The sequence below is a fragment of the Micromonospora sp. NPDC049089 genome, from assembly GCF_040648775.1.
Classification (GTDB): domain Bacteria; phylum Actinomycetota; class Actinomycetes; order Mycobacteriales; family Micromonosporaceae; genus Micromonospora.
The window spans coordinates 1-54,598 of record NZ_JBEZEH010000005.1 but is presented as its reverse complement, the minus strand read 5'-3'; the positions used below and the strand labels follow the sequence as shown (position 1 = coordinate 54,598).

Genomic DNA, 54,598 nt, shown 5'->3' with positions numbered 1-54,598 from the left:
CGTTCCGCAGCGTCGGCATCGGCAGCACGCTGCCCCGCTCGCTGGTCGGCAACAACGGCGCGCTTTCCCTGAACAACGTCGGCTCCCTGCGGCTCAACGGTGACGAGCGGTTCCGGGCCGCCACCGAGAAGGCCATCAAGGGGCTCTTCACCGGGATCAACCACCCGGTCGAGGAGGCCGTGCAGGAGGGCATGGGCGCGCTGGCCACCGCCCAGAAGCTCGCCGCCAAGCCGTACCAGCCCGCCGAGGGCGTCAAGTACGAGGGCGTCGGCAACGCGTTCCAGCAACTCGCCCAGCTGATCAAGGGCGGTGCCAACGTCCGGGTCGCCACTGTCGGCATGGGTGGCTACGACACCCACGAGAACCAGGGCACCCGCGAGGGCGGCCAGCTGCACCGCCGGCTCAACGAGCTGGCCAACGCCATGGCCGCCTTCTTCACCGACCTCGGCCCGAAGGCCGCCGACGTGACGATCATGGTGTCCAGTGAGTTCGGCCGTCGGGTCGGCTCCAACAACAACGGCACCGACCACGGGCACGGCGGCGTGGTCACCCTGCTGTCCGGCAAGAAGCTGGCCGGTTCGCTGCTCGGCACCTGGAACGGTCTGGACAAGTTGGACTCCGGTGACGTGCCGGAGTACAACAACATGTTCAACGTCTACGGCGCGGTGGCGCAGGGCCGGTTCGGGCTCACCAACGCGGAGGTCGACAAGGTCTTCCCCCGCCAGAAGTACGCCCCGATGAAGCTGTACGCGTGACGTACCCGCACACCCACGCCGCCGGCCGTCGTACCGGGACCTCGTCCCGGCACGGCGGCCGGTCGGCTGCGCCCGTACCCCCGCAGATCCCGGCCCGGCGCGGGCCCGGCGGCCGACGGCTGTTGGGCGTGCTGCTCCTGGTCGGCCTGCTCGCCAGCGTGGTGCCCTGGTGGCTGGGCACCCCGGCCGGATCGCTGCGGACCACAGCGGCCACCCTCACCTCCGCCGGCCGGATCACCGGCCTGGTAGCCGGCTACCTGCTGCTCGTGCAGGTGCTGATGATGAGCCGACTGCCGGTGCTGGAACGGTGGATCGGCGGCGAGCACATGGCCCGCTGGCACCGGGACATCGGCGCCACCCTGCTGGTCACCGTGCTGGCGCACATGTCGCTGATCCTGGTCGGCTACGCCGACCTGCGTAATCAGTCGATCCTCGCCGAGGTCGGCACGTTGCTCGGCGACTACGAGGACATGGTCTCGGCGTTCGTCGCCACCGGCATCATGATGCTCGTCGGGTTCAGCAGCATCCGGGCGATCCGGCGGGCGCTGCCCTACGAGATGTGGCACCTGCTGCACCTGTCCAGCTACCTGATCCTGCTGCTCGGCTTCGGCCACCAGTTCACCCACGGCGCGCAGCTGTACCGGCCCGGCCCGGTGCGCACCGGCTGGATCGCGCTCTACGTGCTGGTGGTCGCCGCCCTGCTCTGGGGCCGCGTGATCGCACCGCTGGCGTTCAACCTGCGCTACAAGCTGCGGGTCGCCGACGTGGTAGCCGAGAGCCCCGACACCATCTCCATCTACCTCACCGGGGAGCGGCTCGACCGGCTGGCGATGCTCGGCGGCCAACACTTCCGCTGGCGGTTCCTCACCCGGGGCTGCTGGTGGCAGTCGCACCCGTTCTCCGTCTCCGCCGCCGCCAACGGCCGCTGGCTGCGCGTCACCGTCAAGGTGGTCGGCACCCACACCGCCGACCTGCGCGACCTGGAACCGGGCACCCGGGTCTGGGCCGAAGGCCCCTCGGGAACCTTCACCGCCGCGCACCGGCTCCGGGAACGGGCGCTGCTGATCGCCGGTGGCAGCGGCATCACGCCGATCCGGGCCATGCTGGAGGAGCTGCCGCCGGGCGCCGCGCTCATCTACCGGGCCCGCACACCGGCCGACGTGCTGCTCAGCCGCGAGTTGGACTGGCTGGCCCAGGAACGCGACACCTCCGTCTGGTACGTCATCGGCTCCCGCGACGACCCCGGCCCCCGCCAGCTGATGAGCCCGGACGGGCTGCGGCAACTGGTGCCCGACGTGGCCCGGCGCGACGTCTACCTGTGCGGGCCGCCCGGTCTGGTGGAACAGTCGGTGCGGGCGCTGCGGCGGGCCGGCGTGCCCCGCCGGCAGATCCACCTCGCCACGTTCGAGCTGTAGGAAGGGCATCCCCATGCGTCGCGCGCTCCTCGCGATCACCGGCCTGGCCGCCAGCACCACCGCGCTTGTGGTGTTCAAGGGCTCGCCAGGCACCAGCCAGGTCGCCCAGAACCTGCCGACCGCCCAGCCGGTCAACCCCACCCCCCAGGATGTCGAGCCGAGCGTCGACCCGTCGGGCGGGGCGCCGAAGCCGTCGGTGACTGCCGACGCGCCCTCTTCGCCCAAACCCACAAAGAGCACCGGCCGTCCGTCCGGCACCCGCACCACCACGAAGGCCGCACCCCGGACCACCACCAAGGCACCCCAGTCGACCACCCGCCGGGTCACCGGCAACGGCTTCGACAACGAGTACGGGTACGTGCAGGTGCAGATCGTCGTCTCGGGTAACCGGATCGTCGAGGCCGTCGCGCTGTCGCTGCCCAGCGGGGGTGAATCCGACATCCACAGCGGCGACGTCCGCAACCGTTACGACGGCAGGGGCGGTGAGGTCGTGCAGAAGCAGAACGCGAACCTCAACACCGTTTCCGGTGCCACAGAGACCAGCAACTCCTACAAGCAGTCGCTGCGGTCCGCCATCGAGCAGGCATTCTGACGTGCGGGCCACGATGACCCGACCCGGGCTGTGCCGGGTCGAACAGATCATGGGTACGACGATCACAGTGGACCTCGCCGACGACCTGCCACCGGCGACGCTGCGCGGGCTGGCGGATGAGGTCTTCGCCTGGATGCACGAGGTGGACGCGCGGTTCAGCACCTACCGGCCGGACAGCGAGGTCTGTCGCTTCGACCGTGGTGAGGTGCTGCTCTCCGAAGCGTCCGCTGACCTGCGGTACGTGCTGGAGACCTGCGCCGACCTCTGGGGTGCGACCGACGGGTTCTTCGACGCGTACGCCACCGGTCGGCTCGACCCGTCCGGCTTCGTCAAGGGCTGGGCCGCCCAGGTCGCCTCAAACCGCCTGGTCGCCGCCGGTGCCGTCAACCACTGCGTGAACGCCGGCGGCGACGTACGGGTGCGGGGTCTGTCGCCGTCCGGGGAGCCGTGGCGCATCGGTATCCGGCACCCGTGGGACGCGATGGCGGCCTGCCTGGTGCTCAGCGGGACCGACCTGGCGGTGGCCACGTCCGGCGTGTACGAACGCGGCCGGCACGTGCTGGACCCGCGCCGGGGCGCACCGGCCAGTGGGCTGCGCTCGGTGACGGTGGTCGGCACCGACCTCGGGGTGGCCGACGCGTACGCCACCGCCGCCCTGGCCATGGGCACCCCCGGCCTCAACTGGCTGGCCCGCCTGGACGACCACACCCACGCGGTGATCACCGACAACGCCCGCGAGTACCACTCGTTCAACCTCCCCCTGACCGACTAGCCCGAGCCCCGCACGCCCCCGCCTGCCCTCTCACGCCCCCGCGCGCCCTCTCACGCCCGCGATCTTGCACTTTCGGTTGGCGTTCTGTCCCTTTGCGTGGAGATTGTCGGGACAGAAAGTGCAAGATCGCGGAAAGCTGGGCGGACTAGCGGAGGGGGCGGTGGGTGCCGGCTGGGCGGGAGCCGGTGGGGCGTGGGCGGCCGGGGCGGGACCCGGACGGTCGGGTGCCGGCCCAGCGGCGCCCCCGGTGACTGCGCCGGGGCGGCTCGGTGCCGCCGGGGTGAGGCGCTCTGTCGTTTGTGGACATCGTTCCCCCGTTCGTGGCGCGCGTTCGCACCGTCCCCCTGTCAACGAGTACCGACGCCTCGGCGACGCTGTCGGGCACCGGATCGAATCCTCGACCGGGCCGGTTTCACATGCCTCGTCGGGGCAGCGGCAGGTGACCGGGGAGCAGGTCGGGGGCGAGCGTCACCCCGGCGGCGCGCAGCGCCCCGATCAACGTGTTCTGCACGAGGTACGAGTCCGGAAGCTGCCAGCGCGCCTGCTCCGGGGCGACCGCCCAGCGGACCGTGCCCTCCGGCAGCCGGGTGGGCGGCGCGGGGATCCACGAGCCCGGCCCGTGCCGGACCACGTGGAAGCAGTGCTCCAGCTCCGGCCTGAGCGGGTCGCCGGGGCGGACCAGGAACATCCACCGCCCGGTGGGAGTGACCAGCACCGGTCCGCGTACGCCGGTGCCGGCCGGGTGGATCTGGACCGCGTCGAGCACGTGCCGGCCGAGGTGGGCGGGCACCTCCAGCACGTCGAAGGCCCGGCCGGTGGGCAGCAGCACCCCGTGCGGCCGGTTCCGCCACCAGGTCGCCACCCGGGCCGGGTCGGCGCTGGCGGCCAGTTCCCAGTTCTCCAGGGCGGGGTGGCAGCCCACTGTGGGGCAGCCGGCCCGGCCGCAGACGAAGCGGCTGCGGGCCAGACAGGCCCCCGGGGTGACTTCCCAGCCGTGTACCGCGTACCGGATGGCGACCCGGCGCAGCCGGACCCGTTCCAGCGGCGACAGTTCGGCAACGCGCGGTACGACATTCCCCCACATGTGTGCCAACTCCTCTCGTCGGGCCCGGCGTTCGCCAGGTCGCATGTCGAGCACCGTCACTGCCGTAACCCACGATCGTTGAGGTTGACGAACGGCCCGTGCAACTTGCACGAAAAGTACGAGGACTACCTGTCCGGCTGACGTACATCCTGTGCGACCAGCCAAAACCTGAACGTGAACGGCAGTCGCCGCACCCGCGGACATCGCCCCGACTCGATTGGTCGTCGGTGGCAGGGGAGGATGGGGAGATGGACGAGCTACCCATAGGACGGCGAGTTGCCTACTGGCGGGGGCGGCGCAAGATGTCGCAGCAGGTCTTCGCGGACCGGCTGGGCAAGTCCAAGAGCTGGGTGGACAAGGTCGAACGCGGTGTCCGCCGGTTGGACAAGTTCTCCGTCCTCTACGAGATCGCCGACATCCTCCAGATGGACGTGCAGCTGCTGATGGGCAAGGACCCGGAGCGGCGCGCCGACGCCCTCAACTGCATCGACCAGGTCGAGGTGCAGGAGATCCGGGCGGCGCTGGAACGCTACGACTCGATGAGCGCGTACTTCGACGCGGCGCCGTACCCGCCGCCGATGGACGACATGCGCAAGGCCGTCAACCACGCCTGGCTCACCTACCAGTACGGCCGCTACGGGATGCTCACCCGGGCGCTGCCGAAGCTTCTGCGCGACGCTCAGGCGGCCGACGCCGCCTACGGCGGTGAGCAGGCCGCCGAGGCGGCCCACCTGCTCGGGCAGGTCTACCAGATCGCCTCCTCGGTGCTGCGCAAGCTCGGCGAGTGCGAGCTCGCCTGGTTGGCCGCCGACCGGTCGATGGCGGTGGCCCAACGGGCCGACGACCCGCTGCTCGCCGGGATCGCCACCACCCGGGTGTGCAACGCCCTGGTCGCGATGGGGCGCGCCCGTCCCGCGCTGGAGCTGAACGTCCAGATCGCCAACCGGCTGGCACCGGGTGGAAGCAACGCGGTCTCCCCGGCCCGCCTCTCCGTCTACGGGATGCTGCTGCTCCAGGGTGCGATGGCCGCGTCCCGCATCGGTGACTCGGCCAGCGTCGACGACCTGATCAACTGCGCGCAGGAGGCCGCCACCCTGCTCGGCGGCGATTACAACCACTACTGGACGTCGTTCGGCCCGACCAATGTCGAACTGCACCGGGCCGCCGCCGCCGTGGAGCTGGGCGACGGGGGGCGGGCCGTGGAGGTGCACCAGTTGCGCATCGCGGAGCCCGCCTTCAACGCGCTGCTGCCCGAGCGCCGCGCCCACCACCTGCTCGACATCGCCCGCGGCTACGCCCAGATAGGTGACGTGGCGAACGCCGGCGAGATGCTGCTGCTCGGTGATCGGCTCGCCCCGTCGGAGATCCGCTGCCGGCCGATCGCGCACGAGGTGATGTCCGACATCCTCCGTCGCACACGTGGTGCGCCGCCTTCTCCGGTAGCGGAGTTGGCTGAGCACATGGGAGTAGGGGTATGAGCGCGGAGCCGGTCTGATGGCCGGTGCAGCGCACAACAGCGGGCACCGTGAGGTGCTCTACGTCATCGCCTGCGGCTCGCCGCTGGCCCGGCACGTCGGTCGTCTGGTCGATCTCGCCCAACAGGACGGTTGGGACGTCTGCGTGGTCACCACGCCGGACGGCGCGAAGTTCGTCGACCAGTCGGCCCTGATTCGGCAGACCGGCCACCCGGTGCGGACGCACTACAAGAACCCCGGTGACCCGGACGTGCTGCCGCCCGCCGACGCCATGATCGTCTGTCCGGCCACCGTCAACACGGTCAACAAGTGGGCCGCCGGGATCACCGACACGCTGGCGCTCGGGCTGCTGGTCGAGGCGCAGGGCAAGGGCGTCCCCATCGTGGCGGTGCCGTACACCAACGCGGCGATGGCCTGCCACCCGGCGTTTCGTGCCGGGGTGGCCCGGTTGGCAGAGTGGGGCGTCACGGTGCTCTTCGGCGACGATGTGATCGCCCTGCACCCGCCCGGAACGGGGGAGCAGCACCTGCACGCCTTCCCCTGGGCGATGCCGCTGGCCGCATTGCAGACCGTCTCCTGGAGCGCCGCGTAGCGCGTCCGGCAGATCTTCCACCCGACGCGGCCGGGCCGGGTGTCACCGCCCGGCCGCCCCGACGCCGGTAAGCTGGCCCGCCGTGAGCACAAGCGGATCCGCCCCCACAGTCAGCGACGTGGTGGCCGCGCTGGAACGGCGTTTTCCGCCGGTCTGGGCGGAGGAGTGGGACCGGGTGGGCCTGGTGCTCGGTGAGCCGGCCGCTCCGGTCCGCCGGGTGCTCTGCGTGGTCGACGTGGTGCCCGAGACGGTCGACGAGGCCCTGGCCGCCGAAGCGGACATGATCGTTTCGCATCATCCGCTGCTCCTGCGCGGGGTGTCGTCGGTCGCCGCGACCACATTCAAGGGGCGGATCATCCACCGGTTGATCCGGGCCGGGACGGCGCTGTACGCGGCGCACACCAACGCCGACGTGGCCTCCCCGGGCGTCTCCGACGCCCTCGCCGCCCGCTTCGGGCTCACCGGTCTGCGCCCACTCCAACGACCCGCGCCCGGCTCGCCCGCCCACGGCGACGACAGGGGTTTCGGCCGGATCGGCGAACTGCCCGAGCCGATGACCCTCGCCGAGCTGACCCGGCACGCGGCGGCGGTGCTCCCCGTCACGTCCTGGGGAGTTCGCGCGGCGGGGGATCCCGGGCGTATGGTTCGTACCCTCGCCGTCAGCGGCGGGTCGGGGGACAGCTTCCTCGGCGCCGCGACCGCCGCCGGGGTGGACGCGTTCCTCACCGCCGACCTGCGGCACCACCCGGCCGGCGAGCACCTCGCCGCCGATGGTCCCGCCCTGATCGACGCCGCCCACTGGGCGACCGAACGACCGTGGCTGGACGACCTGGCCGCCTTCCTCAGGGAGGCGCTGGACGTCGAGACGCTGGTGTCCGACCTGGACACCGACCCGTGGACCGTGCACGCCGCCGCACCCGTTGTGGACGACAAGGAGCCCGACCGTGAAGGCTGACCCTCAGGTGCAGCGCCGCCTGCTCGACCTCCAGGCAATCGACACCAACCTCGCCCAGCTCGCCCACCGCAGGCGGACGCTTGCCGAGCGGGCCGAGCTGGAGTCGCTGGCCCGGGAGCTGTCGTCGATGGAGGACGAGCGGGTTCGCGCCCAGGTGGCGGTGGACGACCTGGACCGGGACATCGCCCGGTTGGAGAAGGACGTCGAGCAGGTCCGGGCCCGCAAGGAGAAGGACGAGAACCGGCTGGCCGCCGGCACCGGCCCGGCCCGCGAGCTGGAGGCGCTCCAGCACGAGCTGGTCTCGCTCAAGCGCCGCCAGGGCGACCTGGAGGACGCCGAGCTGGAGCTGATGGAGCAGCGGGAGACCGCGCAGGGCGTACTGGACGGCGTGGAGCAGCGGCTGGCCGAGACCCGGGATAAGCGGGCCGCGACCGAGCAGCGCCGCGACGAGGCGCTGGCCGAGATCGCCAAGGAGGAGGAGTTCAAGCGGGGTGCGCGTCAGCCGCTCGCCGGCGATCTCCCGAGTGATCTGGTCAACCTCTACGACAAGATCCGCGAGGACACCGGGCTGGGTGCCGCGCTGCTCACCGGGGGCCGCTGCGGCGGGTGCCGCCTGGACCTGTCCGGCGCCGACCTGGCCCGGATCCGCAAGGCCGCCCCCGACGACGTGGTCCGCTGCGAGGACTGCCGGCGGATCATGGTCCGTACCAACGAGTCGGGCCTGTAGGTCGTGGCGCCGCGCGTCGTCTCCATCGAGGCCGACGGTGGATCCCGGGGCAACCCCGGCCCCGCCGGCTACGGCGCTGTGGTCCGTGACCCGGAGACCGGCGAGGTGCTCGCCGAGCGTTCCGAGTCGCTCGGTACGGCCACCAACAACGTCGCCGAGTACCAGGGCCTGATCGCCGGGTTGACCGCCGCCGCCGAGCTGGGCGCCGCCGAGGTGGACGTCCGGATGGACTCCAAGCTGGTGGTCGAGCAGATGTGCGGCCGGTGGCAGATCAAGCACCCCGGCCTGCGGCCCCTCGCCGCCCAGGCCGCCGCGCTGGTGGGCCGGTTCAGCGCGGTCCGGTTCAGCTGGATTCCGCGCGAGCAGAACCGGCACGCCGACGCCCTCGCCAACGCCGCCATGGACGCCGCCGCGGGTCGTCCGTCGGCGACCGCGGCCCCCGCCCGTCCCGAGACGACACCGGCCCCCGGCCAGCCCTCGACCACACCCGCCGCCCCGATCGTCGGCAGCGACCCGGCGACCGCGCCGGCATCCTGGGAGCCACGGCCGACCTTCACCGCCACCCGCCTCATCCTGGTCCGGCACGGCGAGACCCCGTACACCGAGCAGGGGCGTTACTCCGGGCGCGGCGACGTGCCGCTCTCCGAGCGTGGCCGCGCCCAGGCGCAGGCCACCGGCGCCCGGGTGGCCGAGCTGGCCCCGTCCGTCGCGGCCGTGCTCAGCTCACCGTTGTCCCGGTGTACGGCCACCGCGGCGTCGATCGCCGGGGCGCTCGGTGACGTGCCGGTCCGCACCGACGACGACCTGATCGAGTGCGACTTCGGCCAGTGGGAGGGGCGCACCTTCGCCGAGGTGCGCCAGCAGTGGCCGGGGGAGATGGACGCCTGGCTCGCCTCACCCCGGATCGCGCCGCCGGGCGGGGAGTCGTTCACCCAGGTCGCCGAACGCGCGCACCGCGTCATCAGAGGGCTGCTCACCGCGTACCCCGGTGAGACGGTGGTGGTCGTCTCGCACGTCTCGCCGATCAAGCTGGTGCTGCGTGACGCCCTCGCGGCCGGCGACGGCTTCCTGCACCGGCTCTTCCTGGACGCGGCCGGCATCTCGGTATTCGACATGTGGCCGGACGGCGGCGTGGCAGTGCGCACTGTCAACGACACCGCCCACCTCGCGGCCCTCTGAGCCGCTCACCCTTCGGCTGGTGACCCGCGCCGTTCGGCGCAGGTCACCAGCCGTTCGGCGCAGCACCTTCCCAACGGGTCACGTGACGCCCATCACAGAGTCGTAGCCTCCGGCCGTTGCATCGAAAGCCACGACTCCCCGGAGGTGTGTCAGATGGCTGCACCCGAACCGGAGGCGCCGCCCACGGCGCCGACCAGGGCAAAGGACCACAGCCCCTGGAACTGGTTGCTCTTCATCCCCATCGTGGTGCCGCTGATCCCGGCGTTCTTCAATGGCGACTCGCCCCGGGTCTTCGGCTTCCCGCGCTTCTACTGGCTGCAACTGGCCTTCATCCTGCTCGGCGTCGGCACCACCACGTTGGTCTACCAGATGACGAAGAAGCGGGGTGGTTCCTGATGTGGCGCGACCATCTCACCGAGATCATCGTCTTCTCCCTGCTGTTCCTCCTGGTCAGCGTGATGGGCTTCGTGGCGGCCCGGTGGCGGGCACCGAAGGACATGGCGCACCTGGACGAGTGGGGGCTGGGCGGGCGCAGCTTCGGCGGCTGGATCACCTGGTTCCTGGTCGGTGGTGACCTCTACACCGCGTACACCTTCGTGGCGGTGCCGGCGTTGATGTTCGGTGCCGGCGCGGCCGGGTTCTTCGCCGTGCCGTACACCATCGTCATCTACCCGCTGGTCTTCCTGGTGCTGGTGCGGCTCTGGTCGGTGTCGCACCGGCACGGGTTCGTCACGCCGGCCGACTTCGTCCGCAACCGGTTCGACTCGCCGGTGCTGGCGCTGCTGATCGCGATCACCGGCATCGTGGCCACCATGCCGTACATCGCTTTGCAGCTGATCGGCATCGAGGCGGTCCTCAAGACGATGGGCGTCACCGGCGACAACGCGCTGGCCCGACACCTGCCGATCATCATCGCGTTCGCCATCCTGGCCGCCTACACGTACCAGTCGGGGTTGCGCGCGCCCGCGTTGATCGCGTTCGTCAAGGACAGCCTGATCTACATCGTGATCCTGGTGGCGGTCATCTACCTGCCGTACAAGCTGGGCGGTTGGGGTGACATCTTCGCCGCGGCGGACGCGAAGTTCGACGCCTCGCCCAACCCGAACGACGGCATCCTGCTCAACGGCAACAACCAGCTTCAGTACGTGACGCTGGCGTTGGGCTCGGCGTTGGCGCTCTTCCTCTACCCGCACAGCATCACCGGTGTGCTGGCCAGCCGGAACCGCGACGTGATCAAGCGGAACATGTCGGCGCTGCCCGCGTACAGCCTGCTGCTCGGGTTGATCGCGCTGCTCGGCTACATGGCCATCGCGGCCGGCGTGAAGCCGCTGCCCGGCGCCAAGGAAGGCACTGTAGACAGCAACACCGTCGTGCCGTTGCTGTTCGACCAGCAGTTCCCGGACTGGTTCGCCGGTGTCGCGTACGCGGCGATCGGCATCGGCGCGCTGGTGCCCGCGGCGATCATGTCGATCGCGGCGGCGAACCTGTTCACCCGCAACATTTACAAGGAGTACCTGAAGCGGGACGCCTCCCCGGCCCAGGAGGCGAACGTCTCGAAGATCACCTCGCTGGTGGTCAAGGTCGGCGCGGTGGCCTGCATCGTCTTCCTCGACCCGCAGTTCTCCATCGACCTCCAGCTCATCGGTGGCGTGATCATCCTTCAGACGCTGCCGGCGGTGGCGCTGGGCCTCTACACCCGTTGGTTCCACCGCATCGGCCTGATCGTCGGCTGGGTGGCCGGCATGGGGCTGGGCATGTGGATGCTCTACCAGGTGGCCAGCCCGACCCGGAAGCACTTCGGCGGCTCCGCGTTCCCGCTGTCGGAGTTCGGTTTCGACACCACCAAGACGATCTACGTCGGCATCGTGGCGGTGGCGGTCAACCTGGCCGTGGCGGCGCTGGTGACGCTGGCGCTGCGGGCCGCGAAGGTCGAGGAAGGAGTCGACGGCACCGAGCCGGACGACTACTTCGCCGACGAGGGCGACCCCCGCGTAACCCCGGGCCCCGACCGCGACGCCGACCCAACCCGAGAACCAGTCGCCTAACCCCAACCCCGGGCCCCGGCCCCGGCCCTTCCGCGCCTGGCCCGTCCGTGCCCCGCCCTTCCGCGTCGATCATGGAGTTGTGGTGCCTGGTTGATGACTGTTCGCGGCAGTCGTCCCCCACCACAACTCCATGATCGACGACGCTTGAGCCTCACGAGCCCTTGTGGAGCTACTCGCCCCTGCCCGCTGACCCGATGCCCCTGAGGGCGAGGGTCAGCAGTTGTTCCGCCTTGGGCGCGCCCATTGGTTGCGCCGCGAGTGAGATGCCGTTGGCGAGGATCATCAGGTCGGCCATGGTGACGTCGGGCCGTACCGAACCCTCGTCGACGGCTCGGCCTAGCAGCGGTTCACCGGCGGCGACGAGCATCGCGCCGCAGGCCTCGGTCTCCTCGGGGGGCTCGTTCAGGAGAGATTCCGCGAGGCCGCGGGTTGTCGTGGCGTACGCGGTGACCTCGTGCAGCCAGGTCGTCAGCCCGTCGAGGGCGTCCGGCGCGGCGTGCAGATCTCCGGCACGCGCCGCCAGGTTGCGGACGCACCCGCGGAAGACCGCCTGGAGCAGCGACCACCGGGTGGGGAAGTGCCGGTGCAGGGTCGCCGAACCGACCCCGGCGGATCGCGCGATCTCCTCCAGTGAGGCGTACGCGCCGTCGCGGGCGATCGCTTCGGAGGCCGCCGTGACGACGAGGTCGTAGTTGCGCTGCGCGTCAGCTCTCATGGCCCGCCTTGCAGAAGTGGGGTGGTCCCCCGTATCGTAGCCGACTGGAAGTGGGGGATCACCCCACTTGTTTCTCAGGAGGCATCGTGGCTGTTCTCGTCATCGGCGCGACCGGTAAGCAGGGCGGGGCTACGGCCCGAGCGCTGCTCGACAAGGGCGTCGCGGTCCGTGCCCTGGTCCGCGATCCGGGTGCCGACAGCGCCCAGGCACTGCGGGATCGGGGTGCCGAACTGGTCACCGGCGACCTGGACGACGCGGAGTCGCTGTTCGCCGCGGCCGACGGCATGGATGGCCTCTTCTCCATCCCATATCCCGACGTGACGAACATGCAGGGCGACGCGGAGGTGACCCGCGGCCGCAACGTCGTCGAGGCGGCGCGCCGGGCCGGTGTGTCGCACGTCGTGCACAGCAGCGTCTCGGGTGCCGGCGACTTCCACCGCAACCAGCCCGGATGGGCCGAGGGCCGGTGGGACCGGCACTACTGGGAGAGCAAGGCGACCATCGACGAGATGGTGCGCTCCGGTGGCTTCGCGCACTGGACCGTCCTGAAGCCCTCGACCTTCATGGAGAACCTCGTCGGCTGGTCCTACCTCTTCGGCGACTGGTCCAGCGGCACCATCATCACCGGCTTCGCCGCTGACACGCGGATGCCGTGGATCGCCGTCGACGACATCGGGGAGGCCGCGGCGATCGCGTTCACGAACCCGGGGAAGCTCGACGGCCAGGACGTCGAACTCGCCGGCGACCTGCTCACCATGACCGAGGTCGCGGCCATCCTGAGTGAGGTCACCGGCCGGGCCATCACCGCTCCCGTGCTCACCCCGCAGGAGGCCGTCGAGCGCGGCCTGCTGCCCGCCATGGTCAAGGCGGTCGAGCAGATCAACGAGAACGGAAGCCCGGCCCGTCCGGAGATGGCCCGCGCCCTCGGCCTGCCCACCACCGACTTCCGCACGTGGGCGCGGCGAACGTTCTCCTGAGAACCGGCCGGTCGCGGATCGGCGGGTTCACCGCGCCAAGATCGCGCTCGATCCTTGTTGTAGTGGTGTTGGGCCGCGCGGCAGGCCACTACAACCAGGATCTTGCGCGATCTTGGCGGTGGGAGGGGCTTGTAATGCGGCCGGACGGGGTGATGGCCACCACGTGAAGGCAGGCGCGCTCAGCGGCGGCGGTTGCGGTCGACCAGGGCCTGGTTGAGGCGGCCCAGCAGCCGTGCCAGGGTCTCCCGGTCATCGGTGGTCCAGTCGGCGAGCATGTCCCCGTAGAGCCGGGTGCGGGCGGCCTGGACGGCCGCCATCCGTTGCAGACCGGTCGAGGTGGGGGAGATGACAGTGCCGCGGCCGTCGGACGGGTCCGGGGTGCGGGTGATCAGGCCGTCGCGCTGAAGCGCGGACACCTGTCGGGTGACTGTCGAGCCGTCCAGGTTGAGCCGGGCGGCGAGCGCCGAGACGTTCTGCGGGCCGGCGTCGGCCAGGTGGCGCAGGATGACGTACGCCGCGCGGTCCAGCACCCGGTGCTCGGCGGTGCCGGTGGCCCGCCGGGTGGCCTCGCCGAAGCGCATCAGCAGGGCCACCTCGGTCTCGATCTGGCCGAGGGTGCTCTCGTCACTGTCGTCGCTCATAGCTGTATCATACAGAATAAATACCTGTACGATACAGCTATCTGAGGAGTCGGAGTGGATCGGCGTTCCGAACCGAACCGCAGTGCCATCTACGCCACCACGCTGGTGGCCTTCCTCGCCATCGCCGGCATCGCCGTCGTCGACCCGATCCTGCCCGCCATCGGCGAGGCGATCGGCGTCACCGCCTGGCAGGTCGAGCTGCTGTTCACCGCGTACATCGCGGTCATGGCCCTTGGCATGATCCCGGCGACGCTGGCCAGCGGCCGGTTCGGCTTCAAACCGGTGCTCATCACCGGCGTCTCCGTTGTCGGCCTCGCCGCGATCCTCGCCTCGTTCAGCGACAACATCGTCCAGCTCTCCGTGCTGCGCGGCGTCTGGGGGCTGGGCAACGCGATGTTCTTCGCCACCGCCATGGTGGTGCTCGTCAACCTGGCCGTCGACAGGGAATGGGTGGTGGGCCTCTTCGAAACCGCCCTCGGCCTCGGCTTCGCCGTCGGACCGCTGATCGGCGGCCTGCTCGGCGAGGTCAGCTGGCGGCTGCCGTTCTTCGTCTGCGGCGTCTTCATGGTCCTCGCCCTCGGCGTGGCCTCCCGCAAGCTCCGCGAGCCCACCAACCGGCAGGCCCCGGTACGCGTCGGCCAGATCTTCGCCACCTACCGCCGCCCGGCGTTCATCGCCCTCTGCGTGGTCACCGCCGCGTACAACTTCGTGTTCTTCGTGGTGCTCGGCTACACGCCGCTCTTCCTCGGCCTGGACGTCATCCCTCTGGGGCTCGCCTTCACCGGCTGGGGTCTCGGCCTGGCCGCCGGCATCATGGTGATCGGTCACCGGCTGGCCCACCGCATCGGTGCGGTACAGACCGTCGGCGTGGCCATCGCCGGGCTGCTGGTCTGCATGGTCCTCTTCGCCACCTCCGCCAGCACCGCCGAGGCGCTCGTGGTGCTGGTGCTCGCCGGACTCTGCATGGGCCTGGCCAACGCCAACCTCACCGACCTGGCGCTCGGCCTCGGCTCCAGCGACCGGCGCGTCGCCACCGGCGCGTTCAACCTGGTCCGCTGGGGCGCCGCCGCGCCGGCACCGATCATCTCCGGCAAGCTCGCCGAGCAGTCGCTGGCGCTTCCGTTCTGGGTCGGCTTCGGGGTGCTCGCCGTCGGCGTGCTCGTCTACCTGGCCTTCGCGCACCTGATGGCCGCCGGCTACGGCGAGCGGGTGCTCTGGTCCCGCTGGAACCGCGCCGCCGCCGACACCGAACACGAGCCCGTCGGCGAGACCTACTGACCGGGCTCTGGCGCGTCAGTGCAGGGCGCGCCAGAGCAGGTAGAGGCCGATCGTCGTACCGAACACCACGATCACCGTCTTGAGCACCACCGGCGGCAGCCGGCGGACGAGCCGGGCGCCCGCGTACCCCCCAATGAGGGTGGCGGGCGCGACCACCGCGACCGCCGCCCAGTTCAACGGGCCGAACACTGCGAACACCACCAGCGTCGTCAACCCCACCACCGCGGAGAGCAGATTCTTGATGGCGCTCACCCGGGCCAGGGTCGCGTCCAGCACCAGGGCCAGCCCGGCCACCAGCATCACACCGAGCGCCGCACCGAAGTACCCGCCGTACACCGCGCCGAGCGCGACCATCGTCTGCACCGCGACCGTCCGTCGGCGTGGCGACAGGTCCCGGGGGTGACCGACCAGCCGGCGCAGCGGGTCCTGGAAGGCCAGGACCGCTGTCGCGCCGAGAACCAGGAAGGGTACGACCAGCTCGAACGCGCGAGCCGGAGTGGCCAACAGCAGCAACGCCCCGACAATCGTGCCAACGATGGTGGTAGGAACAAGCGTGGCCAGCGCCCGGGGACGCGGCAGATCCTGCCGGCTGCCCGCCACGCTGGCCAGGTAGCCGGGGAAGACCGCGACGGAGTTGCTGACGTTCGCCGGCACCGGGGGCAACCCGATCGCGATCATCGCCGGAAAGGTGATCAGCGAACCGCCACCGGCCACCGCGTTGACAGTGCCAGCGGCGAGACCGGCGGCGAGCAGCAGCGCGGCGTGGGAGAGATCCATAGCCCCACGAGGCTAGTACGCGCGCCGAACCCGTCGTGAGCTGGCCGGCGAGGCGGAACAGGGCGGCGGTATACCAGTCGCATACTCCGGGCGTGGATACCACGATCAAAGTCGACACCGAGGTACGCGACCGCTTGGCGCTCCTGGCGAACGAACGCGGAACGACAATGCGGGATCTCGTCGCCCAGCTCAGCCAGGCGGCACTCACCGCCGACGAACTGCGCGACCGCGCGGCGCGCGCAGAGCAGTACGTCCGGCTGAAAATCGCTTCCGACCTCAGCGCCGACGACCTCACCCGCGGCGAGGACGTCTGGGCGGCCGTCGAGGCTGGCAATGCCCCGGAATCTCTAGCCGACGATGGCCGGGAGGCGGCGTGACCGAGGCCGCGGTCATCCCCGACCACACGGCGCTGCTCGCGCTCGGTGCCGGCAACCCGGCGCTCTCCGGGCTCGTGGTCACCGCACACAGGGGTGCGGGGCGACACGTCCAGGTGCCGGCACTCTGCCTTGCCGCAGCCACCTCCGCCCGTCCGGCCCTGGGAGAGCACATCGGTGTCCTACCAGCACTGGAGGTCGTCGAGCTGGGCTACGCGACCGCTCTGCTGGTGGGGCGTCTGCTACGTCAAGGTGTGGACTGGCAGCTAGCCCATGCCGCCGCGCTGGGACGTCCCGACGCCGAGTGGCCCACCGGGCGTCCGGTCCTCACCGAGCTGCCGAAGGCGTAGGCCGGAACCGGTGTCGTGACGATCAGCGTGAACTGACCGGTCGCTGCCCAATGGCCGTCTCCACGGCGCGCTGCCCTGCGGGCCAGGTCTGTCGAAGGCCCGACTGCGGGGCAGATCTGCGCGGGCAACCCACCTGCGGGGCGGCAATAGGCGTGCCGGAGGCGTCGTTAGGATGGGAGCGCGACGGACGAGTCGACCGGGCGGCCGCGTCGGCGGGCTTTGGCCCGCCGCCGAGGAACGTCCGGACTCCACAGGGCAGGGTGGTTGTTAACGGCAACCCGGGGCGACCCGCGGGACAGTGCCACAGAAAACAGACCGCCGACCCCAACGGGGACGGTAAGGGTGAAACGGTGGGGTAAGAGCCCACCAGCACCCCGGGTGACCGGGGTGGCTCGGTAAACCCCACCCGGAGCAAGGCCAAGCAAGGGCCGTCACCGCAAGATGACGACCCGGCGCAGACGCTTGAGGGCTGCCCGCCCGATGTCTGCGGGTAGGCCGCTGGAGCCTGCCGGCAACGGCAGGCCGAGATGGATGGCCGCCGCCGGCGCAAACCCCTCGGGGTACGCGTCGCGCACAGAATCCGGCGTACAGGTCGACTCGTCCGTCGCCCACCAGGTCAGCCGCCGACAGAACGCGCCTGACCTGCCGTTCCTTGGGGTGCTGCCGGTCGTCGTTGGTCATCCCTGGTCGGCGTTCGACGGCCCAGCGGCGGCCCAGACGGCCCGGACACGGCCCGGGCTGAGCTTCTTCCCTGCCGGACGATTTCGCAGCCTTGAACTGGGGATCAGGCAGGGGAAGCGACGATTGATAGGCTTCCCTGGCACACAAGCGCGCCGGTGAGAGGTTGTGCCAGCAGTGGATTACTCCGAGTACCGCGACATCAACTGCCGTTCATGCCGGAGGCCGGCACCGATCATCGGTTTCGCCCCTGACTCGGTGGTCCAGGCCTCCGGCAGCTCTGAACCTGTCCGGCGAGACTCGAAGGGCTACGCACGCTGTCCCGAGCACGGGGTGTTCGACGGCTACTTGTTCCCGAAGGACCCGCCGGCCAACTCTTAGGCCTGGGTTTGAACCGGCTGGTTGCCGCAGCCCCTGCTCAAACCGGTCAGCGGTTCACCAACTACAGGTAAGAAGGCGGCAGCCGGCCTGGTGGCCCGAGCGGACACGCCTTGTTACCTGAGCGGACGTCGTCACCAGTGGTCGTCGTTGGTCGCTCGCGATCGGCCTCCGACGGCCTAATGACGGCTTGGACCTGGTCGTGTTGACCCGCCGAAGCCCGGCGGGTCTCCGGTCCGCTCTGACTTCTCGCTTACGAGGCGCTTCCGGCAACGGTTGGCAGCCTCCGCTGACGTTCGGCGGCACCCGCTACGAGGCGACATCGGTCCGCACTCGGCTCGTACTCCTGCTTGCTAACGCCAAGTTTCACTAACACTATCGGCAGAGGAGTGCGCTGACGCTCGCTACTGGCGCAGCGAACATGAAGTTTTCAGCCCTCGCGGGCCTCGCGCCGTCTAGGTGGCAGGTCAAGCTCGGCTCGAGCGGCGTCTTCGATGGCGCGAGCAACGTCGAAGGCTTCCCTTAGCCATTCAGACTCATATCTGCTCTTCTCGCGCATGTCATCCCACGGCTGATGTCCCACATTTTCAGCCAGGTCGCCAGCGCGCCGTATCTCCAGTTGCAACGCATCGCTTGCAAGGAAAGACGCCTTATAGAGTAGTTCGAAATACCGGCCCCGGGACTTAAAGAGTTCGCTCTCCGGATTCCACACCCGCTCTGCCATGTCAATAAGCGGGACTAGTTCAGCAGCAAAATGGGAGCTTTCCCGGACTAGTGATTCGTAAACCTGATGCCGCTTATCTCGCAGCCAACGATGCTGCTCCTCCAAGCGCTCCTGGGCTCTGGCAGCCTCATCGCGCTCACGCTCACGCGCCCACCGCTGGTCCTCCCGGATGTTAGCTTGACGCTGAGTCAAGAGGGCAGCCGCTAGGGTGCCGCCTACGCCAAGCACCGCAACGGCGATTGGTACCCACAGAGGGATGGACGCCACGCTTGCTACTCCTCCCTGCCGACGTGACTAGTGCGGAGATCATCCGGGCTGACCGCCTTAGGCAGGCACATCCGCTGCAGAAAGCCCTAAGCCGTAGCGGCCTTCCGCAACTCCCCAACCTCAGCCGACGTCAACTCGAAGAGCTCGTAGAACCACAAGTCGATGGCGGCCTCGAGCTGAGCAATATCGTCCTCAAGGCCCACAAGTATCGGGGCATATTTCTGGAATAGCGCAAGCAGTTGCTCAGTCTGTTGGAAGGACAGCTTGAGCTTCAAAGACTTCGCGAATTCGGCAAAATCGAGGCGCCACCAACTGCCGAGTCGGCTCGGCAGCTTCGAGGCTTGAAGACCAACGGTCAGCAGCGTCCTCACACGGTCGTTCGTTTCGTTTAGCGCCCGGTGCAGCTCCTGAAGCCTTCTTGCCGCGTCGACAAACCGGACCTGTGCGTTAAGGTCGATGTGTTTTATGGGAGTGTTTCTCAAGTTGGGGGCAGAATAAAGAAGATACCCACCCGCCATTCTCAATCCATCAAAAAGGCATTCGAACACGTAGTTGTAAAGAGTTGAATTCAGCCAGCAGAGAACGTACTCCGGTGCAAAATCGTCCGAGAACGAGTGAATGCAGTTTGTGTCAATCGAGGCGTATTCACCGGCGGAATCGTAGAACGCCTCGCAAGTAAGGCCGATCTTCGATACGATAATCTTCGGCGATCTGTACAGATCGAGTCTGCCGTGTCCGAGCAAAGTGGCATCGGCCGGCAACCGCGGCTTCAGAAACTGCTTACCCTGCTTCTTGAAAGGCCGCAGACCCCAATGGTTGGCATAGGGGTCGATGGTTCCAGTGTTGATCAGCTTTAAGCCGGCAGCTTCACCGATGAGTGGCGCAAATTCGTCGGCCTCAGCGGCCGTCGAGGTTGCATTAATCTTGCCTGCAGCGGTCAACAAGACGCACGAGTTGAAAACCTTCTCAGTGAGCGCCAGTTTGTCGTTGAGGAGGAACCCGAGGATCGTATCATTGAGCAGGCTTAGCTTTGAGGACTCCATCTCGTATAGCACGGGCAGCTTTGTCTCTTCGTCGATCTTGCCCGACTTTACAACATATTGTGAGTCAGGTCGTGTGGCGTCGATAAAGGTGATAACGGGATACGTGCTAGCGTCTTCGAATACTCGTTTGTCCGAGTAGTCGATCAGTTGACTGACTCTGAATGTAGAAACCAGCCACTCGCGTAGGGCCCTGCCATACGACGCCGATAGGAAACGATTCGGCGAGATGTAGGCCATCTTCCCGCCGTCTTTGATGACGGTAAGTGCCTTCTCGAAGAAGTAGATGTAGAGGTCAACTGTTCCTACCGACGTTCGGTAGTTCTTCTTGAGGTACTTCCTTTCGTCATTTGATAGGTGCCTGCTCAATTCCAGCGCACTAACGTAGGGCGGGTTTCCAACTACAACATCAAACCCGCCGTCTTCGAATACCTCCGCGAAATCCGCTCGCCAGTCGAACGCCTTCTTCCCTGCTACCACCGGGTCCGCAATCAGACTATTGCCGCACCGGATGTTCCTATCGAGGGCTGTGAGCTTCTGGCCGCGCCGAGCTGTCTTCAGCCAAAGACTCAGCTTTGTGATCTCGACGGATTCCTCGTTTAAGTCGACGCCGAACAAGTTATTGCGGAGAATGAACCTAATATAGTCTTCCGTCCCAAGAAGATCGCCTCCGAGGATGGAGTCGACTCTCCGGTTCTCCGCCAAGAGATAGTCGAAGGCATAAACAAGGAATGCACCAGATCCGCAGGCAGGGTCAAGTACGCGGATCTTCTGCAGGACGGTCTGATACTCAAGATATGCCTGCCGCTCACGACGAGCATAGGTGGTCTCTTGGATCGAGCCCTTAAGTCCGTGCTTCTCCTTGAGGCGTTCTTCGGCTTCCCCCAAGTAGAGGCCAAGAGTGTTATCCACGATATACCGGACAATGTATTCCGGCGTGTAGTAGATCCCACCGCCCTTTCGGGCATTGTCTCGCTGGAGGTCGACTAGCGCTTCACCGGCGGTAGCCTGGGCGACCTTTGCTCGGATCTCCTCTAGATCGGAGATCGACTGTTCAAAGATGTGCCCGAGGATGTTGACGCTGAGATGTTCACTGAAGTCATATCGGCTGAGCTTCGTAACTTGCCGCATCACCTCGTCCGAGATCTGCAGCGCGTTCAGGGCCTGATCTTTGGCAAAGAGGCCGCCGTTGTACCCCTGGGAAATGCCAAGCCTGGCACTTCCTACATCAACCGCGTCGAAGAATCGTGTAAAGGCGCTCCACAAAGTCTCATCGAACGCAGCCTGATCGGCCTGCGCGACCACACGCTCGATGATGTTTTCGGGAAGAAGCCCAGCGTCTTCTGCGAAGCAAGCGAAGACGATCCGGTCAAGAATCTTCTGTCCCTTTTCAATCCCGGTGCCGAAGCTGGCCCGGACCGAAGGATTGTTCCGGTAGATGTCTCTCAGGAGCTCGAGACGAGTTGTCCGGTACTCTTCGTAGAACTTCTTGCCAATGTTCTCCTGCTCGACGCGAAGGTCGATAAGGAGATCCTCCGTCTTTGAGGGGCCTTGCGTGGACGTGAGGTTATCGGCATGCAGCAGAACGTAGAATGACTTAAAATTCAGGTAATCGTCGGCCGGTTCGAGGAGGTCATCGAGCGTCCAACACTCGAAGTCCAACTGATTGTCGTTGTACAGCCGAAGCTCGTAGAAGTTGCTCACGATGACAAACGGGCACCGTCGGTACTGAGTCTTATATTTGAAGCCTTGCTGAACTGGGCTCATATTGCCCTCCCGCCGCTGCGGACGATCGAGCGCAACGGAGGCCCCCTTCAACTCCAAGACCGCTGCAATGTTCCCAGCATCGGTTGAAGCGCCCATGTAACCGAGAACGGCATCGGGGAGTTGGTTCTTGAGGGTCGTAGCTTTAGGTTCGAACGTGTAGGGTGCGGCGGGCTTCTCCCGGTATCCGAGGATACGCATGAAAAAATCCTGGTTGTAGGCCTGCTCGCGGCTCGTCTCCTTATCCTTCTTCAGGCTGCCGCGATGATAGTCCTCGCGCCAAGTCCTTACAATCGCCAAATGCGTCTGGATCTGCTCATTGCTGATGAGCTTCACTGCGTCACGCAGCCTGTTACGACTGAAGAGACTCGCCACGGGGTGAGTGTACTCGGGAGACGTGTCAACCCTGCGCCCGCAACCCCGCGCAATTGTCTCGTTCGCTCTAATTATGCCGAGTCCGCGATCTCAGTTAACTGCAGAAGAGAGACGCGCCATCCCGTGTGCCGTCGACCCGCCCTCCTGGGGAGCGGGCCTCCGCCCGGCCCGCCACGTCAATCGGACCTTGACGCACGTTCGGACGCTGGCGGGTCGGGCGGTGGTCTGCTCGGCTCGCCCGGGTCGATGGCATACGGGGTGGCTACCGCAACCACGCACGGACCCGGCGGCTGCCGACGATCTTCGGCCATCCTGGAGCCGGAGCGCCCCCGCCGGAGGCGAAGTAACCGCAACTCGGCAACCGCCGCTAGGTCGCCGGCTCGGCCCGCGTGCGCTCCCCTGCGCCGCGCGGGCTCGTGGCCGCGCGGCCCGGCCGGCTGCCGGCCCAACCCTTACCGTCAACAGGCTGCCGTTCTGCGGCGGCCCACCGGGCTCCTCGCTTTCCGCGCCAGCCGCCGGGCGTGTTGCGTGGCCGGAGTCGGAGCGCTAGCGCAGCGACGGGCGCGCGCCCTGGCGCGGCGCGTGCGGCCCGCTCAGGGCCGCCTTGAAGACGTACAGAAACTTTGAACCACTTCGCCGGCAGCTCGGCCGGCACCCGAACACGGGATGGCGAGCGGACCGGGTGCCTCCGTACCCTGGCGATATGGCCGACCTCGTCGACACCGCTCGGGAAGTTGCACGACGCCTGCTGGAGACACCGTTGCCCCGTCGATGGAGTCACGTCCAGGCGGTCGCTGCCAAGGCGGACCGGATTAGCGGAGCAGTCCCGAGCGAGGATCGTGAGGTGCTCGTAGCGTCGGCCTGGCTACACGACGTCGGTTACAGCCCTGACCTGGTCGACACCGGCTTTCACTCGCTCGATGGTGGCCGCTGGCTACGCCGTGAGCACTTCAACGAGCGGATTGCCGCCTTGGTCGCTCATCACTCCTGCGCCTGGCTGGAAGCCGACGAGCGCGGGCTCGGTGAGGCCCTGGCCGCCGAGTTCCCTCGGGAGGAAACCGCGGTGACCGACGCTATCTGCTGCGCAGACATGACGACTGGACCGGATGGCCAGGATTTCGAGGTGTTGGACCGGCTAGCGGAGATCCGTTCGCGATACGGGCCGGAGCACCTGGTGACCCGATTCATCGGCCGGGCCGAACCGGAGATGGTCGCTGCCGTGCAGCGGACTCAGCGCCGGCTTTCCGGCGCCCGTCAGCCGATGTAGGGCTCGCGACGTTCCTCGTAGCCGTGGTTGATCCGGAGCATGGTCGACGGGTGGATGCCGAGCGCGGCCAGCTCGTCGCGGGCCACCCACCGGACATCGTGTGACTCCTCGCTTGGCCTCGGTGTGCCGCTGATCGGTTCGGCGCGGAAGCAGAGCGAGAACTGTTGCCGCACCTCGCCGTCCGAGTACTCGATGACGTGGCCGGGGTCGGAGTAGACGCCTACCATCCCGGTCACCTCGACGACGATGCCCGTCTCCTCGTGGGTTTCTCGGGTTGCCGTCTCTGCGACTGATTCGCCGATTTCCTGACCACCGCCGGGCAGGGACCACAGGCCGTTGTCGGTGCGCTGGATTAGTAGCACTCGCTCGTGAGCGTCGTGCACGAAGACGGAGACGGCGACGACGATGCTGTTGGCTTTGGGCGCATCCGGGTCGTGGTAGTGCTCGGTTCTTGCCATGTGTCTAGGCTGCCACTCCGTCGCCGGGCTGAGGCGTTGCGGAGACCAAGACGCGGTCAAAGCTGTCGGAGTAGGTGCGGAACAAGTCGCCACCGTTGAGCTTGCGCAGGTGCATCACAGGCGCGTGTGGTGCCGGGAAGCCGAGGACGTGCATGTTGACCAACATCTCGTCATCGAAACGGTAGATCGAGTTGTACAGGGTCGTGTCGTGGTAGCGCACCTTCGCCTTGGGCGCACTGTCGAGCCGGTTGTAGTACTGCTGAACCTGGCGAATCTTCGCTGCCATGACGCCGGGAGTTCCCTCCTCGACACTTCGCCTGTGGATGGTGGCGCTAGTTGGGTCGCCGAGGAGAATCGTTACCTCGACACCGTCAACAGCCTTTTGGCGAAGAACATCGATAAGCATCGGGTCCTGCTCCACCAGGAAGAGGCCGGCATAGGCCAGGACGTCGATTCGCTTCTCTGCTCGCTCAATTAGTCGACGCCAGAGGTCGTACGGCACGGCTGAGCGCCGGGAGTAGAGCCGGACCAGCTCGCTCTGCCCGATCCTCGACGCCTTTTCTGGGGTCACCGCGTCCGGCCACAGATACGGCACGTCTTCCCGCACCATCGCCGCGATGGCGTGGCGGTGACGGGGGTAAGGCGTTCGGTCCTGCGTGATCCACCGTTCCACGGTCTTAGCGTCGACGCCGATCTTCTCGGCCACTGCGACCGGCGTCAGGCCATTGCGCAGGATGGCATCGCGTAGTCGGTCGTTCGGCATTCAACCCTCCTCAGGGGACGACTGGGGACGCCTACACGGTAACCAAGACGTCCCATAGTCGTCCAGTGCATCGGATGGGCTGTCCCCGAAATAGCGGGAGCCTTATCCGCAGAGGCCACGAGCGACAGTCCACCGGGGACTAGCTCACTACCTGGCCGACGACCCAGGAGGTTTGTTGTGAAGCTGTACGTGGACACCCAGAGCAAGCAGGTCCAGGTGACGAAGGACCCGGAGCCGAAGAACGACCAGAACGGCAATCAGCGGTCGGAGAAGAACACTGGCCGGCTCATGTGGTCGACCCAGGTCTTCGTGCTCGACGAGACTGGCGGCGAGATCATCACCATCACCACGGCGGGTGAGAAGCCGGGCGTGACGGTGGGACAGCTCGTCGCTGTCGAGCAGTTGGAGGCTATTCCGTGGGCGACCAACGGGCGTAACGGCGTCGCGTTCCGTGCGATCTCGCTGAAGCCGAAGGCTGGTAACTCGGCGGCTAAGTAGGTCCCTCGCTCACCAAGCTGCGTGAGCCCTGGTGTCTGAACAACGAAGCGGCCTGACGGTCCGCTGAGCTGAGATCCAAGGTCCGGGAGTGGTTCCGACTCCTACATTCCCGGCCTGGTCATCACCTGCGGTGGTGGCATCCCCGCAAGAGCTGGCGCGGGGTCGGTCCGACTCCTACATCTGCCGACCCCGTGCCCTCCAACTCATCCAACCCAATGTGCTTGGGAGGACTCGTCATGTCCAAGTCTAGCCCCCGCCGGTTCGCCGGCAGGTCAACCGGAACGGTGACGGTCATCGAGGCCAAAGTCCACCGTTCCTCCGCGCGCAACGCCCGCATGGCGTTCATCCTGACGGCGGTCATCGTCGGCCTCCTGTCGGCCGTGGTGGCCGCTTCCTCCATCCACCCGATTCTTGCCGTCTTCGTCGGCGCGTTGATCGGCGTACCGACTGGCGGCCTCGTCTGGCTGCTCGTGCGGATCTGGCCGGTGATCCGGCTGCTGTGGTGGTGGACCCCAGAGACCCTCCTCGGCATCCTGCTGCTCACCGCGTGGGTGCAGCTCGCCAACCACACCCCAACCGTGGTAACCCTGATTGTGGTCGCCCTGGTCGTCGGCGTCCCCGCCGCCATCCGCCCAGTCCGCAAGCAGGTCGTCGCCTGGACCTGGTGCCTCGTGGTGAGGCATCGGCTGCGCGTGTGCTTCGCGCAGTTCATCATCGCCAACCAGTCCGGCAGCCTGCCGCTGATCCTCTGGGCACGTCCCACCCCTGTTGGCGAACGAGTCTGGGTCTACCTGCGCCCTGGCCTGTCCGAGAAGGACCTGGAGGGCCGTCTCGACAAGATCGCGGTCACCTGCCACGCCTCCAACGTGCTCATCGAGCGCGCTTCGGAGAACAACGCCGCCTACCTGCGGTTCGACATCAAGCGGCGTGAGGTGCTGACCGCTCACGTCGGTTCTCCGCTGGTCGACGTGATCGACCCGAGCGCCCCCGTCTCGGCATCGCCTCTGACTGTCCCCACCGCCCTGGACCTGCCGGACGTGACCGCTCCGACGATCACCCTTCCGGCCCAGGGCAAGCCCGACAGCAAGAAGCCGGTCGCAACGACGGCCAACGGCAGCAAGCCCGCGGCTTCTTCCGCGTCGCCCGAAGCGGACGACGTCTCCGACTGGATCTGACCCAACCCAACCGGACGCGAGGAGCCATGGCGGCTCGTTCGTGTGGCTTCTCGCGCCCACAACGCCCAGGAGGGCACTGATGACCACCACGATTCCCACCACTGCTGAGGCGGTGCCGGTGGGTCCTGGCCTGTCGATGTTCGACCCGATCTTCATCGGGATCGACGAGTTCGGCCAACCCGTCTACCTGGACGTCATCTACCGCAACCTGCTCACCGCAGGCGAACCCGGCGGCGGCAAGTCCGGCCTGATCAACAACATCTGCGGCCACGCCGCCCTGTGCGACAACACCCGCCTCGTGCTCTTCGACGCCAAACTTGTCGAACTCGGCCCCTGGCGCGACCTCGCCGACGCGTTCATCGGCCCCGACATCGACCAGGGCATTGACGTCCTGCGTCGCCTCCTGGTCGTCGCCACCAACCGCTACGCCTGGCTCCTCGCGAACCGGCGCCGCAAGCTCGCCGACGGCGACGGCATGTCCGTCATCGTCACCATCATCGATGAACTCGCCATGTTCTCCACGGTGCTCGGCACCAAGGCACAGCAGGAGGAGTTCTCCACCCTCCTGCGAGGGCTCGTCTCCCTCGGCCGGGCCTGCGGCATGCCCGTCATCGCCGCCACCCAGCGCCCGTCGTGGGACATCATCCCCGCCTCGCTGCGGGACCTGTTCGGCTACCGGGCCGCGTTCCGGTGCACCTCGCTGAACAGCTCCAACATCATCCTCGGACAGGGCTGGGCCGAACAGGGCTACACCGCCTCCGACATCTCACCCACCAACCAAGGCGCGGCCTACCTCCTGGCCGAAGGCGGCGTACCCCGCCGCATCAAAGCGGCCTACCTCACCGACACCGACATCTACAACATCGCCGACTACGCCGCCTGGACCCGCCGCCCTGTCGGCACCAGCGCTTCGGCGGTCAACCCCACCGAGTGGGAGATGGCGGCATGACCACCCGCGAGCGCGCCTACGCCAAGGCCAACAACCAACGCGCCGCCCAGTTCACCGAGCTGTGGATCGTCGGCCGTCCCGAGGACATCGCCGTCATGGTCCGTGCCGCGTCTGCCAGCGGCCGACTCGTCTACCTGTCCTCGCCGAGCCCGATGGGCGGCGACGACAACCGCCAACGCCGCTACCTGCGGCTACGCACTCACTGATCGGCCGACAGGACCGGACGACGCCTGGCAGCAACTGCCGGTCCTGCCGACCTCCACCAACAACCCCGAAAGGACGTGGTTGCCATGAAGGCTACCCAAAACCCACCCACATCGATCCAGGTCACACTTGCTGATCTGCTGCGGATGGCTGCCCTCTACCTGCGCCGGCACGGCTGGCACCAGGGCACCTACTACGCCCACAACGCCGACACCCTCACCCCGCCGGCCTGCGCCGCCGGGGCCATCGGCATCGCCTGCGCCGGACACAAGGTGGAGCACTTCTCCCAGCTCGACCCCGACGCCCTCGCCGACTACCTCGCCGCGCTGGGCGTGTTCGTCGACTACCTCGACACCACCGCGCCCGTGTTCTTCATCGACGAGGACGGCTACCTCCTCGACGAGCACACCTCCCCCTACTCCTGGAACGACGACCCGGCCCGCACCGCCGAGCAGGTCATCACCGCCCTCCAGGCGGCTGCCACCGAGTGGGACTCCCTCCGCAAGACGGAAGGGGAGACGCGATGAACACCGTCAAGAAGTCCTTGACATCCGTTCCGCACCAGCGGCGTCGGGACGTCGTCGAGAACGACGCCTTCGCCTCGTTCGCTCGGCGCATCATCCGCGCCCACGGCCGCCGCGTCGCCAGTGGAGACGTCGAAGCCCTCCGCGACCTCATCGCCCTGTCATCGGTCATCGACGGCGCCATCGGAGAGGCCGTGATCGGCCTACGGGCCTTCGGCTACTCCTGGGCTGAAATCGGCTCCCGACTCGGCATCTCCCGCCAAGCCGCCCAACAGCGCTGGGGAGGCCAGTGATGACAGACCTGCGCAGCGTCGACCTCGACAACCTGGCCGAGCGCACCGGCATTCGGGTCGAGTTCTACGACCCGCTCGGCACCCGCTACGGGTTCCCCACCTTTCCCTACCACTGCGCCCCGACCGGCCTGGCCACCCTGCGGCAACTCCGCGCCGCCGGCCTTCGCCCCGGAGGACACGACCCGGTCGCCCAGATCTATTGGCGGCACCGCACCAACCGGCGGGTCGCCTACCTCTACCGCACCGACCTGGCCGCACCCAAGCGCACCGCCACCCCGGCGCAGCGGGAGGCCATCGCCAAAGCCCTGCTCGCCCGCCGCACCTGCCGGCACTGCGAGCAGGTGAAGCCCTACTACATCCCCCGCCGCTACGGCTGCTGCCTCGACTGCCACGGAGGCCACTAATGGCTGCCCTGATCGCCTTCGCCGTCATCCTGCTCATCGGCATCGCCATGGCCTACATGGGCGGCATCCGATGAACCGCGAACCGGCCGGCACCCGCCTTGAGGGCCTGGTCCTGGTCCTCATCCTCATCGTCGTCGGCGGCTCCGCCGGGGCCGCCTCGTTCACCCACGTTCACGACTGGACCATGGCCAACAGCCCCGACAACACCCCGGGATGGTTCGGCTGGGCCAACGCCGTCATCTCCGAACTCGTTCCCATCGCCGCCCTCCTCACCATCCGCCGACGCCGTCGCATCGGCGCTCCTATCGGCTATCCGATGGTCCTGCTCATCGCCGCCGCCGGCCTCTCCCTGGCCGCACAACTCGCGGTTGCCAAACCCGGCCCGTCCGGGTGGCTCCTCTCGGCCGTTCCCGCGCTGGCGTTCATGGCCCTGGTCAAACTCGTCCTCGCCCCCGCACCCACCACGCAACCCATGGCACCGGCTCCTGAGCCAATCGAGCCGATCCGCGTTCAGGCGGCCGAGCAGGTCACCACCGAACCCCCGGCCGCCATCACCCCAGCACCCGAGCCAACCCCGGCCGTCACCGTGCCGGCCTCGGAGCCGGTCGACGTCCCCGCTCACCTGCTGCCTACCGCCCGTTTCGCGGCCGTGCAGCACGAACAGGCCACCGGAGCACCCATCACGCCCGCCGAGCTGGCCGACCGCCTCGACGTCAGCACGGTCATCGCCGGGAAGCTCCTGACCACCATCGGTGGTGTCCGATGACCATCGTCTTGGTCGACATCGAGCAGGTCACCCACACCTGCCCCGCCTACCCCGACGCCCACCCGTTCGACATCCGCCGAACCCTGGTTGACGTCATCCCCGGCGGCCCTTGCCGGGCACCGGTCACCATCCGCTGCGGCGACACCACCGCCCTGATCCCGTGCCGGCGGCACGAACCGGTCAAGCGCCAGTGCGGCGCCTGCCGGGTCATCGTCACCGAACGCACCATCACCACCCGCGACCTCACTGAGGTTCGCGGCTGATGGCCTCGACGCTGGACCTCACACCCCGGACCGTTTTGGCCCGGGGTGTGGGCTCGAACGCCGACACCATCACGCCCGTCTACGACTACACCGCCGAAGGTTCCGCCTTTCACCGTGCCACCCAGCCGGATTACTTCGGGTGGCTGGAACACGTCCGCGCCGCCGCCGGCTGCACCCGACCCATCCGCCTGGCCGGGCACCTCCTCACCGTCGAGCAGGGCACCGGTCGCGTGCTGGACCAGCGGCACACCGACGCCATGCCCGACGCCGCCATCTACACCGCCTGCGGCAACCGCCGCGCCACCGTCTGCCCCGCCTGCGCCCACACCTACCAACGCGACGCCTTCCAACTCCTGCGCGTTGGCCTCATCGGCGGCAAAGGCGTCCCCGACACGGTCACCCAGCACCCGGCCGTGTTCGCCACGTTCACCGCACCCTCGTTCGGGACCGTGCACGCCCGGGCGGTCAAGCGGCACACCTGCGGCAACCGCAAACGCTGCGACTGCCGGCCCGACCCGTGCCACGCCCGCCGCGCCACCGACCCCACCGCCGGCCTCTGCCCCCACGGCCGACCGGCCGTCTGCTGGGCACGCCACGAAACCGGGGACCAAGTGCTCGGACAGCCGTTGTGTCTGGACTGCTACGACCACACCCACCAAGTCGTGTGGAACCTGTTCTCCGGAGAGCTGTGGCACCGCACCAAGCAAGCCGCGGAACGCTGGCTCGCCAAACTCGCCCGCCGCCGGGGCATCCCCCGCGTCCACGTCGTCACCGCCTCCCGCAACATCCGCAGCGTCGCACCGGTTCGGCTGTCGCACGGGAAGGTGGCCGAGTTTCAGGCACGCGGGGCGGTGCACTTCCACGCCCTGGTGCGCCTCGACGGCGTCCACCCTGAGGACTCAACCGCCGTCATCCCTCCGCCGGCCGCGTTCACCGTGGCCGACCTCGACGACGCGATCCGCGCCGCCGTCGGACAGGTCGCCTTCCACACCCCAACCCACCCTGACCAGCCGGGCGGTTGGTCGATCGCTTGGGGTGACCCGGGCAAGGGCCTCGACATCCGACCCATCAGCCTCACCGGAGACGGTGAGGTCACTGACAGCATGGTCGCGGGCTACCTTGCCAAGTACGCCACCAAAAGCACTGAGGTAACCGGGCACCGCTCCGTCAGGCTCGACGCCGATTCGATCGGCGACTACGCCGACCCCGACGGCGACCACACCGCCCGCCTCATCGACGCCTGCTGGCACACCGGCCGACCCACCGGAACACCCGTCCCGCTGTCTCAGCGACCTCGGGACTACCGGCCCACACCCGGCTTCGTCGACCGCTGGGAGTGCCCCGACTGCGGCACCCACACCCGCTACGCCGCCTGCCCTGTCTGCGTCGCCGCGCGTCAAGCCGCCCTTGACGCCCAACCGGCCAGCAGACCACAGGCCACCGATCCCTACGCCCGGCTGCGCCGGTGGGCGCACATGCTCGGCTTTGGCGGCCACTTCCTCACCAAAGCCCGCCGCTACTCCGTCACCTTCCAACTCCTGCGCGACACCCGCGTCACCTTCCGACGCCACGAGCACGAGCACCAGGACCAGGCCGACGAGCAGCCCGGCACCCTCCGCGCCGTCGACCACCTCGACGAGGACGACACGACGCTCATCGTCGGCACCCTCACCTTCGCCGGAGTCGGCTGGCACACCACCGGAGACGCACTCCTCGCCAACACCGCCGCCGCCATGGCACGGGAACGACGAACTACCGGCCGAGAAGAACTCGCCCACGAACTCGCTTCCACCCCCGCCGGCACCGCGCCGGCCGCTGCCTGACGACCGCAAAGGATGACCGTGACTGCGCGAGAGCTTGTCGAAGAACTCTGGTCCGTTGAAGACGTTGCCGCCTTCCTGCGGGTGCCGGTGGAAACCGTCTACCGCTGGCGGAAGGTAAAGTACGGGCCGCCCGCCGCCCGCATCGGCCGGCACCTGCGCTACGACCCGGCAGAAGTCCGCGCCTGGGTCAGAAGCCGGGTGGCCTGATCATGGGCCACATCGAGGATCGCTGGTACCGCACCATCACCGGCGCGAACGGCCGAAACAGGCGCGAGAAGACCGATCGGCACGGCACCGGCAAGCGTTACCGGGTGCGCTACATCGGCCCGGACGGGCGGGAGCGGAGCCAGTCGTTTCCTGATCGCGGCAAGCGGGAAGCGGAAGCCTTCCTCGTGTCGGTCGAGTCTGACAAGCTGCGCGGCGCCTATGTCGACCCGGCGGCCGGCCGGATCACCTTTGGCGAGTACGCCGAGAGCTGGCTCCGTACTCGCAGCTTCGACGAGTCGACCAGAGAGACAACCGAGATCCGGGTGCGCCGGCACCTGCTGCCGTACTTCGGCAACCGCCAGCTCGCCGCCATCAAGCCGGGCCACATCCGCGAATGGGACGCCAGCCTCGTCGGCAAGCTGGCCCCGTCGACCCGGTCCGTGATCTTCGCCCACCTGCGCACCATCCTCGGCGCGGCCGTCGACGACGAGCGCATACCAAAAAATCCGTGCGTCGCTCGGTCGGTCAGCCAACCACGCCCGGTTGAGCGCCGCGTGGTGCCGTGGAAGCTCGATGACATCGCCCTCATCCGGGCCGGCCTGCCTGAGCGCTACCGTGCCGTCGTCGACCTCGGGGCCGGCTGTGGGATGAGACAGGGTGAGGTCTTCGGCCTGACCGTCGACGACATCGACCTCGATGCCGGCTGGCTGCATGTCCAACGTCAGGTCAAGCTGGTCCGTCACCGGCTCGTGTTCGGTCTGCCCAAGAACAACCGGGACCGGCGTGTACCTCTACCCGGATCAGTCGCTGATGCCCTCCGGCAGCACATGAAAGATCACCCGCCGCTGACCATGACCCTCCCGTGGGAAGACCCCACCAGCGCGGAGCAGGTCACCGCCAGCCTGATCCTGACCACCACCCGGCGCAAGCCGATCAACCGTTGCTGGTTCGACGCCAAAGCGTGGCGACCGGCCGTCACGGCGGCCGGCATCGTGCCGTCCAGGTCGACCGGCATGCACGCGCTCCGGCATTTCTACGCCTCGGCCCTGCTAGATGCGGGGGAGAGCGTCAAGGCTCTCGCCTCCTACCTCGGCCACTCCGACCCCGGATTCACCCTCCGGGTGTACACGCACCTGATGCCGGCCAGCGAGGAACGCACCCGCAACGCCATCGATCGACTCTTTCGGCCCAACCCTGCTGACGGCCCCGACACGGCCTGAAGCGGCAGAGCGGTCGCGTTCGCCCAGCTCAGAGCACGTGTACCTATCAGAATCCGGCGTACAGGTCGACTCGTCCGTCGCCCACCAGCTCAGAGCCTCGGTCAAGGCGCTGAGCTGTTCGAGTGCCGATGGGCACGCCGTTGCCCAACATTGACGTTTCGCCCTAGGCGCAGAGATCCTTGCGTGCGGCGTCTAGGAACGCCCCCATTAAGGTCTGCAGCTCGTCGCGCTCAGCTCCCGATGCTATGGCGCTGTAAATCGGTTTAGCGGCCTCCCGCACCTGCTCGCTGCCCAAAAGTCGTATTGTTTGGTCGGCCTCGATAAACTGCTGCCTCGTGCGTACGAACATCTCCACTTTGGCTGGCAGCGTCTTCGCACGTGCCGCTAAAGGGCCGACCACTTCTAACAGAAGATCATTGTCTTTCCGTACCTCGACGGCATCGTCTTTTCTGGACGCATCTATGGGATATCTTTCCGCCGCATTCTTCTCGACTTTCCCCAGCTCCTCTAGGAAGACTCCTAGGAGGGACTTGAAGTGGGGTGCCATGTCGGGGTCGAGGTTAAGCCAAGATTCTCGAGGGAAAAATTCTGGTATGTCGTCCCGGCTCCGATATTTGTATACAAACTCCGTGAGCTGGAAGGCGGATTCGACGAGGAGCAGGAAAGCGTCCTTATAGGCTCTCACGTAATCCGCGTGCAAATATGCAAATTGCTCGAACTGCGAGTAGGCTGTACGCTTTTCGTTAACGAGATGTAGTGACCTCTCGTGTCGGCGTTGTTCCGCGCTGCTTCTTTTTTGAAGCAGGGCGGTCAGTCCAACTGCGCCGAGGGTGCCTGCAATTGATAGCCCGGCGATCGTAATTTCCGTCCACACTTAGTCGCTCCACGCCATCGACGCTCTGCTGCCACAGTAGGATCTGTCCGGCCCTAGAGTCTCACATGGACGCAACAGTGCAACTGAGGTGTCGGCCTGGATGCAGCCAGCCAGGCCTGGCGATGGGATGCTAGCTTCGCCACTGTGGACGTGCTGCTCTTCCCTCTACGAGTCGTCGCTTTGGTTGGGTTCCTAGCGCTTGTGGTTGGGGTAGTTTATCTGGCCACCCAGGTTTTGATCTACCTCGTGCTCAAATATGAGGCCGACGGGGCCTACCGCCTTTGGCTCCTGCCTTTGGGTGACTTCCGCACCCTCGTGACGCTACCGATGCTGTCCGCTATCGTGGCGATATTAGCCAGTGCAGGAGTTAACCTGGTAACGCAGCATGGGAGTCAAGAAGATCTTCTGTCTGGGATGCAATTGATTCTGCTTGGTGTTCTGACGTTACTGCTTTTCGGCTTTACGCTAGCTGCTAGTTATCGTCCGCAGTCGAGTGCGCGGGCGTTGGCTCGGCGGCTTAACAAAATCGCCGCCGGGGTTGATGACCCTTTCGCTTCGCTTGAAAGTGCTCGCCGTCTAAGGGATGAGATTTACCGTCACGCGAAATCAGGCGAGAGGCATCAAGGTTTAGCAGCATCGATGAACTTTCGCCACTGGGTTCACAATAATTTAAATGACAAGGGGTCCGGGACGTTAATTATCGCGGCATATGCAGCGCCGATTGCAGCGATAGTCGTCGTGGTTGGTAAGTTGTTCAGAGTCGGATTTCGCCAGGAGGTGCCGCCTTTCGTTTCATGGTTCTTGGTGGTGGGATGTTTCGGCGGTCTCATTGCGCCCATTTTTCACTTCTCGAACCAACGTAAACGGCGGGAGCTGTTTGGCAGATTCCTCGCGAATGAGTCTCATCTGATTCTTGTAAAAATTGATCGTTTGAATAGATGGAATGAAGGCTTACGGGTCGAATGCCCGAATTGCGATGTAAGTGCGAGTCGCAAGCGTCGTGCCCGAGCGCGTTCGCGCAGCATGGGCGGAAGATCAAGGCGGAAACGCTGAGGGGGCTTCGATTCGATGACTCCGCCATCCGTCAAAGGGGATGGATGAACGTCTGAATTAGGCGTCAAGCGTGACAGTCGGGAGCGGCAGCGGCAGTCGGGCGCCCGAGTTGGTTGCAGGGGCGACTTGATCGGCGTACCAGAAGGTCCTTCCACACCCAGGCACGCGCTTCGTGGCGGTGGGCGTCGCCTCGATTACCTCGGCTGGGCGAGCTGCGCTACGAACGCCTGCCAAGCCCTCGGACCGAAGGTCAAGGCCGGGCCGGCGGGGTCCTTGCTGTCCCGGACGCCGATCACCCCGGGCAGGTTGTCAGCGACCTCGACGCAGTTGCCCCCGGACGATCCGCTGCGCCGGGACTTGCGCCAGATGGCGTTAGTGAGGTCCATGATGGCTGTGCACTTCCTTCATCAGCTCGTTGGATTGTCGGCGCGGGAGCGCTTCGTTCCGCACGTTCTCCCACCTCGCCTGAAGAGTATGTAGCCCATCTTCGTTGTCGACCACGATCCCGCCCAGCTGATTTTCGAGGTGCCCGACCCAGGCCCCGTCACCGGCCCGCGCCAGCGCGAACGGCCCGGACAGCCCGATATGGAGCCCAGCGCCCGCCGGGATCACGTGCACGTGAACGTGCGGCAGCTCGGCGACGGTGATGAGGTGGGCGACCTGCTCGGCCATGATGCCGGCGTGCTCGTCGCCCGCGCGGCGGAGCGTGGACTCGTCCAGCACTGCTACCACCTGCGGTGGGGTGTCACCGGTGAGGATCTTGTGTCGGCTCATCCGGGCGCTTACCTGCTGGTCTACCTCGGTGGCCGACATGAGGTCGTTCAACCGCATCACGACGCGCGCGTAGTTCTCGGTCTGGAGTAGGCCCGGGATCAGCAGTGGCTCGAAGAGACGAAGCTGTCGCGCCCCGCGCTCGGCGTCCAGCCACGGCAGAAACCACGACGGTGCGCCGAGTTTCACCACCAGGCGTCCGAACAGCCCGTCGTTGTTGAAGGCGCGGTCCGCTCCGCGAATGAAGTCCATTGTCAGCGCTCGGGTGCCGCTCTCCACGGCGCTGACGTGTGAGGCGCTGAAGCCCGCTGCCCGGCCGAACGAATCTTGCGTCATCCCGGACGCCCCGCGAGCGCGGCGGATCTCGCTCACGATGAAGTCCGCGAGGGGACTCGGTACGTCAGCCACGCAACGCTCCTCAAATCGGAGATCAACTACCCGAGGTGCCCCACACCGCACGCCTGTTCTGCCAGCTCCGGCCCGGCCACCTGGAACACCTTCCGAGCGTAGTGGTCTCCACAGCAGAGTGTCACCAGGCGGCGCGGCTGGCAGGCCCACGAGATCCGGTGGTCGCGTTCGCAGCGGGGCCGCTTCCGACGGGCGAGCACTCACGGGAGCGGCCCCTTCCCAGCGGCACCAAGGGGAAGACCGTGCCCGACGACAAGCCCGAGAAGATGAAAGCCGGCGATGTCATCCACCTGACCACCGCGGCGAGCGTGCAGTTTCTGCGCCCGATCTTCGTACGCGTCATCCGCGAGTTGCCCGAGCGGCACACGTACCACGGTTGGGTCTGGATTGAGGGTTACCAGCTGAACGCGGCGGGCGACGCGGTCGCGCACCGCGAGTTGTACGTGCGGCGGGCGGGCGTGCGGATGCAGGCCCTGCCGACCAGACGCCCGCGACGTGCGGTGCGGGTCGGATGATCCCGCACCTGCCGATGCGCCCGGCGTGGCTGTGCCGCAACTGCGCCGCGCCCTGGCCGTGTGGCCCGGCCCAGCTCGCGCTCGTGACCGAGTTCTACGGTCATTCGATCGCGTTGGCGTTCTACCTGGCCGCGTCGATGCAGGAGGCAACCGACGACATGTACGGCCTGGGGCTGCGCCCGGACCTGCCCGCGCTGCACGCCAGGTTCCTCGGCTGGTTGTCGCGGGCCCGCCGATCCCACCGACGTTGAACCAAAAGATGCCGGCCGGGCGGGTTGCCCCACCCGGCCGGCGTTCGGATCGCTGAAACGTCAGTGCTTCTTGAACACCGGCATGGTGTCCAGCGTGGTGGTGATGTTCTGCGTGGTGCCGCCCCGGTACGTCTTCCCGGTGAAGATGTCCGTCCAGTTGTTGCCCGGCGGGAACCACACCGACGTGGTGGCGGTGGTGCCGGGCGTCGTCACGGGTGCCACCAGGTAGTCCGGGCCGTAGAGGTACTGGGACCCGGCGGTGGCGTACGCGGCCTGTTCGTTCGGGTACGCGAGGTACATCGAGCGGACGATGGGCGTACCCGTGCGGGTGGCTTCCTTGGCGGCGGCGTAGGTGTACAGCTGCAGTTCCTTACGCAGGTTGAGGAACTTCTTGGCCGACTTGTTGGCCTCCGGGCCGTACTGCCAGGGCAGCCGGTCGCTGTGGTTCGAGTGCAGCCGGTCGATGGGCTGGAACGTGCCGAACTGGACCCACCGGGCGTAGAGGTCGTCGGGCAGCTTGGTGCTGCCCGGTTCGCTGCCCGGCTCCTGGAGGCCGCCGGTGTGTCCGCCGATGTCGTGGCTGACCGCGGCGAGCCCGGTCGCTGCCGACTCGCCCGGCGTATAGCCGACCTCCATCTGAAGGGTCGACCAGTCGGAGGTGGTGTCGCCGGTGAAGTGCAGGGTGGTGCGCTTGTCGGCCCACGGACCGGTCGACACCGGGGTCGGGCTGCTGTAGCCGCCGGCCTGCAACGAGCCGTACGCCCGGGAGAAGGCGAAGCCGGTCTTGTCGGCGTACTGCTGGTTGATCCACGCGTCACCGGTCACGCCGGCGAGCGACGACTTCGTGTTGTCGCAGCACCAGTCCAGCCACCACAGGTCCGGGCCCTTGCTGCCCTTCGGGATCATCCCGTCGTGCAGCTGCATGTACGCAGTGAGCTGGTCCGGGTCGCCGAAGTCGAACGCGTAGCAGTCGGGGCCGCCGTTGCAGCCGACGCGCTGGAGCTTGCCCTTCGCGGTGGCCTGCGCCTGCGCGAACTTCGGGTCCGAGCCGAGGATGCTGGGGTGGATGTTGATGCCGGTGTGCAGGCCCTGCTTCTTCGCCCAGTCGAAGAACGCCTTCGGGTCGGGGATCCGGGTGGGGTCGATGCTCCAGCCGTTCCACTTGTCCGGCGCCTTGACGTCCGTGTCGAGAACAAGAACATCCATGGGTACGCCTTCGGCCTTCGCCCGGGCCACCAGCTCCTGGAATTCGCCGGCGGTGCGGTCGTAGTACTCGGAGTACCACACCCCGTACGCCCACTTCGGCAGCAGTTTCGTGGGCCCGGTCAGGGTCGACAGGTCCTTCAGTCCACGGGTGAAGTCCTGCCCGTACGCGAAGACGTAGCCGTCCTGCTCGGGCGCCGGCCGGGGCTTGGTGGTGCTCAGGGCCGAAGCCGAGTCGTCGAGCAGGTACCAGCCGTCCTGGTAGAGCAGGCCCGGGGCGGTGAGCGCGGAACCGGTCACGCCGTCCAGGCCCCGGCGGTAGCCGCCGAGCGGCGCGTGCGGGGCGAGCAGCGGGGAGCCCTTGCTCGTGACGGCGACCGTGTCGACGTTGACGTTGCAACTGGCGTCCGTGGGGCAGCCGAGCGTCACGGTGTTGGTGCCTCGGTCGAGGTGGACCGGCACGGAAACGGTGTTCCAGTAGTCCCACCCGCTGGTCGACGGAAGGGTCGCCGTGACCGGTGCCGCCGTTCCCGCGGTGACCGACATGGTGCGCGTCTGGCTCGGTTGGGTGCCGGCCTGACCGTTGGCGTAGCGGATCTGCACCTGGTAGTCACCGGCGGACGGAACATCCGTGACGGTGAGCGCGGCGGCGGACGTGGTGCTCTCCAGGCCGGCCAGGAATCCCGTACCGGATGCGCCGTTGTGGTCGTTCGCGGGCCTCGCGCCGCCGGTCAGCGCGCCGGTCTCGGCTTCTCCCAGCGTGCCGAACCGCAGAGGTTGCGGCTGGGGCGGGGTCGGTGCCGGGAACGCATCACCCGGGTTGACCACCGCGAGGCTGTCGACGTTCACGTTGCCGGAGTCGTCGGTACCCCGCACGACGCTGATCTCGTGCCGGCCGGCGGTGAGGTCGACCGGCACGGTGGCCAGGCCCCAGGTGTCCCAGTTGGCGGTGGGCGGCAGCGTCAGCGTGTGGCCGGCGTCGCCGTCGACCTGGACCGTGAGGGTGCGGTCCACGTTCTGGCCGTCGCCGCCGGTGCTGTTGGCATAGCGGACGGTGAGCTGCTTCGTGCCGGCCGCCGGGGCGTCGAGCGCGAAGGTGACCGAGTCGCCGGACGCGGCGAAGCCGGCCGCGAAACCACGCCCGGTGTACCCCTTGTGGTCGGTGGCCACGCCGGGGCCGTTGAGCTGTAGCGATTCGGCCTCGCAGAGCGCGCCGAACGCGCAGGCCGGGGCGGTGTGGCCGGCCCACGGCTGGCCCTGCACGGTCTGCTTGCCGGCCTTGAGCTGCACGGTGAGGTTGTCGGCGGTGAACGCGCCCGAGCCGACCCGGTACCGCACCGTCATCGCGCCGGTGTCGATGGTGAGCCAGCCGTGGTCGACGCGCTTCGTGAAACGCGTCCGGGGGAAATCATCGCGCCCGACGGCGTTGAAGGTGGCGGCGTCGGTGAACCTGCCGTCCTTCTGGTACTCGGTGCGGATCAGCGTCGGGGACAGCACCTCGAAGCGGGCGTCACCCGAGCGTACGGCGTTGTCCTGCGCCCGGTGGCGGCTCGCCTGGGCCGGCGCGGACGGGGCGAGCGCCAGCCCCGTGATGAGGATTCCGGCTGCGGCGGCTGCTGTCGCGCGGCGACGGTGTGAGTTCCGATAGAGCAAGATGCGCTCCTCGTCTCATATGGAGGAAATGAGTCGATGACAACGCTGTCACTCGCTCGAAACGCATGTCAACGGGCCTCGGAGGGTGTCCCTTCTCTCTTTCGTTCACCTGCCGTACTCATCCGGCAGGCGTCCGCTGCGCACTGTGACGTAGGCCCGCGCGACCACCAGTTCAGGCGTACGGAGTCCAGGGCTCGGGCTGTTCGGCGTCCCAGCCCAGCTTCTCGAGTGCCCGCAGGACCGCGCCGACGCGGGGGGTCCAGAAGAGCAGGACCTGGTCGCGCTCCTCGACCTCGAAGGCGACGGCGGTCGCCGGCAGCGGGAACCGCCGGTGAAACGGATGGTGCGCCGCCGCGGCGACGTAGAAGTGCTCCAGGGTGTCCGACCTGGTACGTGACGTGAAGGTCACCGTGCTGTCGTCGGCGTGCAGCTTCACCGTCGGCCAGGCCATTCGTCGGGCAGCCCTGAGCGTGTCGCCCTGGGTGAAGGCGAGGCGGTCAACGTAGGTGAGCCAGCCGCGCGTATCGAAGGTCTCCGAAACCATCGCTGGATGGTACGGCGGGCATGAGGGCCTGGGCCCGGCGGTGGCAACTACCAGATGTGCGCGCGTTCGTCGATGAACCGAGGCGGCTCGCCGAGGAAGGTGTCAGCCGGAACGTCACCATGGGCCAGGTTGAGCGTGTCCAGACGGTATGTCGTGGCGCCGCCATTCATCCCGGCGAAGCGGTAGTTGATGTGCCAGCGCAGCCATTCGCCGCGGGCGAGTCGCACGGTGGGCGGCCGGCGGTGGCGGCGCGGCGCGCCCCATGCCGCCGCGAGCAATTCAACCTGGAGTTGGTCAGCTGCCAGTTGGAGGCGCACGTCGCTCCGGTACGGAGGGTGTGTCAGTTCCTCGCGAGGCTCGAACCCCACGGCCTCCGAAATCTTGATCTCCTGAACGAACGGCACCGCCCGTGCCGGCAGGACGAACGACACCGGCACGGCGTTACGCCGGGTCGCCTCGGCTCCGCCGCGTGAACGCTTGGTCCATGACGTACGGACCCACTGCACCACGGCATCCACAGGGCGATGCTCGGTCGCTAGAGGTTCTGACGCAACCCAGATTCGCCCTGCCACTCGGCTTTCATGAAATCGGGGCGTCCGACGGCTGGGGAAGGGCCGACTTCCTGAAAGCCGAGTGGATCAACAGTCGTCCGGGCTCGACCGACGGCAAGGCGGTGGGCTACCTGACCGTGCAGACGTTCAGCAGCGGGGGCGGTCGAGTGGCGCGGCACCGGCAAGGGCTTCGATTGTCGTCGTGGGTGCGACCGATTCCGTTGAAGTCGGTGAGGGCGCAGCGCTGGGGGTCGGCGGGGCCGAGGGTGAGTTGCTGGGCGTGGGGGAGGCGCTGGCGAGGGTGGCCGTGCTGCGTTGCACCTGCTTGGTGACCAGGCGGATGCCGGTGGCGGTCGCCTGGCGTCCGTACACGTCGGTGACCTTGATGCTGTACGGCCCGGGGCCGATCCCGCCCTCGATTGCCCAGTGGTTGTCGCTCTGCCGGGCGGCCTTGCGGAAGCCGCCGCCCGGTCCCTTCGCCTCGACCGAGCGCAGTGGGTTGCCGTGGTTGCCGACCTGCACCGCGAACCAGTATGTCGAGGCGCCGCCCTTCATCCGGAAGGTGAGCCCTCCGTCGAGCGGTGGGTTCACCACCGCCCGATACGTCACGGGCGCGATGCCCTGAGACCGGTCCGCGATCCTGGTGAACGCCTCGGTGGACAGGTCGATCTTGCTGGGTCCGCAGCCGCCGCACTGGTCCATCACCATCACCCGGACCTTGCCCTTCGGGCCGCTCACCTCCAGGTAACTGCCACAGGCCGCCGATCCGGAGTACTGGGATGCGCCAAGGGCCACGTAGAGGCGGTCCGCCGGCGGGCCGGGGAAGGAGCAGTTGCCGCCCGAGCGGCCCGCGTCGTAGAAGCTGGCCTTTCCCTTGTGGACGGCGTTGCCCGTCGGTGGCGCGGCGCAGGCCGGGGTGGCGCCGCCGCGCACGGCGAGGGTGATGCCCAGGACGGCGGCCAGGGCGGTGACCCCGGCGCCGGCCAACCAGTGCCGGACCCGCCGACTGAACCGAGGCCTGCCGGTGTCGCCGGCCGGGGTGTCGTTGTCCGGGGCCGTGCCTGGTGCCGTCACGGCGCCTGATGTTGCCGCAGCATGTCGCGGCAGCGCAACAACGCCCAAGCGGACCGCCCCGCTCAGTTCGGTTGCGGCACCTCGCCGTAAGGGAGTCCCTAGGATGCGAGTCAGGAGTGCAGCGCGCCCCTGGACCAACGGTGAGGCGTGGTCCTTGCGGCGACGGCGTCGCGAACTGGGAGAAGGTCCTGACGGCAGCCTTGCCTACGTCGCAGCGTGACGTGACGGCTCCCACGGCCGCCAACCCCTGGTCTGACGCGCACTCCTCGTGCGCGAGCCTCAATTAGAAGAACTACACCAAGGGGACAAGCAGCATGACCGCCTTCGACAGCGCCACCCCTGGCATCCCGGACGACGACCCGACCAGAACACTGACGGTGGCCAGCCCCGACGACCCCGCGACCACCTACATCTCCCTTGCCGGGGGCAACTACGCCATCCTGATCACGGGCAAGCAGACCAACGGGCAGTACTGCCTCATCGACATGCGCGTGCCCGACGGCGGCGGCCCGCCGCCACACCGGCACGACTTCGAGGAGATGTTCACCATCCTCGAGGGCGAGATCGAGTTCACGTTCCGCGGCGAGAAGCGCAGCGTGCGGGCCGGGTCAACCGTGAACATCCCGGCCAACGCCCCGCACAATTTCCGCAACGTCTCCGGCGCTCCCGCGCGCATGCTGTGCATGTGCACCCCAGCGGCTCAGGACGAATACTTCCTTCGCGTCGGCGACGAGGTCGCGAGCAAGGACGCGCCGCCGCCACGGCTCACCGACGATGAGAAAGCGGAGCGCCGGCAGCGCGCAGCCGAGCTGGCTCCCGTATACCGCACCGAAATGCTCTGACAGTTCGGCCGGCCCGGCAGCTCCTGCCTCTGGGTTGCCTGGTACCGCCCTCCCGCCCGACGTGTCCGCGCCTCAGAGCTAGTCACTCGGCGGATCTGCGCGGGCGCAGTCCGTTGAGGGCGGTGCTGACGACGAGGTCGGCGTACTCGGCGGTGAGCGGCCCGCTGCGTTGCTGCCAGCGACTGAACAGCGGACCCCAGATCAGGTCCACCGCCACGTCGAGGTCGACGTCGTCGGCGATCTGTCCGGCCTTTTGGGCGCTGCGCAGGCGTTGCCGTTTGGCCTCCTTCAGCGGCCCGTCCAGGCGTTCGGCGTAGGCGGCGGCCAGCTCGGGGTCGAGTGCGATCTCGGTGGCCAGGGCGCGCATCGGTTGCTCGTACCGGGGATCGTTCATCTCCTCGACCGTGGCGCGCAGCACCACTGTCAGGTCCGCCGCCAGGTCGCCGGTGTCCGGCAGCGTCGGCGGCCCACCCTCGGTGGCCTCGCTGAGCATGAGGAAGGCGTCGAAGATGACAGCGCCCTTCGACGGCCACCAGCGGTAGATGGTCTGTTTGCCGACGCCGGCCCGCGCGGCGATGCCCTCGATGCTGAGCTTCGCGTACCCCGTCTCCTGGAGCAGGTCGAAGGCCGCGGTGAGGATGGCGCGGCGGGAGGTCTCCCGCCGCCGGGCCGTGTTGGGCGTCATGGGCCGAACGATAGCACCTAACGAGACGAACCGTCTCGTCTTGACGGCGGTGGTGTCGCACGCCTAGCCTCGGCCATGCGAGACGGACCGTCTCGTCTTGAAACGAGGAGAAGCGCATGCGTACCTGGTTCATCACCGGCGCCAGCCGCGGCCTGGGCCGCGCCTTCGCCGACGCCGCACTCGACCGGGGTGACCGGGTGGTCGCCGCCGCCCGGACCATCGCCCAGGCCGACTTCGACGAGAAGTACGCGGACCGGCTGCTGGCCCTGACCCTCGACGTGACCGACCGGGCGGCGGTCATCGCCGCCGTGAACACCGCCGTCGAGCACTTCGGCCGGCTCGACATCGTCGTCAACAACGCCGGCACCCTGTCCATGGGCATGATCGAGGAGTTCACCGAGGCCGAGGCGCGCGCCCAGTTCGAGGTCAACTTCTTCGGCGCGCTCTGGGTCAGTCAGGCCGTGCTGCCGCACCTGCGGGCGCAGCGGTCCGGCCACATCGTGCAGGTCTCCAGCATCGCCGCGCTCGGCGGCTTCCCGAGCACCGGCCTGTACAGCGCGAGCAAGTTCGCCCTGGAGGGCATGAGTGAGGCGCTGGCGATGGAGGCGGCGGCCTTCGACATCACTGTCAGCATCGTGCAGCCGGGCGGCTACTGGACCGACCTCTACACCAGTCTGAGCGCCACCACCCCGATGGACGCCTACGCGCCACTACGCGCCGAGCTGGAGCGCCAGTGGGCGGAAGGCTCGATCGACAGCGAACCCCGGCTGGCCGCCGAGGCGCTGCTGCGACTCGTCGACAGCGACGACCCGCCGCTGCGGCTCCTGCTCGGGAGCATGGTGTACGACCTGGCGTTCGACATCTCCCGTCGGCGGATGGACACCTGGGCGGGTTGGGAGCAGGTCAGCCGAGCCGCCGAAAAAGCCGTCGCTGCCCCTGGACACCCGTGACCGGCCCGCAAGCGTCAGCGGGATCAGTTGGTGGACGCCTGGGGCCTAGTCGTGGCGTACCGGGCGGCGATGGTGCGGACGGCCTCGTCGACTACCTGAGCGACGCGTTCAGCGCTCACCTCCCAGCCCGGCACCAGGAGTGTCGGCCAGAAGACGTAGTTGGAGATCATGCCCAGGAACTGGGTGGCTGCGAGGTCCACGTCCTCGATCCGCACCGTTCCCGCCTCGTGCTCAGTCAGGAGGTAGCTGCGTACGGACTCGTAGTAGGGCAACTTCCCGTGCGAGAACTGCGCCTGGGCCAGCTCGGGGAACCGCGGCAGCTCGGCGATGACGATTCGGAACAGGTCGGTCATCTGGGGCTGGCTCAACAGCTTGGCGTAGCGGCGACCGATGGTGCTGAGCCCGTCGACGACGTTGCCCGCTGGCGGAGGGTCCTCTTCGTCGGCTGTTGACCAGGACTCGGTGACGATGGCGTCGAACAGGGCGGCTTTGCTCGGGAACTGCTTGAACAAGGTGGCCCGCGAAACGCCCGAGCGCTCTGCGATCTGCGCCAGCGACGTCCGGTCGTAGCCCAACTCGAGGAACAGCGCGGTCGCGGCCGTGACGATCAGCGCGCGCTTCTCCTGGGCGACGCGCTGGTGATACGTCGTCACGACCCTGCTCATGAACCGAGCATACGAGGTGAGTGGCTTGACTCGCCATTGCCACCGACCTAGTGTCGGGGCAGTGGTGAGTCGACCGGCTCACCATTGGCCGCCGCCATCGCTGGTGATCCCGGTCATTCACCCCAGCTACCGAAGGAACATCTGATGCCCCGCTTCGACAACCAGACCGTGCTCGTGACCGGCGGGACCGGCGGCCAGGGCTCCAGCCACGTGCGCGCCTTCCACGCGGAGGGAGCGAACGTGGTGATCGGCGGCATCGACGCGGAACGTGGCGCCGCTCTCGTCGAGGAGCTCGGGACCCGCGCTCGCTTCGCCCGCCTTGACGTCACGGACGAGAGCTCGTGGTCCGCCGCTGTGCTGGCCGCCGAGAGCGCCTTCGGCGCCCTGAACGTGCTCGTCAACAACGCGGGCGTCCAGAATCCGCCGGCAACGATCGAAAACACGGAGCAGGCCACGTGGTCGCGCATCCTCGACATCAACCTCACGGGGACCTTCCTCGGCATCAAGGCCGCCGCCCCCGCGCTGCGCCGCGCAGCAGGGGGAGCCATCGTCAACATCGCCTCGACGATGGCCCTGGGCGGTACGGCTCACTACGCGCCGTACGTCGCCAGCAAGTGGGCTGTGCGAGGTCTCACCCGAACGGCGGCGCTCGAGCTCGGCCGCGACCACATCCGGGTGAACACCATCCACCCCGGCGTGATATCGACCGCCTTCATCCACGAACCAGCAGCTGGCGCAGTAGCGGCAATCGCCGACTTCTACTCACCCGAGCCGTTCGCCATTCCCCGGCTCGGGGAGCCGACCGACGTCAGCCGTCTTGTCCTGTTCCTCACGTCATCGGACGCGTCGTTCATCACGGGGTCGGAGTACGTCATCGACGGTGGGCTCCTCCTCGGCCCCGCCCTCCAGGCCGAGACCGCATGAGCAGCCCAGATCCGACTACTGAGCAAGTGTCAACTTCGCCGACCATCGCGGTCGGCCAACACTAGGCTCCGAGATATGGCGGCGGCGTGCCCAATCCCAATTGGCACATAAGTCCGGGCAGAGCCTTCACCCCATGATTTCTCCTCGCGAGGCGCAAACCTAGACGGAGAGGAAACACGCATGGCTGTCAAAACCAAGACTCGTCCGGGCACCACGGAGATTCGACCGTTCTCGGTCGACATTCCTCAGGCCGACCTCGATGACCTGAAGAGGCGCATCAAGGCCACCCGCTGGCCGGACAAGGAAACGGTGGACGACCAGTCACAGGGCGTGCCACTCGCGACGATTCAGGCCGTCGCCCGCTATTGGGAGAAAGAGTACGACTGGCGCAAGGTCGAGGCGCGGCTGAACGCCCTGCCGCAGTTCATGACCACCATCGACGGGGTGGACATCCACTTCATCCACGTGCGCTCGAAGCACGAGGACGCGCTGCCGCTCATCGTCACCCACGGGTGGCCGGGCTCCGTGATCGAGCAGTTGAAGATCATTGAGCCGCTCACCGACCCCACCAAGCACGGCGCGAGCGCGTCGGACGCCTTCCACCTGGTGATTCCGTCGCTGCCCGGCCACGGCTTCTCCGGCAAGCCGACCGAGTCGGGATGGAACCCGCAGAAGATCGCGACCGCCTGGACGGAGCTGATGAAGCGGCTCGGCTACAACCGGTTCGTCGCGCAGGGCGGCGACTGGGGTGCGGTCATCGTCGACCAGATGGGCCTCCAGGCGCCTCCGGAACTGCTCGGCATCCACACCAACATGCCCGGTGCGATCCCCACCGAGATCGACCTGTTGTTCCAGGGCGACACCACCGGTGCGAACAACGCCATGGGCTCGCTGCCATCGGGGCTCTCCGACGACGAGATGCGTGCCGCCGAGGAAGCCAACTTCGTCTGGAAACACGTCGCGTACGCCCTCATGATGGCGACACGTCCGCAGACGCTGACCGGGCTGGCCGATTCTCCGGTCGGCCTGGCGTCCTTCCTGCTCGACCACGACGCGAAGAGTCTGGCCCTGATCTCGCAGGTGTTCGACGGCGCCAAAGCGGGCCTCACCCGCGACGACATCCTGGACAACATCTCGCTCTACTGGTTGACGAACACCGCGATCTCGGCCTCCCGTCTGTACGCGGAGAACAAACTCTCGTTCTTCGCCGCCAAGGGCGTGAAGGTTCCGGTCGCCGTGAGCGTCTTCCCCGACGAGCTGTACGAGGCGCCACAGAGTTGGGCCGAGCAGGCGTACTCCAACCTCATCTACTACAACAAGCTCGACGTGGGCGGGCACTTCGCAGCCTGGGAACAGCCGAAGATCTTCTCCGAAGAGCTTCGCACGGCCTTCCGGTCGCTGCGCTAGATGGCCGTGCACCTGCCCCCGCTCAACGGGGCGGCCGAGTGGCTCAACGCCGAGCCACTCGGCCCCGCCGACCTGGGCGGACGCGTCGTCCTGGTCAACTTCTGGACGCTGACCTGCATCAACTGGCTGCGCCAGGAGCCGTTCGTGCGTGCCTGGTCGCAGGCATACCGCGATGACGGGCTGGTGGTCATCGGGGTGCACACCCCGGAGTTCGGCTTCGAGCACGAGGTCGACTGGGTGCGGCGGGCGGTGGCGGCCCGATCGATCGACTACCCGGTGGCGGTCGACAACGACTACGCGATCTGGAGCGCTTTCGACAACCACTACTGGCCGGCGCTCTACTTCGTCGACACCGACGGCGTCATCCGCGACGAGCACTTCGGCGAGGGACGCTACGAGCAGTCCGAGCACGTGCTCCAGCAACTGCTCGGTATCGAGCGGGAACCCGTACCCGTCAAGGGGCTCGGCCCGGAGGCGGAGGCCGACTGGAACAACCTGCGGACGCCCGAGACGTACCTCGGTTTCAGTCGCGGCGAACACTTCGCGTCGCCGAATGGCCCGGCGCTCGACGAACGTCGCGCCTACCAGGTGCCGGAGAGCCTCGGCCTGAACCAGTGGGCCCTTGCAGGAGAGTGGACGATCGGGTCGGAGAACGTCGTGCTGGACCAGGCCGGCGGCGGCATCGCCTCCCGATTCCACGCCCGCGACGCGCATCTCGTGCTGGCCCCCGGGGCGGGAGGGCCGATCCCGTTCCGCGTGCTGCTCGACGGCGACCCTCCCGGCCCGTCACACGGCGTCGACGTCGACGTCGACGGTAACGGCGTACTCCAGGACGGCCGGCTCTACCAGCTCGTCCGCCAGGACGGCCCGGTCCGGAAGCGGACCCTGGAGATCACGTTCGGCGAACCCGGGGCGGCCGCGTACGCCTTCACCTTCGGCTGACGCGCAGATCGACAGTGCTCACGGTGCCGGAGACCGGCGAGATGCTGTGCACCTGCGGGCCGGGGCGGAGTCGGGCGTCGCTGGCGTACCGGTCGGCGAGGGCCTTCTCCGCGGTCTCGTCGCCGTCGTCGGCGGCGAGCAACAACGCGGCGATCTCGTCCACGAGCGTGAGGTCGGCGGTGGCGATGTCCTCGGTCATCGCACCGAAGCCGTCCCAGAGCAGCAGTTCGTCCTTCTGCCGGTGGGCCAGCTCGATCAGGACGTAGTCGTGGATGAACCAGTCGCCTCGGATCGGCAGCTCCGGGCTGACGCCGTAGCGCTCGGGGTCGATAGTCCCGGCCCGGTACGCCGACCACACCCGCGCCGCCGAGTCGAAGAGCCCTGCCTTCGGGTCGATGTCGTAGCCGTCGAACCCCCAGTCGCCGGCCGGGTCGAGCTCCGGGTCGGCCCAGACCCACCGGTCGCCGTTCCAGTACTCCACCAGCACATGGTCGTGGTGCCAGTCGGGCGCGAAGTACGAGGCGAAACCGACCCGGCTGCGGCTGGGAATGCCGTGCTGACGCAGCACCGCGACCGAAAGCAGCGTGTGGTCCCGACAGCAGCCTGCCACGCGGTCGACGGCCGGACGCTCCGCCGCGAGGGGCACCGGAAAGCGGGACTGGTCAGTGTCGAGGATGCGGTCCACCCAGCGGCAGTTCACCTCGTCGAGCCGATCGTCGGGCAACTCGACGCCGCCGGCCCGGTAGTGAACGATCACGTTGCGGGCGGTCGCCGCCACGGTGGGGAAGTCGGTCGCCACGGCGTCGAGGAGCCCGCCGTGCCGACCCGGGTCGCTGTACGCGGAGTGTTTCCGGTAGTCATCGAGGTCCATGCGACCAGTCTCCGGTCCGCCACCGTGTCAGGGTCAAGGCGCTTTTCCCGACTAGTGTCGACTGCCGTGACGACTCCCGGGATCACCATCGCCACGCCCGCCTACCGCGCCAGAGTTGTCGACACGCTCGTCGCCGCGTTCATCAAGGATCCGATCCTGCGGTGGCTGTTCCCCGACGAGGAGACCTATCCCCGGTACTGCGCCGCCTTCTTCGGGCACCTCTTCGACAAGCGGGTGCACCGATCGTCGATCTGGACGATCGGTGGGGGCGCGTCCGTGGCCATCTGGGAGCCCCCGGTTGACCCGTCGGCCGCTGCGCACGGGTCGCCGGAGATATCTCCGTACCCGGCCGACGTGCTGGCCCGTGTGCAGGGCTACGACGACATCCTGCACGACGCCCTGCCGGCGTTCCCGTTCTGGTACCTCGGTGTCCTGGGCACCCACCCGGACAACGCCGGACGCGGTTGGGGTCGTGCCGTGATGCGGGCCGGGCTGGACCGCGCCGCCGCCGACGGCCTGCCGGCGATCCTGGAGACCAGCAACCCGGGCAACGTCGAGTTGTACCGCCGGGCCGGCTGGGAGGTGATGAGCTTCCTGCCGAAGCCCGTACCCACCTGGCTCATGATGCAGCAGCCGCCGCGCTGATCAGACTCGCATCCCGGTCTACGGCCAGATCTTGGACACTTTCCGTTTGCTCGGAACGGAAACTGTCCAAGATCTGCGCCTGGCCGTCGGCGACGTCAGGTCATCAGGCGGCGAAGATGCGCGCGTAGATCTCGTCGATGACGTCGTTCTTCGCGAGGCTGTAGTCGCGGGGCCGGTGCGCGGTGTCCCGCGCGAGGCGGCGCTTGGTCGCGGCGTACCGCTCCCGGTCGTCCGGATGCGAGCGCAGCCAGTCGCGGAAAAGTTGGTGCCGGACCGGTTCCGGAGCACCCTGCGGCCAGACGTGCAGGTTGACGTCCTCGGCGGGGCTGAGCAGCATCCGGTGCCCGTGCCACCAGGGTTCCCGAAGGACGAGCCGGTACCCGAGCCGTTCCAGGGCGGGGAGATAGGTGGCCTCGTCGGCGGTGTCCTCGATGACGAGGTCGACGTCGATGACGGGCTTGGCGGCGAGCCCCGGCACCGCCGTCGATCCGACGTGTTCCACCCCGATGATCAGCTCACCGAGCGCCTCGGTGAGCGACGACCGGACGGCGATGAACCGCTGCGCCCAGGACGGGTCGTACTCCTTGATGACGACGGACTTCCACGTTCGCGGCGGCTCGCCCACCAGGCCGGCGTCGACCTGTTCGGGGGTGCCGTGGAAGCGCTGCACGACGTTCTGCGGGTACTCGGCCACGTCAACCTCCTCGGGAAGCAAAGTCCGCCAGGCTACGACACGGCGGTCGCTGTGGCCGCACCCGACCGATGCGGGCATCGGATGTCGGGTGGGCGACCGACCCTGCGACCTAACGTCGGTGTTCGAAAGGGAAGGAGGCCCGGGTGCTGGATCGGCTCAACGAGGCCATGGCGTACATCGAGCGTCACCTCGACCGGAAGATCGAGGTGGCGGAGCTGGCGCGGATCGCGCTGACGTCGGAGTACCACTTCCGGCGGCTGTTCTCCGCGCTGGCCGGAATGCCGCTGTCGGAGTACATCCGTCGGCGTCGGCTCACCGTCGCCGGTGCGGACGTGCTGGCGGGGGAGCGGACGTTGCTCGACGTCGCTGTGCACTACGGCTACGGCTCGGCGGAGGCGTTCGCCCGGGCGTTCCACGCCGTGCACGGCGTGGGGCCAGGAGAAGCTCGGCGTACGGGGGCAGCGCTGCGTGCCCAGCCCCGGATGTCCTTCCGACTCACCGTCGAAGGGAGCGGCAGCATGGAGTACCGGATCGTCGACAAGGACGCGTTCGCGCTGGTGGGGCGCAAGGCCCGGGTCCCGCTGGTGCACGAGGGGATGAACCCGGCGATCGTCGCGTTCATCAGGAGTATCGACACGGAGACGACCGAGAGGATCGAGGCGCTCTCCGATCAGGAACCGAAGGGGATCGTCAACGTCAGCGACAACCTCGCCGACAGTCGGCAGGAGGGCACCGAGCTCGACTACTGGCACGGGGTGGTGACCGGCACCGAGCCGCCGGAGGACCTGGACGCGCTGCCGGTGCAGGCGGGGTCGTGGGCGGTGTTCACCACCTCCGGCGCGTTTCCGCAGGCGGTGCAATTCCTGTGGCGTGACGTGTTCACCCAGTGGTTTCCGTCCAACCCGTACCGCAGCCGACCTGGACCGGAGATCTCCCGGGTCCGGGTGTCGGCGGACGGAACCCAGGCGGACGCCGAGCTGTGGATTCCCGTCGAACGGGTACCGACCCCTATGTAGAGTTCCGATACAGTGGTCGGATGCGGATGACCATTCCGGTCGCGAAGGTGCTCGCGGCGCTGCTCGCCGACCCCGACGAGCAGCGCTACGGGCTCGACCTGATGCGATTGACCGGCCTGCCCAGCGGCACCCTCTACCCGGTGCTGCACCGGTTGCAGGGGGCCGGCTGGCTTGCCGCCGACTGGGAGGCGATCGATCCCGTCGCGGCCGGGCGGCCGGCCCGCCGCTACTACCGACTGACCGCCGTCGGGGTGACGCAGGCCCGCCAGGCGCTCGCCGACCTGCGGGCCGCGATCCCCGACGGTGGCCGTCGCCCGTGGGGCGGCACCGAGCCCACCGGAGCACCGGCGTGGTGACCCGCCGGGCCGCCGAACTGCTGTTGGAGTTGGCCGCGCGCCGCTGGCCGGCCGAGGTTCGCGACGACCTGCGCCGCGAGTGGGCCGCCGAGCTGCACGTGCTGGCCGAGAGCGGTCACCGGACGAGAATGCTGGGCTTCGCGGCGAGCCTGGCCGTCGGTCGGACCGGCGCCCCGATCGTCGACCGCCGCCTCATACGCGGTCGGATCGGACGCACCGCCGCCGCGTTGCTGCTCTCCCCGATCGCCTGCGTCGGAATCGTGCTCGCCAGTGCCTTCGCCCTCATGCCGATCGAGCGGATGGTGACCCAGGACTGGTCCCAGCGGGTGCAGAAGCCGATCTGGACGGCACTCACCATCGGGTTGGCAGTGCTGCTGGCGGTGTTCGCCGCGCGCTGGGCCCGACACACCGCACTCGACAGCCCGCTACGCATCGCGCTCGGCGTGGTGCTTCCCATCGGCGCGGTCGGTGTCGTGTTCCTCGCTGCCATCTCCCCGGACGACCCGGTCACCTTCGTACCCGGGCTGCTGCTCTGGCTGGCCGGCCTGACGCTGGCCCTCTGGGCCGCGGCGAGCCTCGCCTCCCGCAACCGCCTCCGTGTGGCCTGGTGGGTGGGCATCCTCGGCGCACTCGCCGCCGCCGACCTCGCGGTGATTCTCGCCGTCGTCGACGTCATCGCGGCGGGCCGTCGCGCCGGCCCCGTCAGCAGTCCGACGCCACTGGGCGGCGTCGACTGGATCTCCTCACCGCTGTGGCTCCTCGCCACCTGGACGGAATGGAACATCAGACTGCCCAGACCCACCATCTCGTGGGAGATCTTCCACATCGTCATCAACGAGGTGCGGGCGGAACCCATGCTCTACCTGGCCTGCACGCCGTACGCGCTCGCGTACACCATCCGGGCGGCCCGGTCGGCCCCCGCCGAGCCGGTCGCCCTCGCGCCGACCCCGGTGTGAACCTCAGTCGGGTACGTCGTCCCACGTCGTACCCGGCTCCAGGTAACCGGCCACCTGCTTCTCGCGCAACGCGTACGCGATGACCAGCAGGGCGTGCTTGTCCAGCTCGGGCAGCTGGTCCAACGGAAACCACCGCACGGCCAACGACTCGTCGTCGTTGACCCGGGCGGTGCCGCCGATCACCCGGCACAGGAACCCCATGTTCAGGTATTCACAGCGGTCCCCGTTCGGGTACGTGTGCGGGTGCGACACGGCGCTGGACATCCGCACCGGCGCCACCTCCACGCCCGTCTCCTCGCGCACCTCGCGGACCAGCGCGGTGGCCGGCTGCTCGCCCGGCTCGACGAAACCGCTGATCACCGACCACCGCCCGTCGTCGGCGCGCTGACCGAGCAGCAGCTCCCCGGCGTCGTTGCGGACCACCGCGCTGACGCTCGGCAGCCAGAGCAGGTCGTGGCCGACGTGCTTACGCAACCCCAGGATGTAGTCCGGTATCGCCATCCCGCGATCATAGAGGTGCCCACAGCAGGGCTCACCTGCGCATCTTCTGGTGTTCCAGTCCCACGCGTTTCGCCATTTCGGCCCGACGAACGCAATGCATATCTACTGTGGAGATCGTCGGCGACTTGTGCGATCCGGTGGCGGCCGGCCGGTTCGCGGTGCACAGTGATTCCCATGAGCGACAGCGGACGTAGTGGGCAGTTCTACTGGTGCACCCGGCATCACCGGGTCGAGACGGACTCCAACGTGTGTCCGGCGAAGCACGTTCTCGGCCCGTACGACTCGGCGGCCGACGCGGAGAACGCCCTGCAACGAGTGCAGGAGCGGAACGAGGCGTGGGATGCCGAGGACGCTCGTTGGGCCGGGGACGACAGATAGGCGGCGCGGGACGGCTCGCGCCGAGGTTTTCGTGCTCCGCGAGGACGCACGCGAGAGCACGTCCCCCAAGGAGGGAACAACGATGGCCGAAGCACAGCAGGCCACCAAGCGCCCGGCCGCCCGACGCACCACCGCGAAGAAGACCGCCGCGGCGGAGCGGAACACCGCGGCGAGCCGGACCACCCCCGTGCGCAAGTCCACCACGGCTGCCGCGAAGGCCCCGGCCCGCAAGGCCGCCGGCGGGGCGGGGCGCGCCCCGGCCAAGAAGACCACCACGGCGGCTACGAAGGCCCCCGCGAAGAAGACCACGACCAAGACCACAGCAGCGGCCAAGAAGGCCCCCGCGAAGGCCTCGACCACCACCCGCAAGACGACCGCCACCGCCAAGCGGGCCCCGGCGTCCACCGCGCGCAAGACGACCGCCACCGCCAAGCGGGCCCCGGCGTCCACCGCGCGCAAGACGACCACCGCCGCGAAGAAGACCACCGGCGCGGCGAAGAAGACGGTGAGCGCGGCGAAGAAGACCACCACCGCGGCGAAGGCTCCGGCGCGTAAGACCACCACCGCGGCGAAGGCTCCGGCGCGGAAGGTGGCGACCACGGCGTCCGCCGCCAAGAAGACGGCGGCGAAGAAGACGGCGGCGGCGAAGAAGACCGCGGCGAAGAAGACCGCCTCGACCCGCCCCAGCGGCGGCGCCCGCAAGGCTCCGGCCAAGAAGGCCCCGGCCGCGAAGGTGTCGGGTACCTCGTCGACCACCGCCCGTAAGGCGGCGGCGAAGAAGGCACCGGCGAAGAAGACCGTCGCGGCCAAGGCACCGGCCCGCAAGGTGACCGCCCGCAAGTCGCCGGCCCGCCCGGTCGCCGCCCGAGCCACCGCCCCCAGGGGGGCCCGCAGCGCCGCCCGCAAGGCGACCGGCTGAGCGCGGAGCATCCCCACAGCGGGCGGATTTCCGGCCGGTCACCGGAAGCGGATCACCCGTGGCGCTGTCAGGATTGACCCGTGGTCATCCGACGCGTACTCGCGCCCCGCATCGACTTCGGCGCGTTGCGCCGCGAGCTCGGCCTGCCCGAGGAGTTCCCGGCCGACGCCCAGCGTGAAGCCGACGAGGCGGCTGCGGCACCGCCGC

Annotated in this window: 62 protein-coding genes and 1 other RNA gene (1 of these 63 cut by a window edge); 43 read left to right on the top strand and 20 right to left on the bottom strand. The window is 68.0% G+C overall.

The window, feature by feature from the left end; translation table 11 throughout:
• The 4 genes in view from AB0B48_RS02185 to AB0B48_RS02170 are tightly spaced (at most 49 nt apart) and all read left to right on the top strand, a layout consistent with a single transcriptional unit that may run on beyond the window.
• Positions 1-755, top strand: the 3' portion of a protein-coding gene (locus tag AB0B48_RS02185) for a DUF1501 domain-containing protein (protein WP_357194634.1). 628 nt of this gene lie to the left of the window's left edge; only the last 755 of its 1,383 coding nucleotides appear in the window; its start codon lies beyond the left edge, outside the window; its stop codon occupies positions 753-755.
• Positions 752-2,170, top strand: a complete 1,419-nt coding sequence (locus AB0B48_RS02180; protein WP_357194632.1) for a ferredoxin reductase family protein — start codon at positions 752-754, stop codon at positions 2,168-2,170. Before AB0B48_RS02185 ends, AB0B48_RS02180 begins: the two co-directional genes overlap by 4 nt.
• A 13-nt stretch (positions 2,171-2,183) precedes the next feature.
• On the top strand, positions 2,184-2,762 hold the full coding sequence (locus tag AB0B48_RS02175; protein ID WP_357194629.1) for an FMN-binding protein: 579 nt from the start codon (positions 2,184-2,186) through the stop codon (positions 2,760-2,762).
• Between the two features lie 49 nt (positions 2,763-2,811).
• Complete coding sequence (locus tag AB0B48_RS02170; protein WP_357194681.1) at positions 2,812-3,534, top strand: FAD:protein FMN transferase; 723 nt, start codon at positions 2,812-2,814, stop codon at positions 3,532-3,534.
• Positions 3,535-3,946: 412 nt separating this feature from the next.
• Here the strand turns inward: AB0B48_RS02170 and AB0B48_RS02165 are convergent, their stop codons facing one another.
• Positions 3,947-4,618 carry a bifunctional DNA primase/polymerase gene (locus tag AB0B48_RS02165; protein ID WP_357194678.1) on the bottom strand — a complete coding sequence of 224 codons (672 nt, stop codon included), beginning with the start codon at positions 4,616-4,618 and terminating at the stop codon, positions 3,947-3,949.
• 248 nt (positions 4,619-4,866) lie between these two features.
• Here AB0B48_RS02165 and AB0B48_RS02160 point away from each other — a divergent pair, with 248 nt between their 5' ends.
• The 7 genes from AB0B48_RS02160 (at position 4,867) to mctP (ending at position 11,591) form a co-directional block, all read left to right on the top strand.
• A complete protein-coding gene (locus AB0B48_RS02160) occupies positions 4,867-6,096 on the top strand; it encodes a helix-turn-helix domain-containing protein (protein ID WP_355008845.1) in 1,230 nt (409 codons plus the stop codon).
• Positions 6,097-6,112: 16 nt separating this feature from the next.
• On the top strand, positions 6,113-6,685 hold the full coding sequence (locus tag AB0B48_RS02155; RefSeq protein WP_238690551.1) for a flavoprotein: 573 nt from the start codon (positions 6,113-6,115) through the stop codon (positions 6,683-6,685).
• Positions 6,686-6,767: 82 nt separating this feature from the next.
• Positions 6,768-7,640: a Nif3-like dinuclear metal center hexameric protein gene (locus AB0B48_RS02150; RefSeq protein WP_357194624.1), complete on the top strand. Its 873-nt coding sequence runs from the start codon at positions 6,768-6,770 to the stop codon at positions 7,638-7,640.
• The gene (locus AB0B48_RS02145; RefSeq protein ID WP_355008848.1) at positions 7,630-8,367 is read left to right on the top strand and encodes a C4-type zinc ribbon domain-containing protein; all 738 of its coding nucleotides are present in this window, start codon (positions 7,630-7,632) and stop codon (positions 8,365-8,367) included. Before AB0B48_RS02150 ends, AB0B48_RS02145 begins: the two co-directional genes overlap by 11 nt.
• 3 nt (positions 8,368-8,370) lie before the next feature.
• Complete coding sequence (locus tag AB0B48_RS02140; RefSeq protein ID WP_357194620.1) at positions 8,371-9,546, top strand: bifunctional RNase H/acid phosphatase; 1,176 nt, start codon at positions 8,371-8,373, stop codon at positions 9,544-9,546.
• Between the two features lie 153 nt (positions 9,547-9,699).
• Entirely contained in the window at positions 9,700-9,942 is a 243-nt protein-coding gene (locus AB0B48_RS02135; RefSeq protein WP_238680505.1) for a DUF3311 domain-containing protein, read from the top strand.
• Entirely contained in the window at positions 9,942-11,591 is a 1,650-nt protein-coding gene (gene mctP / locus AB0B48_RS02130) for a monocarboxylate uptake permease MctP (RefSeq protein WP_357194616.1), read from the top strand. The genes AB0B48_RS02135 and mctP overlap by 1 nt, the downstream gene beginning before the upstream one ends.
• 169 nt (positions 11,592-11,760) lie before the next feature.
• Here mctP and AB0B48_RS02125 read toward each other — a convergent pair whose 3' ends face one another.
• Positions 11,761-12,306, bottom strand: coding sequence for a helix-turn-helix domain-containing protein (locus tag AB0B48_RS02125; RefSeq protein WP_357194613.1), 546 nt, complete (start codon positions 12,304-12,306; stop codon positions 11,761-11,763).
• An 86-nt stretch (positions 12,307-12,392) separates the two neighbouring features.
• Between AB0B48_RS02125 and AB0B48_RS02120 the strand changes: the two genes are divergently transcribed.
• Positions 12,393-13,283, top strand: a complete 891-nt coding sequence (locus AB0B48_RS02120; protein ID WP_357194610.1) for an NmrA/HSCARG family protein — start codon at positions 12,393-12,395, stop codon at positions 13,281-13,283.
• Positions 13,284-13,462: 179 nt separating this feature from the next.
• On the opposite strand, the gene AB0B48_RS02115 is transcribed toward AB0B48_RS02120, so the two are convergent.
• Complete coding sequence (locus AB0B48_RS02115) at positions 13,463-13,924, bottom strand: MarR family transcriptional regulator (protein ID WP_357194607.1); 462 nt, start codon at positions 13,922-13,924, stop codon at positions 13,463-13,465.
• Positions 13,925-13,978: 54 nt separating this feature from the next.
• On the opposite strand from AB0B48_RS02115, the gene AB0B48_RS02110 reads away from it, so the two are divergent.
• The gene (locus tag AB0B48_RS02110; RefSeq protein ID WP_357194604.1) at positions 13,979-15,202 is read left to right on the top strand and encodes an MFS transporter; all 1,224 of its coding nucleotides are present in this window, start codon (positions 13,979-13,981) and stop codon (positions 15,200-15,202) included.
• Between the two features lie 15 nt (positions 15,203-15,217).
• On the opposite strand, the gene AB0B48_RS02105 is transcribed toward AB0B48_RS02110, so the two are convergent.
• Positions 15,218-15,979, bottom strand: coding sequence for a sulfite exporter TauE/SafE family protein (locus tag AB0B48_RS02105; RefSeq protein ID WP_355008855.1), 762 nt, complete (start codon positions 15,977-15,979; stop codon positions 15,218-15,220).
• A 92-nt stretch (positions 15,980-16,071) separates the two neighbouring features.
• Here AB0B48_RS02105 and AB0B48_RS02100 point away from each other — a divergent pair, with 92 nt between their 5' ends.
• The 3 genes from AB0B48_RS02100 to rnpB all read left to right on the top strand — a co-directional run bounded on the left by AB0B48_RS02100 (position 16,072) and on the right by rnpB (position 17,307).
• Complete coding sequence (locus AB0B48_RS02100) at positions 16,072-16,356, top strand: hypothetical protein (RefSeq protein ID WP_357194601.1); 285 nt, start codon at positions 16,072-16,074, stop codon at positions 16,354-16,356.
• Entirely contained in the window at positions 16,353-16,703 is a 351-nt protein-coding gene (locus tag AB0B48_RS02095; RefSeq protein ID WP_357194598.1) for a hypothetical protein, read from the top strand. Before AB0B48_RS02100 ends, AB0B48_RS02095 begins: the two co-directional genes overlap by 4 nt.
• Before the next feature lie 188 nt (positions 16,704-16,891).
• Positions 16,892-17,307: RNase P RNA component class A (rnpB, locus tag AB0B48_RS02090), an RNA gene on the top strand.
• An 882-nt stretch (positions 17,308-18,189) separates the two neighbouring features.
• Here rnpB and AB0B48_RS02085 read toward each other — a convergent pair.
• Both AB0B48_RS02085 and AB0B48_RS02080 read right to left on the bottom strand, forming a co-directional pair.
• Positions 18,190-18,588 (bottom strand): hypothetical protein, encoded by a 399-nt coding sequence (locus AB0B48_RS02085; RefSeq protein ID WP_357194595.1) that lies wholly within the window; start codon positions 18,586-18,588, stop codon positions 18,190-18,192.
• Positions 18,589-18,836: 248 nt separating this feature from the next.
• On the bottom strand, positions 18,837-21,929 hold the full coding sequence (locus AB0B48_RS02080; RefSeq protein WP_357194592.1) for a DNA methyltransferase: 3,093 nt from the start codon (positions 21,927-21,929) through the stop codon (positions 18,837-18,839).
• A 703-nt stretch (positions 21,930-22,632) separates the two neighbouring features.
• Here AB0B48_RS02080 and AB0B48_RS02075 point away from each other — a divergent pair.
• Entirely contained in the window at positions 22,633-23,196 is a 564-nt protein-coding gene (locus tag AB0B48_RS02075; RefSeq protein WP_334628862.1) for an HD domain-containing protein, read from the top strand.
• Here the strand turns inward: AB0B48_RS02075 and AB0B48_RS02070 are convergent.
• Positions 23,184-23,654 carry an NUDIX domain-containing protein gene (locus AB0B48_RS02070; protein ID WP_357194587.1) on the bottom strand — a complete coding sequence of 157 codons (471 nt, stop codon included), beginning with the start codon at positions 23,652-23,654 and terminating at the stop codon, positions 23,184-23,186. The genes AB0B48_RS02075 and AB0B48_RS02070 overlap by 13 nt on opposite strands.
• A gap of 4 nt (positions 23,655-23,658) precedes the next feature.
• Positions 23,659-24,417 carry an XRE family transcriptional regulator gene (locus AB0B48_RS02065; RefSeq protein WP_357194584.1) on the bottom strand — a complete coding sequence of 253 codons (759 nt, stop codon included), beginning with the start codon at positions 24,415-24,417 and terminating at the stop codon, positions 23,659-23,661.
• A gap of 177 nt (positions 24,418-24,594) precedes the next feature.
• Here AB0B48_RS02065 and AB0B48_RS02060 point away from each other — a divergent pair, with 177 nt between their 5' ends.
• The 12 genes from AB0B48_RS02060 to AB0B48_RS02005 all read left to right on the top strand — a co-directional run bounded on the left by AB0B48_RS02060 (position 24,595) and on the right by AB0B48_RS02005 (position 32,743).
• Positions 24,595-24,915 (top strand): hypothetical protein, encoded by a 321-nt coding sequence (locus tag AB0B48_RS02060; protein ID WP_089021118.1) that lies wholly within the window; start codon positions 24,595-24,597, stop codon positions 24,913-24,915.
• 236 nt (positions 24,916-25,151) lie between these two features.
• On the top strand, positions 25,152-26,090 hold the full coding sequence (locus tag AB0B48_RS02055; protein WP_357194675.1) for a hypothetical protein: 939 nt from the start codon (positions 25,152-25,154) through the stop codon (positions 26,088-26,090).
• A gap of 79 nt (positions 26,091-26,169) precedes the next feature.
• Positions 26,170-27,039, top strand: a complete 870-nt coding sequence (locus AB0B48_RS02050; protein WP_357194581.1) for an FtsK/SpoIIIE domain-containing protein — start codon at positions 26,170-26,172, stop codon at positions 27,037-27,039.
• Entirely contained in the window at positions 27,036-27,245 is a 210-nt protein-coding gene (locus AB0B48_RS02045; protein WP_355501501.1) for a hypothetical protein, read from the top strand. Before AB0B48_RS02050 ends, AB0B48_RS02045 begins: the two co-directional genes overlap by 4 nt.
• Positions 27,246-27,329: 84 nt before the next feature.
• Positions 27,330-27,770, top strand: a complete 441-nt coding sequence (locus AB0B48_RS02040; protein WP_357194577.1) for a hypothetical protein — start codon at positions 27,330-27,332, stop codon at positions 27,768-27,770.
• Complete coding sequence (locus tag AB0B48_RS02035; RefSeq protein WP_357194575.1) at positions 27,767-28,060, top strand: hypothetical protein; 294 nt, start codon at positions 27,767-27,769, stop codon at positions 28,058-28,060. The genes AB0B48_RS02040 and AB0B48_RS02035 overlap by 4 nt, the downstream gene beginning before the upstream one ends.
• Positions 28,060-28,464: an RRQRL motif-containing zinc-binding protein gene (locus AB0B48_RS02030; protein WP_357194572.1), complete on the top strand. Its 405-nt coding sequence runs from the start codon at positions 28,060-28,062 to the stop codon at positions 28,462-28,464. Before AB0B48_RS02035 ends, AB0B48_RS02030 begins: the two co-directional genes overlap by 1 nt.
• Positions 28,465-28,534: 70 nt before the next feature.
• Positions 28,535-29,230: a hypothetical protein gene (locus tag AB0B48_RS02025; RefSeq protein WP_357194570.1), complete on the top strand. Its 696-nt coding sequence runs from the start codon at positions 28,535-28,537 to the stop codon at positions 29,228-29,230.
• Complete coding sequence (locus tag AB0B48_RS02020) at positions 29,227-29,493, top strand: hypothetical protein (protein WP_357194567.1); 267 nt, start codon at positions 29,227-29,229, stop codon at positions 29,491-29,493. Before AB0B48_RS02025 ends, AB0B48_RS02020 begins: the two co-directional genes overlap by 4 nt.
• The gene (locus AB0B48_RS02015) at positions 29,493-31,316 is read left to right on the top strand and encodes a replication initiator (protein WP_357194564.1); all 1,824 of its coding nucleotides are present in this window, start codon (positions 29,493-29,495) and stop codon (positions 31,314-31,316) included. Before AB0B48_RS02020 ends, AB0B48_RS02015 begins: the two co-directional genes overlap by 1 nt.
• Before the next feature lie 12 nt (positions 31,317-31,328).
• Entirely contained in the window at positions 31,329-31,523 is a 195-nt protein-coding gene (locus AB0B48_RS02010) for a helix-turn-helix domain-containing protein (protein ID WP_357194561.1), read from the top strand.
• 2 nt (positions 31,524-31,525) lie between these two features.
• Positions 31,526-32,743 carry a site-specific integrase gene (locus tag AB0B48_RS02005; protein WP_357194557.1) on the top strand — a complete coding sequence of 406 codons (1,218 nt, stop codon included), beginning with the start codon at positions 31,526-31,528 and terminating at the stop codon, positions 32,741-32,743.
• A 163-nt stretch (positions 32,744-32,906) separates the two neighbouring features.
• Here the strand turns inward: AB0B48_RS02005 and AB0B48_RS02000 are convergent, their stop codons facing one another.
• A complete protein-coding gene (locus tag AB0B48_RS02000) occupies positions 32,907-33,617 on the bottom strand; it encodes a hypothetical protein (RefSeq protein WP_357194554.1) in 711 nt (236 codons plus the stop codon).
• Positions 33,618-33,761: 144 nt separating this feature from the next.
• Between AB0B48_RS02000 and AB0B48_RS01995 the strand changes: the two genes are divergently transcribed.
• On the top strand, positions 33,762-34,670 hold the full coding sequence (locus AB0B48_RS01995; RefSeq protein WP_357194551.1) for a hypothetical protein: 909 nt from the start codon (positions 33,762-33,764) through the stop codon (positions 34,668-34,670).
• A 194-nt stretch (positions 34,671-34,864) separates the two neighbouring features.
• Here AB0B48_RS01995 and AB0B48_RS01990 read toward each other — a convergent pair whose 3' ends face one another.
• Together AB0B48_RS01990 and AB0B48_RS01985 are read right to left on the bottom strand one after the other, a co-directional pair.
• Positions 34,865-35,056, bottom strand: coding sequence for a DUF397 domain-containing protein (locus AB0B48_RS01990; protein WP_357194548.1), 192 nt, complete (start codon positions 35,054-35,056; stop codon positions 34,865-34,867).
• Positions 35,043-35,849: a helix-turn-helix transcriptional regulator gene (locus AB0B48_RS01985; RefSeq protein ID WP_357194545.1), complete on the bottom strand. Its 807-nt coding sequence runs from the start codon at positions 35,847-35,849 to the stop codon at positions 35,043-35,045. Before AB0B48_RS01985 ends, AB0B48_RS01990 begins: the two co-directional genes overlap by 14 nt.
• 242 nt (positions 35,850-36,091) lie before the next feature.
• On the opposite strand from AB0B48_RS01985, the gene AB0B48_RS01980 reads away from it, so the two are divergent.
• Together AB0B48_RS01980 and AB0B48_RS01975 are read left to right on the top strand one after the other, a co-directional pair.
• Positions 36,092-36,364, top strand: a complete 273-nt coding sequence (locus AB0B48_RS01980) for a hypothetical protein (RefSeq protein ID WP_357194542.1) — start codon at positions 36,092-36,094, stop codon at positions 36,362-36,364.
• A complete protein-coding gene (locus tag AB0B48_RS01975; RefSeq protein WP_357194540.1) occupies positions 36,361-36,615 on the top strand; it encodes a hypothetical protein in 255 nt (84 codons plus the stop codon). Before AB0B48_RS01980 ends, AB0B48_RS01975 begins: the two co-directional genes overlap by 4 nt.
• 60 nt (positions 36,616-36,675) lie before the next feature.
• Here the strand turns inward: AB0B48_RS01975 and AB0B48_RS01970 are convergent, their stop codons facing one another.
• From AB0B48_RS01970 to AB0B48_RS01955, 4 genes are all read right to left on the bottom strand, one after another.
• On the bottom strand, positions 36,676-39,471 hold the full coding sequence (locus AB0B48_RS01970; protein ID WP_357194537.1) for a TIM-barrel domain-containing protein: 2,796 nt from the start codon (positions 39,469-39,471) through the stop codon (positions 36,676-36,678).
• Positions 39,472-39,643: 172 nt separating this feature from the next.
• Positions 39,644-40,015 (bottom strand): hypothetical protein, encoded by a 372-nt coding sequence (locus AB0B48_RS01965; RefSeq protein WP_357194534.1) that lies wholly within the window; start codon positions 40,013-40,015, stop codon positions 39,644-39,646.
• 47 nt (positions 40,016-40,062) lie between these two features.
• The gene (locus AB0B48_RS01960; RefSeq protein WP_357194531.1) at positions 40,063-40,533 is read right to left on the bottom strand and encodes a hypothetical protein; all 471 of its coding nucleotides are present in this window, start codon (positions 40,531-40,533) and stop codon (positions 40,063-40,065) included.
• Positions 40,534-40,713: 180 nt separating this feature from the next.
• A complete protein-coding gene (locus AB0B48_RS01955; RefSeq protein WP_357194528.1) occupies positions 40,714-41,640 on the bottom strand; it encodes an expansin EXLX1 family cellulose-binding protein in 927 nt (308 codons plus the stop codon).
• 314 nt (positions 41,641-41,954) lie between these two features.
• Between AB0B48_RS01955 and AB0B48_RS01950 the strand changes: the two genes are divergently transcribed.
• Positions 41,955-42,482, top strand: a complete 528-nt coding sequence (locus AB0B48_RS01950; RefSeq protein ID WP_357194525.1) for a cupin domain-containing protein — start codon at positions 41,955-41,957, stop codon at positions 42,480-42,482.
• A gap of 82 nt (positions 42,483-42,564) precedes the next feature.
• Here the strand turns inward: AB0B48_RS01950 and AB0B48_RS01945 are convergent, their stop codons facing one another.
• The gene (locus AB0B48_RS01945; protein ID WP_357194522.1) at positions 42,565-43,167 is read right to left on the bottom strand and encodes a TetR/AcrR family transcriptional regulator; all 603 of its coding nucleotides are present in this window, start codon (positions 43,165-43,167) and stop codon (positions 42,565-42,567) included.
• Positions 43,168-43,283: 116 nt separating this feature from the next.
• Between AB0B48_RS01945 and AB0B48_RS01940 the strand changes: the two genes are divergently transcribed.
• Positions 43,284-44,117: an SDR family oxidoreductase gene (locus AB0B48_RS01940; RefSeq protein ID WP_357194519.1), complete on the top strand. Its 834-nt coding sequence runs from the start codon at positions 43,284-43,286 to the stop codon at positions 44,115-44,117.
• A 23-nt stretch (positions 44,118-44,140) separates the two neighbouring features.
• Here the strand turns inward: AB0B48_RS01940 and AB0B48_RS01935 are convergent, their stop codons facing one another.
• A complete protein-coding gene (locus AB0B48_RS01935; protein ID WP_357194516.1) occupies positions 44,141-44,782 on the bottom strand; it encodes a TetR/AcrR family transcriptional regulator in 642 nt (213 codons plus the stop codon).
• Between the two features lie 144 nt (positions 44,783-44,926).
• Here AB0B48_RS01935 and AB0B48_RS01930 point away from each other — a divergent pair, with 144 nt between their 5' ends.
• From AB0B48_RS01930 to AB0B48_RS01920, 3 genes are all read left to right on the top strand, one after another.
• Positions 44,927-45,706, top strand: a complete 780-nt coding sequence (locus tag AB0B48_RS01930; protein ID WP_357194513.1) for an SDR family oxidoreductase — start codon at positions 44,927-44,929, stop codon at positions 45,704-45,706.
• A gap of 180 nt (positions 45,707-45,886) precedes the next feature.
• Positions 45,887-47,113: an epoxide hydrolase family protein gene (locus tag AB0B48_RS01925; RefSeq protein WP_357194510.1), complete on the top strand. Its 1,227-nt coding sequence runs from the start codon at positions 45,887-45,889 to the stop codon at positions 47,111-47,113.
• Positions 47,114-48,055 (top strand): redoxin family protein, encoded by a 942-nt coding sequence (locus tag AB0B48_RS01920; protein ID WP_357194507.1) that lies wholly within the window; start codon positions 47,114-47,116, stop codon positions 48,053-48,055.
• Here the strand turns inward: AB0B48_RS01920 and AB0B48_RS01915 are convergent.
• Entirely contained in the window at positions 48,042-48,926 is an 885-nt protein-coding gene (locus AB0B48_RS01915; RefSeq protein WP_357194504.1) for a transglutaminase domain-containing protein, read from the bottom strand. The two genes, AB0B48_RS01920 and AB0B48_RS01915, sit on opposite strands and share 14 nt — an antisense overlap.
• Positions 48,927-48,992: 66 nt before the next feature.
• Between AB0B48_RS01915 and AB0B48_RS01910 the strand changes: the two genes are divergently transcribed.
• Positions 48,993-49,571: a GNAT family N-acetyltransferase gene (locus tag AB0B48_RS01910; RefSeq protein ID WP_357194501.1), complete on the top strand. Its 579-nt coding sequence runs from the start codon at positions 48,993-48,995 to the stop codon at positions 49,569-49,571.
• A gap of 103 nt (positions 49,572-49,674) precedes the next feature.
• Here the strand turns inward: AB0B48_RS01910 and AB0B48_RS01905 are convergent, their stop codons facing one another.
• Positions 49,675-50,265 (bottom strand): GrpB family protein, encoded by a 591-nt coding sequence (locus AB0B48_RS01905; RefSeq protein ID WP_357194498.1) that lies wholly within the window; start codon positions 50,263-50,265, stop codon positions 49,675-49,677.
• A 143-nt stretch (positions 50,266-50,408) separates the two neighbouring features.
• Here AB0B48_RS01905 and AB0B48_RS01900 point away from each other — a divergent pair, with 143 nt between their 5' ends.
• From AB0B48_RS01900 to AB0B48_RS01890, 3 genes are read left to right on the top strand one after another with little or no spacing between them, the layout of a single operon-like run.
• On the top strand, positions 50,409-51,281 hold the full coding sequence (locus AB0B48_RS01900) for an AraC family transcriptional regulator (RefSeq protein ID WP_357194495.1): 873 nt from the start codon (positions 50,409-50,411) through the stop codon (positions 51,279-51,281).
• Between the two features lie 20 nt (positions 51,282-51,301).
• Positions 51,302-51,637: a helix-turn-helix transcriptional regulator gene (locus tag AB0B48_RS01895; RefSeq protein ID WP_357194492.1), complete on the top strand. Its 336-nt coding sequence runs from the start codon at positions 51,302-51,304 to the stop codon at positions 51,635-51,637.
• Positions 51,631-52,593, top strand: a complete 963-nt coding sequence (locus tag AB0B48_RS01890) for a hypothetical protein (RefSeq protein ID WP_357194489.1) — start codon at positions 51,631-51,633, stop codon at positions 52,591-52,593. The genes AB0B48_RS01895 and AB0B48_RS01890 overlap by 7 nt, the downstream gene beginning before the upstream one ends.
• A gap of 3 nt (positions 52,594-52,596) precedes the next feature.
• Here the strand turns inward: AB0B48_RS01890 and AB0B48_RS01885 are convergent, their stop codons facing one another.
• Entirely contained in the window at positions 52,597-53,094 is a 498-nt protein-coding gene (locus AB0B48_RS01885; protein WP_357194487.1) for an NUDIX domain-containing protein, read from the bottom strand.
• Between the two features lie 174 nt (positions 53,095-53,268).
• Between AB0B48_RS01885 and AB0B48_RS01880 the strand changes: the two genes are divergently transcribed.
• Positions 53,269-53,472 (top strand): hypothetical protein, encoded by a 204-nt coding sequence (locus tag AB0B48_RS01880; RefSeq protein WP_357194484.1) that lies wholly within the window; start codon positions 53,269-53,271, stop codon positions 53,470-53,472.
• Between the two features lie 82 nt (positions 53,473-53,554).
• A complete protein-coding gene (locus AB0B48_RS01875) occupies positions 53,555-54,391 on the top strand; it encodes a histone (RefSeq protein ID WP_357194481.1) in 837 nt (278 codons plus the stop codon).
• Positions 54,392-54,598: the final 207 nt, after the last annotated feature.

Coding starts and splice junctions, on each gene's coding strand:
- AB0B48_RS02170 (WP_357194681.1), top strand. CDS start 2,812: ATGGGTACGACGATCACAGTGGACCTCGCCGACGACCTGCCACCGGCG.
- AB0B48_RS02005 (WP_357194557.1), top strand. CDS start 31,526: ATGGGCCACATCGAGGATCGCTGGTACCGCACCATCACCGGCGCGAAC.
- AB0B48_RS02075 (WP_334628862.1), top strand. CDS start 22,633: ATGGCCGACCTCGTCGACACCGCTCGGGAAGTTGCACGACGCCTGCTG.
- AB0B48_RS01925 (WP_357194510.1), top strand. CDS start 45,887: ATGGCTGTCAAAACCAAGACTCGTCCGGGCACCACGGAGATTCGACCG.
- AB0B48_RS01880 (WP_357194484.1), top strand. CDS start 53,269: ATGAGCGACAGCGGACGTAGTGGGCAGTTCTACTGGTGCACCCGGCAT.
- AB0B48_RS02010 (WP_357194561.1), top strand. CDS start 31,329: ATGACCGTGACTGCGCGAGAGCTTGTCGAAGAACTCTGGTCCGTTGAA.
- AB0B48_RS01935 (WP_357194516.1), bottom strand. CDS start 44,782: ATGAGCAGGGTCGTGACGACGTATCACCAGCGCGTCGCCCAGGAGAAG.
- AB0B48_RS01920 (WP_357194507.1), top strand. CDS start 47,114: ATGGCCGTGCACCTGCCCCCGCTCAACGGGGCGGCCGAGTGGCTCAAC.
- AB0B48_RS02065 (WP_357194584.1), bottom strand. CDS start 24,417: ATGCCGAACGACCGACTACGCGATGCCATCCTGCGCAATGGCCTGACG.
- AB0B48_RS01945 (WP_357194522.1), bottom strand. CDS start 43,167: ATGACGCCCAACACGGCCCGGCGGCGGGAGACCTCCCGCCGCGCCATC.
- AB0B48_RS02045 (WP_355501501.1), top strand. CDS start 27,036: ATGACCACCCGCGAGCGCGCCTACGCCAAGGCCAACAACCAACGCGCC.
- AB0B48_RS02035 (WP_357194575.1), top strand. CDS start 27,767: ATGAACACCGTCAAGAAGTCCTTGACATCCGTTCCGCACCAGCGGCGT.
- AB0B48_RS02040 (WP_357194577.1), top strand. CDS start 27,330: ATGAAGGCTACCCAAAACCCACCCACATCGATCCAGGTCACACTTGCT.
- AB0B48_RS02160 (WP_355008845.1), top strand. CDS start 4,867: ATGGACGAGCTACCCATAGGACGGCGAGTTGCCTACTGGCGGGGGCGG.
- AB0B48_RS01885 (WP_357194487.1), bottom strand. CDS start 53,094: ATGGCGATACCGGACTACATCCTGGGGTTGCGTAAGCACGTCGGCCAC.
- AB0B48_RS02105 (WP_355008855.1), bottom strand. CDS start 15,979: ATGGATCTCTCCCACGCCGCGCTGCTGCTCGCCGCCGGTCTCGCCGCT.
- AB0B48_RS01930 (WP_357194513.1), top strand. CDS start 44,927: ATGCCCCGCTTCGACAACCAGACCGTGCTCGTGACCGGCGGGACCGGC.
- AB0B48_RS02030 (WP_357194572.1), top strand. CDS start 28,060: ATGACAGACCTGCGCAGCGTCGACCTCGACAACCTGGCCGAGCGCACC.
- AB0B48_RS01915 (WP_357194504.1), bottom strand. CDS start 48,926: ATGGACCTCGATGACTACCGGAAACACTCCGCGTACAGCGACCCGGGT.
- AB0B48_RS02165 (WP_357194678.1), bottom strand. CDS start 4,618: ATGTGGGGGAATGTCGTACCGCGCGTTGCCGAACTGTCGCCGCTGGAA.
- AB0B48_RS01975 (WP_357194540.1), top strand. CDS start 36,361: ATGATCCCGCACCTGCCGATGCGCCCGGCGTGGCTGTGCCGCAACTGC.
- AB0B48_RS02125 (WP_357194613.1), bottom strand. CDS start 12,306: ATGAGAGCTGACGCGCAGCGCAACTACGACCTCGTCGTCACGGCGGCC.
- AB0B48_RS02050 (WP_357194581.1), top strand. CDS start 26,170: ATGACCACCACGATTCCCACCACTGCTGAGGCGGTGCCGGTGGGTCCT.
- AB0B48_RS01875 (WP_357194481.1), top strand. CDS start 53,555: ATGGCCGAAGCACAGCAGGCCACCAAGCGCCCGGCCGCCCGACGCACC.
- AB0B48_RS01950 (WP_357194525.1), top strand. CDS start 41,955: ATGACCGCCTTCGACAGCGCCACCCCTGGCATCCCGGACGACGACCCG.
- AB0B48_RS02155 (WP_238690551.1), top strand. CDS start 6,113: ATGGCCGGTGCAGCGCACAACAGCGGGCACCGTGAGGTGCTCTACGTC.
- AB0B48_RS01990 (WP_357194548.1), bottom strand. CDS start 35,056: ATGGACCTCACTAACGCCATCTGGCGCAAGTCCCGGCGCAGCGGATCG.
- AB0B48_RS02025 (WP_357194570.1), top strand. CDS start 28,535: ATGAACCGCGAACCGGCCGGCACCCGCCTTGAGGGCCTGGTCCTGGTC.
- AB0B48_RS02115 (WP_357194607.1), bottom strand. CDS start 13,924: ATGAGCGACGACAGTGACGAGAGCACCCTCGGCCAGATCGAGACCGAG.
- AB0B48_RS01895 (WP_357194492.1), top strand. CDS start 51,302: ATGCGGATGACCATTCCGGTCGCGAAGGTGCTCGCGGCGCTGCTCGCC.
- AB0B48_RS01965 (WP_357194534.1), bottom strand. CDS start 40,015: ATGGTTTCGGAGACCTTCGATACGCGCGGCTGGCTCACCTACGTTGAC.
- AB0B48_RS02015 (WP_357194564.1), top strand. CDS start 29,493: ATGGCCTCGACGCTGGACCTCACACCCCGGACCGTTTTGGCCCGGGGT.
- mctP (WP_357194616.1), top strand. CDS start 9,942: ATGTGGCGCGACCATCTCACCGAGATCATCGTCTTCTCCCTGCTGTTC.
- AB0B48_RS02055 (WP_357194675.1), top strand. CDS start 25,152: ATGTCCAAGTCTAGCCCCCGCCGGTTCGCCGGCAGGTCAACCGGAACG.
- AB0B48_RS02175 (WP_357194629.1), top strand. CDS start 2,184: ATGCGTCGCGCGCTCCTCGCGATCACCGGCCTGGCCGCCAGCACCACC.
- AB0B48_RS02135 (WP_238680505.1), top strand. CDS start 9,700: ATGGCTGCACCCGAACCGGAGGCGCCGCCCACGGCGCCGACCAGGGCA.
- AB0B48_RS01940 (WP_357194519.1), top strand. CDS start 43,284: ATGCGTACCTGGTTCATCACCGGCGCCAGCCGCGGCCTGGGCCGCGCC.
- AB0B48_RS02070 (WP_357194587.1), bottom strand. CDS start 23,654: ATGGCAAGAACCGAGCACTACCACGACCCGGATGCGCCCAAAGCCAAC.
- AB0B48_RS02020 (WP_357194567.1), top strand. CDS start 29,227: ATGACCATCGTCTTGGTCGACATCGAGCAGGTCACCCACACCTGCCCC.